The sequence below is a fragment of the Amycolatopsis sp. NPDC058278 genome (genome assembly GCF_042881395.1).
In the GTDB taxonomy this organism is placed as follows: domain Bacteria; phylum Actinomycetota; class Actinomycetes; order Mycobacteriales; family Pseudonocardiaceae; genus Amycolatopsis.
The window spans coordinates 1-57,671 of record NZ_JBHVXZ010000043.1; the positions used below are offsets into that span (position 1 = coordinate 1).

Annotated in this window: 51 protein-coding genes (1 of these 51 running past the window's edge); 21 read left to right on the forward strand and 30 right to left on the reverse strand. The window is 69.5% G+C overall.

Translation table 11 applies throughout. From position 1 onward, the window contains the following. The 3 genes from ACFVYA_RS22785 to ACFVYA_RS22795 form a co-directional block, all read right to left on the reverse strand. The coding region (locus ACFVYA_RS22785; protein ID WP_387047689.1) for an ABC transporter permease at positions 1–837 on the reverse strand (837 nt) is incomplete at its 3' end. Continuing rightward, positions 834–1,772 (reverse strand): ATP-binding cassette domain-containing protein, encoded by a 939-nt coding sequence (locus tag ACFVYA_RS22790; protein WP_387047691.1) that lies wholly within the window; start codon positions 1,770–1,772, stop codon positions 834–836. The genes ACFVYA_RS22790 and ACFVYA_RS22785, both read right to left, overlap by 4 nt. A 147-nt stretch (positions 1,773–1,919) precedes the next feature. Next, positions 1,920–2,663, reverse strand: coding sequence for an SDR family oxidoreductase (locus ACFVYA_RS22795; RefSeq protein ID WP_387047693.1), 744 nt, complete (start codon positions 2,661–2,663; stop codon positions 1,920–1,922). Positions 2,664–2,751: 88 nt separating this feature from the next. Between ACFVYA_RS22795 and ACFVYA_RS22800 the strand changes: the two genes are divergently transcribed. After that, positions 2,752–3,138 carry a winged helix-turn-helix transcriptional regulator gene (locus tag ACFVYA_RS22800; protein WP_387047695.1) on the forward strand — a complete coding sequence of 129 codons (387 nt, stop codon included), beginning with the start codon at positions 2,752–2,754 and terminating at the stop codon, positions 3,136–3,138. A 136-nt stretch (positions 3,139–3,274) separates the two neighbouring features. On the opposite strand, the gene ACFVYA_RS22805 is transcribed toward ACFVYA_RS22800, so the two are convergent. The 9 genes from ACFVYA_RS22805 to ACFVYA_RS22845 form a co-directional block, all read right to left on the reverse strand. Next, positions 3,275–6,175, reverse strand: coding sequence for a hypothetical protein (locus ACFVYA_RS22805; protein ID WP_387047697.1), 2,901 nt, complete (start codon positions 6,173–6,175; stop codon positions 3,275–3,277). A gap of 173 nt (positions 6,176–6,348) precedes the next feature. Then, on the reverse strand, positions 6,349–6,747 hold the full coding sequence (locus ACFVYA_RS22810) for a hypothetical protein (RefSeq protein WP_387047698.1): 399 nt from the start codon (positions 6,745–6,747) through the stop codon (positions 6,349–6,351). 85 nt (positions 6,748–6,832) lie between these two features. Further along, a complete protein-coding gene (locus ACFVYA_RS22815) occupies positions 6,833–7,816 on the reverse strand; it encodes a teichoic acid biosynthesis protein C (protein WP_387047700.1) in 984 nt (327 codons plus the stop codon). 103 nt (positions 7,817–7,919) lie between these two features. Beyond that, on the reverse strand, positions 7,920–8,819 hold the full coding sequence (locus ACFVYA_RS22820; RefSeq protein WP_387047701.1) for an NADP-dependent oxidoreductase: 900 nt from the start codon (positions 8,817–8,819) through the stop codon (positions 7,920–7,922). A gap of 30 nt (positions 8,820–8,849) precedes the next feature. Continuing rightward, the gene (locus ACFVYA_RS22825) at positions 8,850–9,452 is read right to left on the reverse strand and encodes a TetR/AcrR family transcriptional regulator (RefSeq protein WP_387047702.1); all 603 of its coding nucleotides are present in this window, start codon (positions 9,450–9,452) and stop codon (positions 8,850–8,852) included. A 170-nt stretch (positions 9,453–9,622) separates the two neighbouring features. Then, on the reverse strand, positions 9,623–12,436 hold the full coding sequence (locus tag ACFVYA_RS22830; RefSeq protein WP_387047703.1) for a BTAD domain-containing putative transcriptional regulator: 2,814 nt from the start codon (positions 12,434–12,436) through the stop codon (positions 9,623–9,625). 841 nt (positions 12,437–13,277) lie between these two features. Beyond that, positions 13,278–14,498 (reverse strand): FAD-dependent oxidoreductase, encoded by a 1,221-nt coding sequence (locus ACFVYA_RS22835; protein ID WP_387047705.1) that lies wholly within the window; start codon positions 14,496–14,498, stop codon positions 13,278–13,280. A 559-nt stretch (positions 14,499–15,057) separates the two neighbouring features. Next, entirely contained in the window at positions 15,058–15,705 is a 648-nt protein-coding gene (locus ACFVYA_RS22840; RefSeq protein ID WP_387047706.1) for a hypothetical protein, read from the reverse strand. A gap of 414 nt (positions 15,706–16,119) precedes the next feature. Then, positions 16,120–16,635 (reverse strand): hypothetical protein, encoded by a 516-nt coding sequence (locus ACFVYA_RS22845; protein WP_387047707.1) that lies wholly within the window; start codon positions 16,633–16,635, stop codon positions 16,120–16,122. A 74-nt stretch (positions 16,636–16,709) separates the two neighbouring features. On the opposite strand from ACFVYA_RS22845, the gene ACFVYA_RS22850 reads away from it, so the two are divergent. Continuing rightward, positions 16,710–17,135 (forward strand): MarR family winged helix-turn-helix transcriptional regulator, encoded by a 426-nt coding sequence (locus ACFVYA_RS22850; protein WP_387047709.1) that lies wholly within the window; start codon positions 16,710–16,712, stop codon positions 17,133–17,135. On the opposite strand, the gene ACFVYA_RS22855 is transcribed toward ACFVYA_RS22850, so the two are convergent. Beyond that, positions 17,136–17,621, reverse strand: coding sequence for a hypothetical protein (locus tag ACFVYA_RS22855; protein WP_387047710.1), 486 nt, complete (start codon positions 17,619–17,621; stop codon positions 17,136–17,138). Between the two features lie 408 nt (positions 17,622–18,029). Between ACFVYA_RS22855 and ACFVYA_RS22860 the strand changes: the two genes are divergently transcribed. Together ACFVYA_RS22860 and ACFVYA_RS22865 are read left to right on the forward strand one after the other, a co-directional pair. Further along, a complete protein-coding gene (locus ACFVYA_RS22860; RefSeq protein WP_387047712.1) occupies positions 18,030–19,427 on the forward strand; it encodes a non-reducing end alpha-L-arabinofuranosidase family hydrolase in 1,398 nt (465 codons plus the stop codon). A gap of 99 nt (positions 19,428–19,526) precedes the next feature. Continuing rightward, entirely contained in the window at positions 19,527–19,706 is a 180-nt protein-coding gene (locus ACFVYA_RS22865) for a hypothetical protein (protein WP_387047713.1), read from the forward strand. A 270-nt stretch (positions 19,707–19,976) separates the two neighbouring features. Here the strand turns inward: ACFVYA_RS22865 and ACFVYA_RS22870 are convergent, their stop codons facing one another. The 3 genes from ACFVYA_RS22870 to ACFVYA_RS22880 all read right to left on the reverse strand — a co-directional run bounded on the left by ACFVYA_RS22870 (position 19,977) and on the right by ACFVYA_RS22880 (position 24,760). Continuing rightward, positions 19,977–20,417 carry a hypothetical protein gene (locus ACFVYA_RS22870; RefSeq protein ID WP_387047714.1) on the reverse strand — a complete coding sequence of 147 codons (441 nt, stop codon included), beginning with the start codon at positions 20,415–20,417 and terminating at the stop codon, positions 19,977–19,979. Between the two features lie 994 nt (positions 20,418–21,411). Beyond that, positions 21,412–22,350 (reverse strand): NADP-dependent oxidoreductase, encoded by a 939-nt coding sequence (locus ACFVYA_RS22875; RefSeq protein WP_387047715.1) that lies wholly within the window; start codon positions 22,348–22,350, stop codon positions 21,412–21,414. Between the two features lie 295 nt (positions 22,351–22,645). After that, positions 22,646–24,760 (reverse strand): tetratricopeptide repeat protein, encoded by a 2,115-nt coding sequence (locus ACFVYA_RS22880; protein WP_387047717.1) that lies wholly within the window; start codon positions 24,758–24,760, stop codon positions 22,646–22,648. Positions 24,761–25,124: 364 nt separating this feature from the next. Between ACFVYA_RS22880 and ACFVYA_RS22885 the strand changes: the two genes are divergently transcribed. From ACFVYA_RS22885 to ACFVYA_RS22900, 4 genes are all read left to right on the forward strand, one after another. Continuing rightward, positions 25,125–26,042: an NADP-dependent oxidoreductase gene (locus tag ACFVYA_RS22885; RefSeq protein ID WP_387047718.1), complete on the forward strand. Its 918-nt coding sequence runs from the start codon at positions 25,125–25,127 to the stop codon at positions 26,040–26,042. 197 nt (positions 26,043–26,239) lie between these two features. After that, complete coding sequence (locus ACFVYA_RS22890) at positions 26,240–26,416, forward strand: hypothetical protein (protein WP_387047720.1); 177 nt, start codon at positions 26,240–26,242, stop codon at positions 26,414–26,416. Then, positions 26,413–27,168, forward strand: a complete 756-nt coding sequence (locus tag ACFVYA_RS22895; protein ID WP_387047722.1) for an SDR family NAD(P)-dependent oxidoreductase — start codon at positions 26,413–26,415, stop codon at positions 27,166–27,168. Before ACFVYA_RS22890 ends, ACFVYA_RS22895 begins: the two co-directional genes overlap by 4 nt. Before the next feature lie 12 nt (positions 27,169–27,180). After that, positions 27,181–28,089, forward strand: coding sequence for an ABC transporter substrate-binding protein (locus ACFVYA_RS22900; RefSeq protein WP_387047724.1), 909 nt, complete (start codon positions 27,181–27,183; stop codon positions 28,087–28,089). Positions 28,090–28,104: 15 nt separating this feature from the next. Here ACFVYA_RS22900 and ACFVYA_RS22905 read toward each other — a convergent pair whose 3' ends face one another. Next, complete coding sequence (locus ACFVYA_RS22905) at positions 28,105–28,293, reverse strand: hypothetical protein (protein WP_285990832.1); 189 nt, start codon at positions 28,291–28,293, stop codon at positions 28,105–28,107. Positions 28,294–28,640: 347 nt separating this feature from the next. Next, positions 28,641–29,111, reverse strand: a complete 471-nt coding sequence (locus ACFVYA_RS22910; protein ID WP_387047726.1) for a PPOX class F420-dependent oxidoreductase — start codon at positions 29,109–29,111, stop codon at positions 28,641–28,643. A gap of 621 nt (positions 29,112–29,732) precedes the next feature. Between ACFVYA_RS22910 and ACFVYA_RS22915 the strand changes: the two genes are divergently transcribed. From ACFVYA_RS22915 to ACFVYA_RS22930, 4 genes are all read left to right on the forward strand, one after another. Further along, positions 29,733–30,491, forward strand: a complete 759-nt coding sequence (locus ACFVYA_RS22915; RefSeq protein WP_387047728.1) for a hypothetical protein — start codon at positions 29,733–29,735, stop codon at positions 30,489–30,491. A gap of 720 nt (positions 30,492–31,211) precedes the next feature. Continuing rightward, on the forward strand, positions 31,212–37,685 hold the full coding sequence (locus ACFVYA_RS22920; RefSeq protein ID WP_387047791.1) for an RHS repeat-associated core domain-containing protein: 6,474 nt from the start codon (positions 31,212–31,214) through the stop codon (positions 37,683–37,685). Next, on the forward strand, positions 37,682–38,278 hold the full coding sequence (locus ACFVYA_RS22925) for a hypothetical protein (RefSeq protein ID WP_387047730.1): 597 nt from the start codon (positions 37,682–37,684) through the stop codon (positions 38,276–38,278). Before ACFVYA_RS22920 ends, ACFVYA_RS22925 begins: the two co-directional genes overlap by 4 nt. Before the next feature lie 137 nt (positions 38,279–38,415). After that, the gene (locus tag ACFVYA_RS22930) at positions 38,416–38,814 is read left to right on the forward strand and encodes a VOC family protein (protein ID WP_387047732.1); all 399 of its coding nucleotides are present in this window, start codon (positions 38,416–38,418) and stop codon (positions 38,812–38,814) included. Between the two features lie 383 nt (positions 38,815–39,197). On the opposite strand, the gene ACFVYA_RS22935 is transcribed toward ACFVYA_RS22930, so the two are convergent. Continuing rightward, positions 39,198–39,665 (reverse strand): MarR family winged helix-turn-helix transcriptional regulator, encoded by a 468-nt coding sequence (locus ACFVYA_RS22935; RefSeq protein WP_387047733.1) that lies wholly within the window; start codon positions 39,663–39,665, stop codon positions 39,198–39,200. A 56-nt stretch (positions 39,666–39,721) separates the two neighbouring features. Here ACFVYA_RS22935 and ACFVYA_RS22940 point away from each other — a divergent pair, with 56 nt between their 5' ends. Both ACFVYA_RS22940 and ACFVYA_RS22945 read left to right on the forward strand, forming a co-directional pair. Further along, positions 39,722–40,750, forward strand: coding sequence for an NAD-dependent epimerase/dehydratase family protein (locus tag ACFVYA_RS22940; RefSeq protein WP_387047735.1), 1,029 nt, complete (start codon positions 39,722–39,724; stop codon positions 40,748–40,750). A 146-nt stretch (positions 40,751–40,896) separates the two neighbouring features. Further along, a complete protein-coding gene (locus ACFVYA_RS22945) occupies positions 40,897–41,283 on the forward strand; it encodes an RDD family protein (RefSeq protein ID WP_387047737.1) in 387 nt (128 codons plus the stop codon). A gap of 48 nt (positions 41,284–41,331) precedes the next feature. On the opposite strand, the gene ACFVYA_RS22950 is transcribed toward ACFVYA_RS22945, so the two are convergent. Together ACFVYA_RS22950 and ACFVYA_RS22955 are read right to left on the reverse strand one after the other, a co-directional pair. Then, positions 41,332–42,030 (reverse strand): anti-sigma factor domain-containing protein, encoded by a 699-nt coding sequence (locus ACFVYA_RS22950; protein WP_387047739.1) that lies wholly within the window; start codon positions 42,028–42,030, stop codon positions 41,332–41,334. After that, positions 42,027–42,644, reverse strand: coding sequence for a sigma-70 family RNA polymerase sigma factor (locus tag ACFVYA_RS22955; RefSeq protein WP_387047740.1), 618 nt, complete (start codon positions 42,642–42,644; stop codon positions 42,027–42,029). Before ACFVYA_RS22955 ends, ACFVYA_RS22950 begins: the two co-directional genes overlap by 4 nt. A gap of 30 nt (positions 42,645–42,674) precedes the next feature. Here ACFVYA_RS22955 and ACFVYA_RS22960 point away from each other — a divergent pair, with 30 nt between their 5' ends. Together ACFVYA_RS22960 and ACFVYA_RS22965 are read left to right on the forward strand one after the other, a co-directional pair. Beyond that, the gene (locus tag ACFVYA_RS22960; RefSeq protein ID WP_387047742.1) at positions 42,675–44,261 is read left to right on the forward strand and encodes a molybdopterin-dependent oxidoreductase; all 1,587 of its coding nucleotides are present in this window, start codon (positions 42,675–42,677) and stop codon (positions 44,259–44,261) included. 105 nt (positions 44,262–44,366) lie between these two features. Continuing rightward, positions 44,367–45,047 carry a fasciclin domain-containing protein gene (locus tag ACFVYA_RS22965; RefSeq protein ID WP_387047743.1) on the forward strand — a complete coding sequence of 227 codons (681 nt, stop codon included), beginning with the start codon at positions 44,367–44,369 and terminating at the stop codon, positions 45,045–45,047. 216 nt (positions 45,048–45,263) lie between these two features. On the opposite strand, the gene ACFVYA_RS22970 is transcribed toward ACFVYA_RS22965, so the two are convergent. The 4 genes from ACFVYA_RS22970 to ACFVYA_RS22985 form a co-directional block, all read right to left on the reverse strand. Beyond that, positions 45,264–46,202: an anti-sigma factor RsbA family regulatory protein gene (locus ACFVYA_RS22970; protein WP_387047745.1), complete on the reverse strand. Its 939-nt coding sequence runs from the start codon at positions 46,200–46,202 to the stop codon at positions 45,264–45,266. Next, on the reverse strand, positions 46,199–46,513 hold the full coding sequence (locus tag ACFVYA_RS22975; protein WP_387047746.1) for an STAS domain-containing protein: 315 nt from the start codon (positions 46,511–46,513) through the stop codon (positions 46,199–46,201). Before ACFVYA_RS22975 ends, ACFVYA_RS22970 begins: the two co-directional genes overlap by 4 nt. Before the next feature lie 259 nt (positions 46,514–46,772). Then, the gene (locus ACFVYA_RS22980) at positions 46,773–47,186 is read right to left on the reverse strand and encodes an STAS domain-containing protein (RefSeq protein WP_387047747.1); all 414 of its coding nucleotides are present in this window, start codon (positions 47,184–47,186) and stop codon (positions 46,773–46,775) included. A 310-nt stretch (positions 47,187–47,496) separates the two neighbouring features. Further along, entirely contained in the window at positions 47,497–47,634 is a 138-nt protein-coding gene (locus ACFVYA_RS22985; protein ID WP_387047794.1) for a hypothetical protein, read from the reverse strand. 798 nt (positions 47,635–48,432) lie between these two features. Here ACFVYA_RS22985 and ACFVYA_RS22990 point away from each other — a divergent pair. The 3 genes from ACFVYA_RS22990 to ACFVYA_RS23000 all read left to right on the forward strand — a co-directional run bounded on the left by ACFVYA_RS22990 (position 48,433) and on the right by ACFVYA_RS23000 (position 52,031). Further along, entirely contained in the window at positions 48,433–48,765 is a 333-nt protein-coding gene (locus tag ACFVYA_RS22990) for a MerR family transcriptional regulator (protein ID WP_387047749.1), read from the forward strand. A gap of 1,302 nt (positions 48,766–50,067) precedes the next feature. Beyond that, complete coding sequence (locus ACFVYA_RS22995) at positions 50,068–50,838, forward strand: polysaccharide deacetylase family protein (RefSeq protein ID WP_387047751.1); 771 nt, start codon at positions 50,068–50,070, stop codon at positions 50,836–50,838. Then, the gene (locus tag ACFVYA_RS23000; RefSeq protein WP_387047753.1) at positions 50,835–52,031 is read left to right on the forward strand and encodes a beta-propeller fold lactonase family protein; all 1,197 of its coding nucleotides are present in this window, start codon (positions 50,835–50,837) and stop codon (positions 52,029–52,031) included. Before ACFVYA_RS22995 ends, ACFVYA_RS23000 begins: the two co-directional genes overlap by 4 nt. A gap of 28 nt (positions 52,032–52,059) precedes the next feature. Here ACFVYA_RS23000 and ACFVYA_RS23005 read toward each other — a convergent pair whose 3' ends face one another. After that, entirely contained in the window at positions 52,060–52,776 is a 717-nt protein-coding gene (locus ACFVYA_RS23005) for a hypothetical protein (RefSeq protein WP_285990849.1), read from the reverse strand. Between the two features lie 317 nt (positions 52,777–53,093). On the opposite strand from ACFVYA_RS23005, the gene lepB reads away from it, so the two are divergent. Continuing rightward, entirely contained in the window at positions 53,094–54,029 is a 936-nt protein-coding gene (gene lepB / locus ACFVYA_RS23010) for a signal peptidase I (RefSeq protein ID WP_387047754.1), read from the forward strand. Positions 54,030–54,496: 467 nt separating this feature from the next. On the opposite strand, the gene ACFVYA_RS23015 is transcribed toward lepB, so the two are convergent. From ACFVYA_RS23015 to ACFVYA_RS23030, 4 genes are all read right to left on the reverse strand, one after another. Next, positions 54,497–55,261, reverse strand: coding sequence for a serine hydrolase (locus tag ACFVYA_RS23015; protein WP_387047756.1), 765 nt, complete (start codon positions 55,259–55,261; stop codon positions 54,497–54,499). Between the two features lie 108 nt (positions 55,262–55,369). After that, complete coding sequence (locus tag ACFVYA_RS23020) at positions 55,370–56,044, reverse strand: response regulator (RefSeq protein ID WP_387047757.1); 675 nt, start codon at positions 56,042–56,044, stop codon at positions 55,370–55,372. Beyond that, positions 56,041–57,171: a sensor histidine kinase gene (locus tag ACFVYA_RS23025; RefSeq protein ID WP_387047758.1), complete on the reverse strand. Its 1,131-nt coding sequence runs from the start codon at positions 57,169–57,171 to the stop codon at positions 56,041–56,043. The genes ACFVYA_RS23020 and ACFVYA_RS23025 overlap by 4 nt, the downstream gene beginning before the upstream one ends. Before the next feature lie 108 nt (positions 57,172–57,279). Then, positions 57,280–57,411 (reverse strand): hypothetical protein, encoded by a 132-nt coding sequence (locus ACFVYA_RS23030; protein ID WP_387047760.1) that lies wholly within the window; start codon positions 57,409–57,411, stop codon positions 57,280–57,282. A gap of 227 nt (positions 57,412–57,638) precedes the next feature. Between ACFVYA_RS23030 and ACFVYA_RS23035 the strand changes: the two genes are divergently transcribed. After that, positions 57,639–57,671, forward strand: partial view of a hypothetical protein gene (locus tag ACFVYA_RS23035; protein ID WP_387047762.1) — the 5' end (the start) only. The gene runs 165 nt beyond the window's last position; the window shows 33 of its 198 coding nt (coding positions 1–33); its start codon is at positions 57,639–57,641; the stop codon falls past the right edge of the window.

Below are 57,671 nucleotides of genomic sequence, written 5' to 3' on the forward strand. Positions count from 1 at the left end.
AGCGTCCGACCTCGCCAGCCGGTAGGCGGCTCCGGCCAGCAGCAGGACGGTCCAGCCGAGGAAGACCAGCAGCCCGGCGCCCGGTGACAGGCTGGTGGCGTCGTGGATCAGGGCGAACATCGACTGTCCCGCGTTGCTCGGCAGGTACGGGCTGATGTCGCCCTGCCAGGAAGCCGGCAGCAGCGAAATCAGGCCCGGGATCAGCATGAGCGCCCCGACCAGGACCGAAATGCCGCCGGCGACCGAACGCAGCAGGGCCCCGAGCGCGACGCCGATCACGCCGACCAGGCCCAGGTAGAGACCGGCGCCCAGCAGGCTGCGCAGGACACCCGTGTCCGACAGCGTCATCGCCGCGGGCGTCCCGGACACGATGGCGCTGCCGAACACGAAGGCGAGGAGCGCGCCGATCACGCCGACGAGCAGCGCGACGACGCCGAACACCGCCGACTTGGCCCACAGCACGGGCAGCCGGCGCGGAACCCCGGTCAGCGTCGAGCGGATCATGCCGGTGGAGTACTCGCCGGCGGTGACCAGCACTCCCAGCACGCCCAGCGCCAGTTGCGCGAAGTTCGTCCCGAAGAGCGACAGGTTGAGGGCGGTGGCGCCGGCGAAGTCCTCGTCGAGGGGCTGGCCGGAGCCGATGTTGGACTTGTACCGGGCGGCGGAGATCAGCCCGAACGCCACCAGGAAGACCAGGCCGAGGCCGAGGGTGATCCAGGTGGAGCGCAGGGACCAGAGTTTCGTCCACTCCGAGCGCAGGACGTGGCGTCCGGTCACGCGGTAGGCCGGGCGGGTGGCCCGGGCAGCGGGGGCTGTGGGTGTGGTCAGGGTGCTCATGCCGCGCTCCCGAGTGTGTCGAGGCCGGTGGTGGCGCCGTGGTATTCGACGGCGTCGCGGGTCAGGTCCATGAAGGCGTCCTCGAGGGAGACGGTCCGGGGGGAGAGTTCGGACAGGGCGATGCCGTGCTCGGCGGCCGTGAGCCCGATGGAGCGGGCCGAGAGGCCGCTGACCTGGAGTTCCTCGGAGCCGGTGCGGCCGGCGATCTCGACGCCCGGTCCGGCCAGGACCTCACGCAGCCGGCCCGGCTCGGCCGTGGCCACGTGCACGGTGTCGCCGCCGGCGTTCCGGACGAGGTCGTGGACGGTGGTGTCGGCGAGCAGCCGTCCCCGGCCGACGACGATGAGGTGCTCGGCGACGAGGGCCATCTCGCTCATCAGGTGCGAGGAGACGAAGACGGTCCGGCCGTCGGCGGCGAGGTCGGTGAGCAGGGTGCGGATCCAGAGAACGCCCTCGGGGTCCAGGCCGTTGACCGGCTCGTCGAGGATGACCGTCGCCGGGTCGCCCAGCAGGGCCGCCGCGATCCCCAGCCGCTGGCCCATGCCGAGGGAGAAGTTCCCCGCGCGCTTCTTCGCGACCGACTGCAGCCCGGCCAGCTCGATCACTTCGTCGACCCGCCGGCGCGGAATGCCGTGGGTCTGGGCCTGCGCGAGCAGGTGGTCGAACGCCGACCGGCCCGGGTGCACCGACTTGGCCTCGAGCAGGACCCCGACTTCCTGCAGCGGCGCGCGGTGCTCGGCGTAGCGGCGCCCGTTGACCGTGACCGAGCCACTGGTCGGCGCGTCGAGTCCGACGATCATCCGCATCGTGGTCGACTTGCCCGCGCCGTTGGGCCCGAGAAATCCGGTGACCGTGCCCGGCCGGACGGCGAAGTCCACTGTGTCCACCGCGGTCTTTTCCCCGTACCGCTTCGTCAGCTGGTGTGCCTCGATCATCGCTCATCCCCTGAGATCCCGGACCGGACAGCCCGGTCCGTTCGCTTCTCCACGCTAAGGACGGCACCGGGGAAGATCGTGGTACCGGAGGAGGGAATCCGGCGCCCCCCGTGGTACCGCGGTACTACGGGTAGCCACGCACTCCCGTCAGGACGCACTCCTCGTCAGGCCGCCGTCGACGTAGGTGGTCGTGCCCGTCACGTACGAGGCTCGAGGCGAGGCCAGGAACGCGGCGATGTCCGCGAACTCGCGCACGGTTCCCCAGCGCCGCAACGGAATCTCGTCGGTGAGGCGCGGCGGCACCCCGTCCGGGAACACGACGTCCCGGCGCGGGGTGGCGATCCGGCCCGGGGCCAGGGTGTTGACGGTGATCCCGTCCGGTCCCAGCTCGGTCGCCAGTGTCTTCAGGTAGCCGTGGATCCCGGGCCGGACCGCGTTGGAGGCGGCCATCTGCGGGGTGGGTTCCCGGACTCCGTTCGTCGTGATGGCCAGGATCCGCCCGCTCGAACTCCGCCGCAGGTGCGGGACGCCGGCCTGCACGAGCCGGACGAGCGGGAGCAGCACCGTCTCGGCGGCCTCGACCACGTGCTCGGCCGTCAAGTCGAGGGCGCTGCTCGGTCGTGGCCCGCCGCTGTTCCACAGCACGATGTCCAGCCCGCCGAACCGCTCCACGGTTTCCGCGACCACGCGCGCGGGCTCGGCCGGCAGGTTCATGTCCGCCGGGACCGCGTGCGCCCCGATCCTCGCGGCGTGTTCGGCCAGCACGTCCGCGCGCCGGGCGGTCATGACGAGGTTGGCGCCCTCCGCCGCCAGGACTTCGGCGATGCCCAAGCCCATGCCGGACGACGACCCGCTGACGAGGGCGGTTCTGCCCTTCAGCTCCAGGTCCATGGCGATTCTCCTTCAGTCCGCTGCCTCATGCGGGCGAAGGTATCTTCGAGATACCGGTATCTTCAACGAAACCAGGAGGAGCCAGGCCATGGGCGCCGCTCACGAACTGCTCGCCGCCCGGTGCCCGAGCTGGGCGGTGCTCGATCTGATCGGCGAGCGTTGGGTGCCGACCGTGCTCAACGCCCTGGCCCCGGGGCCGATGCGGTTCACCGAGCTCAAGAAGGCCGTCGACGGCGTGACCGCGAAGGCGTTGACCGAGACGCTGCGCACCCTGGAACAGGACGGGATCGTCGACCGGGTCGAGACGGCCTTGGCGAAACCCCCGAGGGTGGACTATTCGCTGACCCCGCTCGGCCGGTCGCTGTTCGAGGTGGTCACCCCCGTGCGGGAGTGGGCCGAGCAACACGTCGGTGACATCGCTGAGGCGCGTCGCCGGTACGAGCTGGACACGCCCGAGGACGGCGGACTTTACTGACCAGATCGGTCATTTGGTCAGTATATGACGGGCGTCACTTCGGTGGTGGCGCCCGGGGCAGTCGTGCACGCGCATCCACCGGCGGTGTCGCGGCGGATCTGGCCGGCGTCGTCACCCGGGCAGCATCAGGCCGGGCTCACGCGGGGGTCCCGTCAGCGGTCAGGCCGTACCTGCGCAGCCGGGCGAACAAGCGCGGGTGTTGCCGCGCCACCAGGTCCATCAGCCGGCTCGACGCGAACAGGTTCCCGGCGGTCACTTCGCGCTTGAGCCCTTCCAGGTCGGCACGGTGGAAGAGCACGTTCGCCAGACCCGCGGCGGCCTGGATGTGGCCGGCGTCGGCCAGGTGCCGCAGTTCGCCCGAATCCTCCTCGGCCACCAAAATCCGCACCAGCCGCTCGAGGGCGGGCACGTCACCGTGGTCCACCCGCTCACGAATCGCCGCCAGGTCTCCGCGCTCGGCGAGCAGCTCGGCCAAGACGGCCGAGGCTCGGCCGTCTCCGTCGTCGGCCTGCTCGCGCAGGCCCGCGACGTCACCGCGGTCGGCCAGCACGTCCAGGACACCCGCCGCGGCCAGGGTGTTGCCCGCTCGCGCCAACCGGCGCAGGCCTTCCAGATCCCCTCGGGTGATCATCGCGGACAGGAACGTCCTGGTCGGAACCAGGGCTCGAGCCGACTTGCCGGAGAGCGGGGAGACCCAGTCCCGCCGGCGATCGGGACGGTCGACGCCCGGGCCCGAAACCGGCGGCAGCTCAGGCGCGGCAGTTCGCGACCTCAGGATCCGGTGGACGGCATTGAGCACACCGACTTCCGCTCTCGTGAAACCCTCGAACGAGTGCGGATCGAACCCGGCCGTCCGCTCGAGCTCGCAAACCAGCGATTCGGCTCCCGGCCGGTGCGGCGCGTCGAGCGCACCGACCAGGACCGCGATCGCCTCGTCGCTTTTCCCGCTCTTCGCGAGCATGCCGGCCAGCGCGTGCACCGCGTCGAGGTCTCCCGTGCCGGCCCAGTGGCGCAGGCCGGCGACATTGCCCCAGGACTCGAGGAACGAGATCACATAGCGGCGCGCGGGCACGTCTCCCCGCTCGGCCCGGTCCTTGAGCCGCTCGAAGTCTCCCCGGTCGGTCAACAGGCGGGCGATCTCCCACGACGCGGCGTCGTTTCCGGCCGCGGCGTAGTCCGCCAACCCGGCGATGTCGCCTTTCCTGCCGAACAGATCCACCAGCCGCGCGGTCGCTTCGACATCGCCCACGTCGGCTCGCGCGCGGAGGCCGGTGATGTCCTCGTTGCGCGCCAGCACCTCCACCAGTCCCGACGCCGCACGGGAATCACCGTGCCGCGCCAGCTTCGTCAGCTCGGCGACATCACCTCGGGAAACCCACAGCCGGACGAGGTGGTCCTGCGCCCGGCGGTCGCCGTTGCCGGCCTCGATCCGGAGCTTGACCAGATCCCCGCGTTTGATCAGGAGATCGACGTAGTACTTTCGCGCCTGGCTGTCACCGGCATCCGCCCGGAGTTTCAGCTCGTCGAGATCACCCCATTCGGCGAGCAGTTTCGTCAGCCACAAGGCGGCCTGCGAATTGCCCGCGTCAGCCGAGATCTTCAGGCGGTGGAAGTCGCGTGCCTGCGCGAGTACCTGAACCAGCTCGTGAGCCGCCCAGCTGTCCCCTTGATCCGCTCGGGCCTGCAATGCTTCGACATCGCCCTGCTGGGCCAGCAGAATGGCCAGCCGTTGCGCGGACCGTTCGTCCCCGGAGTCGGCGGTGAACCGCAACAACGGCAGCGCGTACCGGTACAGCAGGCGGCTCTGCGCACTCTCCGAGACCCGCGACGCGTCGTCCGGGCTGACCGCGTGCGCCACGAGTGCTTCCCACAGCTGCGCCGGGGGCCGTTCCCGTCGGCGAACCCTGGTCGCGTACTGCAGGAGGTAGTCGTGCAGCCGGTAGCCGTCGGGCGACCCGATCCCGGCGGTCGACCGGACCGGCGTCAGCGCACGGATCCCGTGTGCCAGTTCGGTGGCCTCCGCGAGCGCTGCGGCGAACCAGCCCTCCGCGGCAACGCGCAGTTCCGGCGTGAGATACCCGGCTGCCGCCTGTTCGAGCAAGGCGCCGGGCAGCGCGGAGTCGAATCCCATCCGGGTCGCGTCCACGGCCGCGAGCAGCACCGCCTTGGCGTGCTCGTCGACCAGTGTCGTGAACCGGTCGACGACGAGGGGGCCGCCCGCCAGGACCTGGGCGATCCGTTTCGTGGGGCCGCCCGCTTCGAACGCCGCTCGCAGCCGGGGGTCGGTCGAGACCTTCCGGAGCAGATGGTCTTCGTCCGGACCGGTCAGCCCGCTGAAGTCCTCCACCACGGTGATCTTGTCCGCGAGGGCGAGCAGGTTCCGGGCCGCCGAATGCGCGTCACGAGGGCGCGCGCCCGGTGTCCGGGTGAGCGTGAGCCACCAGTGCGGCCACATGCTCCCGATGACGACGAGGTGGTCGCCTCGATGGCTCGAAGCCGCGAGCTGCCGCCGCAAACCTGCCGCGACGGCCTCGCCGTTGAGACCGTTCACGTAACGCTGGAAGTCGTCGAGCCAGAGCACGGTGTTCGACGGGACACCGTTTTCGAGCAGCGCCGCCAGCTCGTCGGCGTCTTCCGGCGCGATCAGGGAGGAGTCCGGGTTCGTGCGCACAATCGCTTCGTAGCAGGCCCGGGTCTTCCCGATGGACGATCCACCGACCAGGATCACCAGCTTGGCCGAGCGGTGTTCACCGGTGAGCGCGGAAACGATGGTTTCGTCGTGGTCACGCCGGATGTACGGCGTCAGGACGGCGGGCCCGATGCGGGCGTCGTCGCGTTCCGGACCCAAGTGGATCGCGCGGTGAATCCCCAGTTCCGTGGGGTCGATGTCGAGAATCGTCCGGACCGGTCCTTGCGGCGTTCTCGGCCGGGCCGCCGGGTGCACGTGCATCTCGACCCGGGCGTGATCGCCGACCACGACCCCTTGACCGTGGTCGATCCGCACCTGCCGCGGGTCCGGTTCCCTGGTTCGGTCCACGGTTCTCCGGCCGTGCCTACTGGTTGCCGAAATCGGAGGTGGCGTGGGTGCCGTCATCGGCCACGGCCGCCACGATCGGTTCGGCCATCGGATCGGTTCCCTCCGGTTCGCTGCCCTGACACTCGACTGAATCGGCCGCCGAGGGGCCGGAGTTACGGCGGCGGGCTGGAATGTCAGTCGGCGAAGGTGAAATTGGCAACGGTGTGATCGCCGACGACGACGCCTTTGGCGTTGTCGGCGTACACGGTGAACTTGCCGGCGGTCGAGTTGCCCGAGTCCAGTGCGCTCAGCACCGTTTGGGCCGCTTCGGCCAATTCGGCGACTTCGGCCGGCTTCGCGGCCGCCAGGATCTCGATGAGGTCCTGGCGGTGCTCCGCGGGGTCGGCCACCAGCTGTTCGACGGTGGTACCGGTCTCGGCGCCGTTCGTCCGGCCGGTCTTGAGAACTTTCAACGTCCGGGTCCGCAAGGCGGTGTAGGAATCCTTGACGGCCGAGGTGGCGGTGTCCTTCAACCCGGCCGCCGCGCCGGCCGTCAGGGCCGTCAGCACCACGTCAACCAATTCGGTCGTCATCCGCCACCTCGTGTTCGGCTTCGTCGTCACCACCAGTATGCATCGCGGGGGCCGGAACACGACCCGCGCGCCGTGGGCACCGAGGTCACTCCACCAGGACGTTCTTGTAGAAGAGGTTGGCGTAGCGGTTGACGTTGTCGACGCTGCTGCGTGAGCCGAAGCCGAGGAAGAGGCGGGTTTCGCCGTCGGCCGTGCGGTAGACCGCCATGCCCTCGGGTTCGCGCCAGACGAGGGACTCGCCGGCCCGGGTGATCGCGCGTTCCTTCACCTGGCCGGTCTTCATGTCGACACGGGTGACGTAGGAGTCGATGTCGGCCGCGTCGGCGTGGCCTTCGCCGTCCAAGATGTACAGGGAGCTGCCGAGGATCGTGTAGCCCTGGAAGACGGCGCCGGAGGGGCTCAGCGTCGGCTGGGGGAAGTGGGCCAGTGGCTCGGAGAAGTCGCCGGCGACGGCCTTGGCGAGCGGGAACACGCTGAACCACATCCGGCCGCCTTCGTCGCGGCGTACGACCATCCGCTGGTAGACAGGGTCGGTGGCGCAGGTGATGTTTTTGCTGCCGGTGAGGTACTTCTTCACCGCCGGGGTGCCGCCGTTGACGAATTTGAAGCGGGCGAGGGCGGTGCCGCGGGATTCGGTGGTGGTTCCGTCGGCGTCGCACTCCATCCAGAGGTAGGAGGAGGTGCCGACGGGTTCCACTCCCAGTGACACGCCGTGCCCGGCGTGGTTGACGTGCATCGAGCCGAGCAGTTCGCCGGAGAAGCTGAGCTGGCTGACGCACAGGTCGTCGCCGGAGGTGCCGTTTTGGGCTTGCACGATGAAGAGGCGCCGGTTGACGTTGTCGAAGGCGAAGCCCTGCATGACGTGGTGCGATTCGTGCAGCATCTTGCTGCGGAAGAGGTCATAGGACGGCTTGGTGATGTCGATGTAGGGCGACGCGGGGAGTTCCTCGGCAGCGGCGGCGGTCCCGGCGAGCAGCGCCCCGCTACCGAGCGCGACAGCGGTGGCGGCCCCGGCGCGGAAGAGCGAACGCCGGGAAAGCGTGAGATCGGGAAGGAAGTTCTGTGGCACGGCTCGTCTCCTGGATCGGGTGGATGGCGAGCGACCCTGCCTTGGCGCTGTACACGAGACGTACAAACCGCAGCTGCCCGGTCATGCCGTGATGAGCCGGCGTTCAGCCGAGATCTTGGGGGTGCAGCACGATGCGCCCGTGGGTCTTGCGGTCGGCCAGGGCCTGATAGGCGTCGCGCACGGCGGTGAGGGGATACGTTGCGGCGATGGGGATGTGCAGGTCGCCGGTGGCGGCGAGGGCGGCCAGTTCGGCCAGCGCCGGGAGGCCGCCGGCGTCGGTCGTTCCGAGAGCTTTGACGCCCTTCTCTTTCGCTCCGCGGTAGTCGACGACGGTGTCGATGCGGTCTGCCGGAACGCCGAGGTCGATGGCGAGGTCGAGGTAGCCGCCACCGACGGTGTCGATGAAGGCGTCGGCCCGGTCGGTCGTGGCGAGGATCCGTTCCTGTTCCCCGTCGCCGTACTGGACGGGCTCGATGCCGTGGTGCCGGAGCAGGTCGAAATGTGCGTCGCTGGTCAGGCCGATCACCGTCGCTCCGGCACGGAGCGCGAGCTGGGCGGCGGTGAATCCGACGCCGCCCGACGCGCCCGAGATCACGATGGTCTCGCCCGGCCGGGGTTCAACTGCCCGGATGGCACCGAGGCCTGCCATGGGTGTGGTGCAGAGCGAGCCCGCCACGTCCCAGGAGAGGGCTGGAGGCTTGCTCACCAGCTGGTCTGCGGGGATGGCGACGAGCTGGGCGTGGGCGTCCCAGCTCTGGAGCCGGCCCAGCACCGCGTCACCGATGGCGAAGCCGAGCACGCCGGCACCGACCGTGACGACTTCACCGGCGAGATCGCGGCCCGGCGTGTACGCACTGCCGTGCAGCGCCGGTAGCGCCCCGGGGTTGAGCGCACCGGCCTCGACCCGCACCACGACCTCGCCCGGGCCGGCCACGGGTTCGGGGAGGTCTGCGAGGTAGATCCCGTCGATGCCCGAAAAACGGTCATAGCGTACTGCTTTCACGATGTCTCCCGGTTTGCGAGTGATCCTTGCTCAGCTGCGGCGCAGGAGCGGCAAGAGGATGTCGTCGACGAGGTGCTCGACGAAGGCGGCGTCGCACGGCTCGCCCACGACCACGATGCGGTGCACGATCAGCGCCGGAGCGACCTCGGCGAAGAGCGTGGCCGCCCCGGGTGCCAGTCGCTCGGCCGCTTGGCGAAGAAGTCCGTCCGTCATCGCGGTTTCGTCCCGCCGTAGGATCCGCCGCATCGCCTGGGCGAGCCGGGCGTCGTTGCGCATGCCGGTGAACACGGCCCCGAGCAGTCCCACGTCTTGTTCGGAGATGCTGCGCGCGAGCCATGCCGCCAGGGAGTGCACGACTTCCCGGAGGCTCTCTCCGGCAGGCTGTGGGGGCTGCGCGGGGGAGCGGCGCTCGACCGCTGCGGCGACCAGCGCGGCCTTGTCGGGGTACCGGCGGTAGATCGTCGTCTTCGCTGCCCCGGACCGCCCGGCCACCGCCTCGATCGAGAGCTGCTCGTATCCCACCTCGGTCAGCAGTGACAGTGTCGCGTCGAGAATGGCCAGGTCACGGCCGGAATCCCGCGGCCGTCCCATCGCCGGGGGCCGAATCATGCCGCTGGACTCCGAAGTCCCCACGCCGCACCATCACTTTCGCTACGCTACCGTTTCGTATCGAAAGTACCTTGGTTCGATCCTCACCTGCAAGTGGTGGCTTGCCGCGCCGGCTCAGTGGGCCACGGGCCCTTCCTGGTCGATCGGGTGGACGGCAGCCTGCACCGTTCGTTTGACAGGTCCTGGGAAATCACTCACAGCGCACATCCCGCCGGATCGCCGTCGGCGCGGACGACGGTGTCGAGTTGCCGCAGCACACGCGCCGCATCGCCAGCACGTCCTTGCCTCCGATAGAGCTGAAGGGCCTGCTGTGAAATGTCGCGAGCGTGGCGCACTTCGCCCTGCGCGGCATGGGCGTGGGCGATGTTCACCAGGGTGTCGGCTTCGAGGTAGTGGTTTCCCAGGCGGCGGAACAGACTCAGTGCGGCACGGTGGTGTTTCAGGGCGTTGGCGTGGTCTCCGGAGTGGTGCGCGATGAGTCCCAGCGTGTCGAGCGTGGCGGCCTCACCGCCGACGTCCTGGTTTCGCCGGAACAGGTCAAGTGCCTGTGCGCAGGGTTCCAGGGCTTGGCTCGGACGACCGAGCCGAGCCTGGTACCAGCCGACCGAGTTGAGCGCTCTGGCCAACCAGACAGGGTTGGCCAGGCCACGGTAGAGGTCGAGCGCATGCAGTGCGTGTTCCAATGCTTTGCGGTCGTCCCCGTGCAGTGACCAGGCCCAGGCGAGTGCGTTCTCGGTGTGGGCACGTTCGTGGACGTCACCGCTTCCTTCGGCCAGGTCGTGTGCCCGGCTCAGGTGCCGCACAGCCTCGGTGTGGCGGCGGGCCTGGGCGTAGGCACGTCCCAGGCGGCGGTGGGACCGCCCCAGCAGTCCCGGCTGGCCGAGGTGCTCGGCTGCGGCGACCCCGGCCAGCCAGGTGGTGATGTTGTCGTGGAGGTGACCGCGCCGCCAGTGGAAGTTGTCCAAAGCCCACGCCAGCTGCCACACCTCGATGTGGTGGTGCCGCTCGACGGCCAGCCGCTGCAACGCCAGCAGGTTGGCGTGTTCAGTGTCGAACCAGCTCAGCATCGCCGCTTCGTCCGCCGGCGGCCGTGGGGCGCAGCCGGGCGGCGGGTGCCCCAATTCAACGGGTCGGCGTTGCGGGGCGAGCAAACGTTCGCCGACGTGGGCGATGTGGACATAGTGGCTGACCAGCCGACCCAGTGCGGCGTCGTGGTCGGCTCCGCGGTGCTCCAAACCGTAGAGCCGCACCAGGTCGTGCATTCGGAAGCGGCCCGGAACGTGCTCGTCCAGCAAGGACACGCGGGTCAGAGCACGCAGCAGCGTCCAGGTCTGGTCCGAGGCCGGCCCCAGGGCGCATGTCACCGCGGCCGCATCGATGTCCGGCCCTGGTGCGGAGCTGAGCAGCGCGAACAGGTCTGCCTGCGCCGGGGTCAGGGCGGCATGGGACCAGGCAATGGTCGCTCGCACGCTGGACTGGGGATCGCCCGCGTCCAACGCGCCGAGGCGGGTAGCCGTATCCCGCAGGTCCCGCGCCCACCCTTGCAAGGGTGAAGACGGCTGGGCCGCAGCGCGGCTCGCGACAATCCCCAGCGCGAGGGGAAGCCCCACGCACCGACCCAGCAGTTCGGCCATCGCTTCCGGCTCGGCCGCCACCCGCTGTGGTCCCAGACGGTGGGCGAGCAGGGCGCGGGCATCGTCGTCGTCGAGGACGCCGAGTCGGAACATCCGGGCACTGCTCGCCGCGGCGAGCCCGGTCAGTCGGTCGCGACTGGTCACCAGCACCGTGCACCCGCCGGTTCCGGGCAACAACGGGAGGACCTGCCCGGTGTCGTGGACGTTGTCCAACACGATCAACATCCGCTTGTCGGCGACCAGGCTCCGGTACAGGCCGATCAGTGCGTCGAACTCGGTGGGAACACCCGCAGGGGGCACCCCGAGGGATACGACGAAACCACGGACCGCGGCGGCGGCGGGGAGAGGGGCGTCCTCGGGGCTGAACCCTCGCAGATCGATGAACAACTGGCCGTCCGGGTACCGGTGCAGGTTGCGGTGCGCCCAGTGCAGGGCCAGCCAGGTCTTGCCGATCCCGCCCATACCGGTGATCGCCGAGACGGTCACTGCGTCACTCGTGTTCAAGGCGTCCAGGCGGGTCAGTTCGTCGTGGCGGCCGACGAATGGCGCCGGCGCACCCGGCAACTGACGCGGCACGACGGAGGGGTGAAAACCGCCACCGGCGGGCGCGGCGGCAGGGGCGGTGCCGGCGGCCAAGACCTGTCGGTGCGCGAGTTGGAGGGCAGTGCCGGGTTCGGTGCCCAGTTCCTCGACCAGTCTTGTCCGGATTCGGTGGTAGTGCTCCAGCGCATCGGCGGTGCGCCCGCTCTGGTGCAGCGCCAGCAGGTACTGACCCGCGGCCCGCTCGTCCAACGGGTGCCGCGCGGTTCGCGCGGCCAGCTCGGCCACCAGCTCGCCGCCTTCCCCGGCGCGTAGCCGGGCCTCGGCCAGGTCGTGCTGGGCAGCCAGTCGTTCCTGCCCGAGCCGGTCACGTTCTGACTCGACCCACTCCCCGTCCACGCCGGTCAACGCCGGCCCCCGCCACAGCGCGAGCGCGTCGGTCAACGATCGCACGGCCCGTGCCGTCGACTCCGGCGCACAACTCACGCTGGTGCACAGCTCCCGAAATCGGTACAGGTCGACCACCGTTTCGGCGGCGTCGGCCATCAGGGCGTAACCGCCCGACCGGCGCACGATCGCCACCCTGTCCGTGTGCGCCAGCGTCCGGCGCAGCCGGGAGATGTAGCTGTGGAGCGTCGCCCGGGCCCGTCGTTCCGCAGTCGCCCCCCAGACCCGCTCGATCAATCGGTCCACCGGCACCACGCGGTCCGCGTCGACCGCCAACGCGGCCAGCACACACCGCTGCCTGGGTGGCCCGAGATCCACCGGCCGCCCGTCAACGTCCGCGCTCACCTCGCCCAGCAGACGCAGACTTACTGCCACCGCTCCAACCACCGTCCCGGTTCCCGGATGCCGTCGCCAGGACAACAGACATAGCGGCTTTGAGCAGCGCAATGCAGAAACGCTGCAAGAAGTTCACACGATCGGCCGCTCAGAGTAAGACTCGCGGCGAGGCTGTCAGGCACAGCGTGGAAGTCCCAGCACCGGACAACCCGCCCGCACTGCACCGATGGTTGACACCCAACGCCGAGGGGGCGCTGGGAGCGACCGCCACAACCGATCGAAAGAACACGCGATGCCGGACCGAGACGCCATCCAGCGCGATGGAGCCGGCCGCGCGTCGACGACAGGGAGAATCGCATTGAAGTCAAGTTCGCCAGAACTCCGCGGCGCCGAATCCACACAGTGCTTGCTCAGCTGCCGAACGTGGGCACGCAGCCGGGCAAGCACGATCGAAACCGGGCCGATCAGCTGATCGGCCCGGACGACGTCAGCGGCGTTGACGAGCAGTGCGACCAGCACGGTGCGTGGCGTGATCTTCGGCCGACCACAGCCGAGGAAGCGGAGAGTGCGTAGTGGGATGGTTCGCTGTTGCCCTGGCGGTGGTCCTCGCACAGCCGGCCGTCGCCGTCTCCCCGACGGTCGCGGTCGGAAAGCCCAGCGATGCGACGATCAGGGTTCGAGTGGTCCGCAAGTTCGAGACGCGTGTCCGGGTTCACTGCGCCGCCGTCGTCGGCTCTCCGAGCCGCGCTCCTGTCTGTCAAACGATTCGGGCGCCTGTTGTGATAACCGTCGTCTATCTCGATCAGGCCCTCTCGCCAGTACGACCGACGCCCGGTCAGGCTTGATCGAGTGTTCGACAGGTGGCTGCCTCATCGGCAGACGTCGGCACCCGTTATTCAGGCAGGGCGTTCTGGGCCATGCGCTGCTGTCCGATCCGGGCCGCCTGCCGCACGACGGAGAACCCGTAGGCGGTCATCTCACGCTCGTAGCCGGCCAGAGCCTCGGCCAGGGGCAGACAGCCGTCGACGACCGCCTTCAGCGCGCGACCGAGGAGGGCGCCATCCCGCATCGCGACGTTGGCGCCTCGCCCCAGAGTGGGGGTCATCGCGTGGATCGCGTCACCGAGCAGGGTGACGCGGGCAGGCGCGTCCAACGTGGCCGGCACACTGGTGTACATCTCGACGAGGAAGAACGAGCCCGCGTCCGCGCTCCCGACGAACTCGGCGGCACGGCCAGGCCAGTCCCGGAGGAGTCCCGCCGCGATCTCGCGGAGTTGCTCGCCTGGCAGCGCACGCATCGCCGCGGAGGTGGCCGGGAAGAACTCGTGGCGCCCACCGACGATGCTCACCACGTAATCGTCCTGATCGGCGATCCTCATCCCCGGGGCGAACCGCTGGGCGGCCTGGGCGGGAGAGGCCGGGAAGCGCACCGAACCGAGCCCGAGGAAGACCTTCCGTTCGTCCGAGGCGATCGTGAAGACGTCGGTGAGGGTCTCGACCGGTACCAGTGGCTCGGCGACGGCCATCGGCAGGCGTCCGTAGATCGCGGTGATGCCCGCGTCGACGGTCTCGCATCGCGGGGCCCGGTGCCGGCGGACGGCCGAACGGATACCGTCCGCGCCGACCAGGACGTCACCGCGAGCCGTGGAGCCGTCGGTGAAGTACGCGGTCACGCGATCGGCGGTGTTCTCGTAGCGCTGCACCGTCTTGCCGAAGTGCACCGCGTCCTCCAGGCCGGCCAGCAGGACCTGGCGCAGCGTCGCCCGGTCGACGTTCGCGTGGCTGGCGGGGCCGTCGTGTGCGGGCCAAGCCTGGCCGTGGTCATCCCGCGTCGGCACGCGTTTGAGGACCGACAGGTCGGTGCCCAGGATCGTGGTGAACGGCTCGGTGTACTGGGCCGTCGCCTCGAACACGGCGTACAGCGGGGCTGGGAGCACCTCCCGCGCGGCGTTGATCGCGTCGGCGTCCAGGTGCAGGCGGTAGCCCTGCGGCCGGTCCCACGGGCCCGCGTCGCGTTCGAAGACCGCGACGTCGATTCCGTTTCCCCGCAGCGACTGGGCAAGGGTGAGGCCGCCGAGACCGGCGCCGACGACAAGAACTTTCAGCTCAGGCATGATCCGTCCCTTGTGCGCGATCGACAAAGGACGTACAGGCGGCCCACGACCGGGCACTTGCACGAACACCGGAGCGTCACCCGGACTACCTACCGGGCAGTGGCTTTCGCACGTCGCAACGGATCGTAACCGCCGGTGGCGCGCTCGACAACCACCGCTCGTCGGCAGAAGAGTGCGTCGCCGGACCGCGGTCACCGGTCCGAGAAAGCGGACACGTCTGGCACGTGAGGTAAACCCGATTGCTTGCAGAAGCCGTCCGTCGACGACGCGCTCGTTGGCATTAGCGCGGGTCTCGGTAGTGAGGTCAGCGGTATGAGCCATGGATCATCATGGGGAAACCCGTGGCCGCGGCAGGTGGCTTCGACCTACCATCACGATGAGCCCGCCCAAGGCGCATCTACCCGGTAAGGGTGCGTCCTGCCCGTCGCATGGTGAGGGTGGCAGCCCGTTCGAGCCGGGCCGGGTCCGGGGAACTCACGCCTCGACGGGAGGTGTCGGGGTTCCCGCCTCGCCGCGTTCACCCGCACGGACGGGCATCGTCACAGCTCACGATCTCGGCTCAGGGTGTCCAGGAGCCGGCGAAGAGTGTCATCTCGACGCGGTCCGGCTCGCCGCCGAACTCGGGACGAGCGGCTTGGTCGGTTGCCCAGCGCAGGTAGGCCAGCCAGGTGCTGGTCCACCAGGCGGTCCGGTACTTTCCGGCCGGTCCCGCCGATGTGGGCAGCCGGCCCGCCACGACCCGGTCCAGGATCAACGGCTGGATCCCGTCTTTGCCGCGGCGATAGCCAGTGAAGTAGAGCAGCTTGGTGAAGAAGGCAGCTCCGAGTCCGGAAAGCTTCGCGGTGGTCGTGAACCGCCCGTAGCAGTCCTCGAGCACGGCCGGAGTGACTGCGTCCGAACGCAGTCCGCCGAGCGCGGCTTCCAGCCGCTCGCCGGCCTGTTCCTGGACGAGGATGCGGCCGGTCCGGAACGGCCCGTACCCGCGGATCCCGTGGCCCCAGGCCAGAACACCTGCCGCGAGTTGCACGCTCGAGACGTCCCGCGTACGCCAGCGCTCGGCGAGGGCGAAGACCTCGTTGCGGCAGACCTTCCCGCTCGTGGCGAAGTTCGCCGGCCAGGTGGCCGGGGGGAGTCCGGCTGCCCATCGCGTCGCGTTGACCGGGATCGGACCCGGCTCACCGGGAAGCGCACCATATGCCACGAGCACGAAGTCGCCGGGGAGCGGACGTTCATTACAGCTCACGGCCTCGCCGGACGGTGATCGCCGCTGCGGCTACGGCTGGGCGTGATCTTCGCGGCCAGAACCGGCGAGCCTGGCAAGTCCTTCTGGCCCAGGCGCTCCGTCATGCGTGGGCCGGGCGGTGATCCGTCTCTGTCGGAGGAGTTGATCGGCCGGCAAGCGGTCTGACTCCAGGCCAACGCGAGACAGAGAAATGTTCGCCCTGGAGGACGTTGCACCATCCAGTCACGTGGGTCGAGGTGGGCGCCGCACCCCGATCTTCTCTGGGCCACCGGTCACGCCGGGTCTGCGGCTGTCGATGCACGAGGGATCCCGGATCGTCGACGTGGCCGATGTCGTGGAGGTGGTCCCGCTCATCCGGTGACATCGTGTTCTTCGATGTCATGGTGTGGATGCCGTGCACGCCACCCGTGCGGGCTTCGTCCGGAAGACCTGGCGTACCACGCCGATCCACCACAGGAAAGTCAGCGCGATGACGGTGGGGTTCTTCAGGAACAGCAGGATGGCCAGGTAAGTCTGCCGGGCGGACTCGGGCAGCAGTTTCGACAAGGCGTCTTCGGCCAGGATCTCGAAGGCCAGGTAGGCGGCGCCGAGGAACGCGCCCTGCCACAGCAGGCTGCGCCAGTGGTTTCGCGCGAACGCGCGGCCTGCGCTCAGGCGGAGCGTCCGGTCGCGCATCGCGATCCGCCAGACGGCAACGACCAGGGCGATCCGGGCGGCCAGCACGACGACCTCGGAGGCGAGGGCGGCGCCGTGGGGGATCTGCGCGGTCCAGTTGACGACGATCAGCCGCTGAACCGACGCGACGGACGAGAGGCCGAGCACCAGTCCGAGGTGCTCGGTGTAGCACTGCCAGGTCCATCTCGGTACCTCGAGCGCCAGTTTCAGTTCGCTCATGACTGCTCCGATATCTCAGTGTATGAACAATTTAGTTCAATGTACTGAAATATCCGGTCGGGTAAAGTGACGGTATGGAAGGTCAGGACGCGGGACGTGAGCTGAGCACCGCCGTGGTGGCGTTCCACGAGGCGGTGGGTGCGAGCCTGGGCGTGACGGCGGTGGATCAGCGCGCCCTCGCCGTGATCGCGGGGGCCGGGTCGGTGTCGGCGGGCGACCTGGCCAAGGAGATCGGCTTGACCCCGGGCGCGGTGACCGGCGTGGTCGACCGGCTCGAACGCGCGGGCCTGGCCCGTCGCGCCCCGGATCCCGCCGACCGCCGCCGGCTCGTGATCACGGCGGCGCCCGGAGCGTTCGGGAAGGTGTTCGCCGGCCTCGACGTGGCGATGGCGAAGCTGATGGCCCGCTATTCCCCGGCCGAGCAGGCGGTGATCGGGGACTGGGTGGCGAACACGGTCGACGTCCTGCGCGAGCAAACCCGGCTGCTCACGAAGCGGTAGTCACCGCCAGCGAGACAGCCACCACCAGCACCACAACCACCACTTTTCGAACCGCGCCAGGTACTTCTCCGGCCTCAGGCCGTGATGCCACAGGAACAGCAGGACCGTGGCGCCGGCGCCGAGCAGGGTCAGCAGGCTGCCGGCCACGATCGGCCCGGTGTGCCTGTCACCGTCGTCGAGTTCCGCTCGCCGTTCGTCCGGCCACACCCGGATCTGCACCCGGCGCCCCGGGACGAGCACCCGCCCCTTGTAGTGGTCGAAGGTCTCCGTCCTCGTCACTCCGTCGGGTCCGGTGTACTCGATGTCCGCGGTCAGGTGCTCCCGGCTCCCTGTTGCGACGACCCGTCCGGGGAAGAGCCCTGCCGACCGGTTCACGTCCGCGGCCATGGAGACGCCGGTCCACACCACCGCGAGCCCGCCGACCAGCACCAGCAGGGGAAGCCACAGCAAGGCCGCCTCGGGCAGCCAGGACTTCGACGACGTCATGCCTTCAGCACGCCAGGATGGCCGCCGCGGTTGCCCGGGGCTCAGAAGCCGACGGCCGTCGCCTCGGCGAGCCCCAGCGTCTCATCAGGGACTCCCTGCGAAAACCTTCCCGTTACATCTTGACGCGGCCGACGTGATCGTTCAGAGTCCAATGGTGCGTTCAGTCACACCGCCGTCGGCTACCTGACACCTATACCCCCTCAGATTTCTGCTCGGATCGTCCCCGAAAATGTTAGCGCTAACACCAAGCTATACGTGCGCGGGTGATCGGACCCGCACCGATGCGGAACCCTCCTGAAAGGACAGATGCTCATGTCGGTTGGGTCGGGGCGGACCGCGAGGTGGCGCCGTCGGTGGCGGTCGAGTTTGGCTGCTGCGATAGCTGTCGTGATCGCAGGTGGGCTGCTCATGGGGGTCCCCACGTCGGCGGCGGCCGCCACTGTGGACACCGCCGCCTGGTACGTGCTGGTGAACCGCAACAGTGGCAAGGCCATCGACGTTTTCAACTCCTCCACCGCCGACGGCGCCGACGTCGTCCAGTGGACCTGCACCAACGGCAACAACCAGCAGTTCCAGTTCGTGGATTCCGGCGGCGGTTACTACCGGATCAAGGCGCGGCACTCGGGCAAGGTGATCGACGTGTCCAGCTGGTCGACGGCCGACGGCGCGGCTATCCACCAGTGGACCGACGGCAACGGCGCCAACCAGCAGTTCCGGCTGGCTGACTCCGACAGCGGCTACGTCCGGCTGATCAACCGCAACAGCGGCAAGGCGGTCGAGGTGCAGAACGCGGCGACCAACGACGGTGGCAACGTCGTGCAGTACAGCGACTGGGGCGGCAGCAACCAGCAGTGGCAACTCATCCGCGTCGACGGGGGCACCGGCACCTGCGCTCTGCCGACGACGTACCGCTGGTCATCGACCGGTCCGCTGGCAACCCCGAAGGCGGGGTGGGCCTCGCTCAAGGACTTCACCAGCGTCGTCTACAACGGACAGCACGTCGTCTACGCCACGACGCACGACACCGTCGCCGGTCAGAATGGGCGCTGGGGATTGATGAGCTTCAGCCCCTTCACGAACTGGTCCGACATGGCCACCGCCACCCAGAACACGATTCCCTTCGACGGCTTCGCGCCGACGCTGTTCTACTTCGCCCCGAAGAACATCTGGGTGCTCGCCTACATGGGCGGTTGGCCAAACGTTTTCTCCTACCGCACCTCGAGCGACCCCACCAACCCCAACGGCTGGTCCGCGCAGGAGGAGCTGTTCTCGGGCACCCTCCCGATCGGGGGTCCCCTCGACGTGACCCTGATCGGCGACGACACGAACATGTACATGTTCTTCGCCAACGACAAGGGCAACATCTACCGGTCCAGCATGCCCATCAGGAACTTCCCGAGCAGCTTCGGTTCGTCGTACACGGAGGTCATGCACGACGCGGAGGCCAACCTGTTCGAGGCGCCGGAGGTCTACAAGGTCCAGGGCCAGAACCAGTACCTCATGATCGTCGAGGCGGAGGACTGGCGCGGCCGCTTCTTCCGTTCGTTCACCGCCACCAGCCTGGACGGCACGTGGACACCGCAGGCCGACACCCAGAGCAACCCCTTCGCCGGCAAGGCCAACAGCGGCGCCACGTGGACCAACGACATCAGCCACGGCGACCTGGTGCGCACCAACCCCGACCAGACCAAGACCATCGACCCGTGCAACCTGCAGTTCCTCTACCAGGGGCGCGACCCCGGCACCGACGGCATGGACTACGGCATCCTGCCGTACCGGCCGGGCGTGCTGACACTGCAGCGTTAGTGTTCTGCGCCCGCAATTCGTTGGCCACACTTCACTCCGACCGGGTCCAGCTGGATCCGGTCGGAGTGAAGTGCATCGGCCCGAAGATCGGCGAGACCATTGTCGGCCGGTTTCAACGCGCTTCTCGACGGTGACGTCGAAATCGTCGCCGTGAACCCGGACGTGGTGGTCGCCGATTCCGCGCTGGCGGAAAGCGTCGAAGGTCTGCCGGTCGGGTTGGATGCACCGCTGGCGGATCGTGTCGTCCTGCTGGTTCCCGAGTGCCCTCCTCGTGCCTGATCCAGGAGGCGGTGGAGGCGGGCGTTCGCGGTTTCGTGGTCAGGGACGGCCCGATCGACGAAATACTCCGCGCCATCCGGGCGGTGCACGCCGGGCGGCCGTGGTTCGACTCGTCCGTCGCCCACCGGCTGCTCCGGTTGATCGCCGACTGGCGGCAGGGTGGCGGCTGGTCGGCCTTCAAGGTTCCTGGCCGTGGCCGGGCTGTCCGTCGTGGCCGCCGGTGACAACGTGTGGTCGATGCGGGTCTGGCACAACTGACCGCCGCCGGGCTCACCGCGGCGGGGCCCCGAGCGCCTCGGCCACCGCCGACCGCACCGCGGTCGACTTGGTGACGGTGCCGGCGGCCATGCCGTCGGCGGGTTCGGTCAGCGTGCTCCGCTCACCGCGGAACCGGCCGGTCAGCGGGTCGACGAACAGCTCCTCCCGCCGGCCGGGCGGTTCCAGCACAAAGGCGGCGGCAGGCTCGCCGCGGACGTCGGCGCTCTCCCGGACGAACGTCACCCCCGGGGCGAGCAGCAGGGCGCCGTACAGCGCGGCTCGCAGGTCCGGGGGCACCAGTCCGCTGCGGAGCACGTCGGCCGCGTAGGTGAACGGGCCGTGGTAGCCGCTTCGCTCCGGGCTGTCCCGCCGCAGCCGTTCGTAGAGCAGCCGCGGGTCGCGGGTGACTCCGGCCAGGAACTCGGTGTTCGGCGTCTGCCACGAGCCGGGCACCGGTCCCCGGCCAGGTAGGCGTACCGCTTCCCGGGGCCGCCGAACATCGCCGTCCACCAGGCGTGGGTGCCGACGTACCGGTACTGGTCCGGGCCGAGCGGCTCGTCGGTCGTCTCCGGAAGTTCGTGGGTCCTTGCCGCTCGCTGAACACCAGCATGTCCTAAATGGACTCCAGCCGCCGGCCGCTGCTCCGCTGTGCCCGTCAAGGTCAGAACCTTCGGCTACTGGGAGGGTGCGGGAAGAGCGGCAATGAACGTCGCGGGTACAGCACGCGGACGGCGGGGGCCCCAGCGACTGCTGGCGAACAGGACAACGTTCGAGCGGCCCAAGCCACCGACCCACGCAGGTTGCCCGCGGTCGAAGGCCGAAAGCGGAGGGTGGTGCCACAAGCTGGCACCACCTCGCAGCCGAGCACCACCGCCGTCGCGGTATTGGACGACGTAGTCGAGCTTTCTACCCGGATCCGCCCCCGCGCGAGAGAAAGCCGCGAGGCAACCTCCCGGTTCCACCACGATCACCGCCGTGACCGTCGCAGCTCGCCAGCCGGTGCGGCGGACCGACTCGTAGCGCATCCACCATAATACCGCCCCCGGTGTGAAACACAACGACACCGCAATCAGACAGAAAACGAAGATACCTGTCTCGGTATTCCCAGGAGCATCACTGTCATCAATGCCGTATAAAAAAAGCAAGAATAAAAGAGCTGGCATCCAAACCAGGCCGCACGCCGTCGTCCGCAGTGCCACGGCCCCCACGCGCGCCAGTTCGCGAGCCAACTCCGCCCGGCTCAGCCCCCAGGAGTCCCCACGATCACTCCGCGGCCCGTTGTCCCGCTCCATCGCCCCAGCATACGGGCACTAACAGGCTGATTGCGCCGTCACCTGGCCACCTTCCGCCGACGCATTCTTTCGTCACCCGCGGGTCTGTCAAACAAGCGGCTCTGTCCATGATTGCGTGATCGCCGCAACGAGAACTGCCCGGCCGCGACGGGTGGTCAGCCCGCGGGTGGGACGGCCACCACCTTGCCGTGGATCTCTCCCGCGGCGGCCTGCTGGTGGATCGCGGGCAGCTCGCTCAGCGGCACGCGCCGTGCGATCTCGACGTGGAGGTCGCCGCTGTCGATGAGGGCGACGAGGTGGGAGAGCACGTCGGCGTCGGGGTGGACGAAGACCGTGGCCGCGCGCACGTTTCGCTCCTTGTCCTCGGGCGTTGTCACGGTCGGTGTCGTGGAGACGACCACTCCGCCGTCGCGGACCCGGGTGGCGAGGGCGGCGAACCCGTCCGGGCTGACCGGGGCCAGGTTGAGCAGCACATCGACGGGCTCGGTCACCGCATCGAGCACGGAGGTGGCGGTGTGGTCGATGATCTCGTCCGCGCCGGCCGCCTTCACGGTTTCGCTGCTGCGCGGGCTCGCGGTGGCGATGACGTACGCACCTGCGCGCTTGGCCAGCTGCACGGCGTACCCGCCCACCGGACCGCCGGCACCGTTGATCAGCACCCGCTGACCGGCCTTGAGTTCGCCGGCCTCGAAGAGTGCTTGTGAGGCGGTGAGCCCGACCGACGGCAGCCCGGCAGCATCGGCAAGCGGGATGCGCACCGGAGCCTTCACCAGTGCGCTGGCCGGGGCGACGACGTACTGCGCTGCCGAGCCGTCAGCGGTCATGGGGATGAACCCGACGACGTTCTCGCCCACCGTGAGACCGTCCACCCCGTCGCCGAGGGTGTCGATCGTGCCGGAGACGTCGTAGCCCGGAACGTGCGGCAGCGTCACCGGAATCGGCAGGAAGCCGGCGCGGATGCCGCCATCGGCCGGGTTGAACGCCGACCCGGCGACCTGGACGAGCACCTCACCCGCGCCGGGGACCGGCCGGTCGGCGTCTTCGTAGCGCAGAACCTCCGGGCCGCCTGTTTCGTGGAACCGTACTGCCTTCATGGTGTCTTCCCCTTCGGCGATGTGCTTCGAAGTCGAAGCAACTGGGGCCACCGTAGCACCGCTTCGAATCAGAAGCAAGTGCTTCAAGTTGGAAGCACTGAAAGGCTCGAGGCATGCCCATCACCGGGCAGGGACGTGCCGTGCTCGCGGAGGTCGTCCCCGGTCACCGCGCTGTCCTCGACGATCTGCTGTTCGCCCCGCCGTCCTGCTCGGCGGAGCCGCGACAGCGCACGAATCCGGCTGGGACGGCAGTGGACCGCTGGTCCGTCAGTCGGCTGACTGCCGGCGGGTTCTCCTACGCTGCTTCCAGCTCGGCAAGCCGATCCCGGATGGCGTCCGCTTCCGGATCGCTCAGCCGCACCAGGATCCGCAGTGCCTCCTCGAGGGCTTCTCGCTCGGCAGTCCGGTCGCCGATGACGCGTTGGATATCCGCGATCAGCCGATGAGTCCGGACCTGCCAGAAGAAGCTGCCGTGGCGGCGCCGATTCTGCAACGCTTCGGCATAGGAATTGAGGGCGAGGTCGGGCAGTTCCAGTTCGGCGTACACGCGTCCCAGGCATTCGAGGGTGTGGGCTTCGCCGTCAGGTTCCGTCCGAAGTGTGCGGAACTGGTCCAGCGCCCGGCGGATGAGGGCGAGGGCCTGGTCCGGCTCGCCGAACTCCAGGTGCCACCAGCCGAGGTTGCCCGTTGCCTTCGCCAGCCACACCCGGCGTCCGCACCCTTCCGCAAGGTCAAGGCTCCGCCGTGCCAGTTCGAGCCCCTCGTCGCGGTGTCCCCGGACTACCGCGATGTAACTGAGGGCGTAGCAGGTGTGGGCTTGTCCGGCGCGATCGCCGGAGTTCTCGAAGTACGCCAACGCCGGGCGGAGCTGTTCGACGGCTTCCTCGAATTGCCCGAGGCGGATGTGTGCCCGGCCGAGCAGGCGCTGCGTCATCGCGATGGCCCAGCCGTCGCCCGTACTCAGTGCGGCGAGCAATGCCGATCGCTGCGACTGCAGGAGGTCGAGCCGGTGTCCTAGCCGGTCGAGATAGGTGACGAGGGTCGTGGCCAACCGCCACACGTAGGAGTCCGGAATCCCGTTCTGCATCGATGTCGTGGCGAGGATGCCGGCACGTTCGGCGTCCAGCCACGCCAGCGCCTCCCCGGAACTCGTGAACCGCTCGGCGAGCTCGGGGGCGCGTGGCGGCGCGAGCGGTAACGAGTCCCACGGCGAGCCCAGGTGTTCGTTCGCCGCGCAGGCCGCGTGCAGGTAGTAATCGGCCAAGCCCACGAGAGCGGCTTCGCCGGCCTTCGCGGCCACCGCAGTCAGCTCTCGGGCGTATCGCCGAAGGAGGTCGTGCATGCGGTACCGGTCGGGGGACAGTTTCTCGACGAGGTGTGCGCGTACCAGCTCGGTCAACGCGAGGCAGGTCGCCGCGAGGTCGACGCCGGACAACGCGGCGGCCGAACGTGAGGTGAAGTCCGCCCCCGGGTGCAGGCTCGTCATCCGGAAGACCGCCGCCGCCGTGGGCGTCAACGCCCGGTACGACCAGGAGAACACCGCCCTCACTCCCAGTCCTGGTTCACCGGTTTCCAGCCCGTCCAAGCACGAAGGATGCGCGCACAGCTGCTCGGACAACGCACTCAGCGACAACCTCTCCTCAGCGAGTCTCCCCCCGAGGATTGCGACGGCCAGCGGTAACCGGTCGGCGTAGTCGATGAACCGCGCGACCGCCGCGGGCTCGGCGGCCGTGCGCTCGGCGCCGACCATGCGGGTGAGCATGTCACTTGCCTCATCCCACGACAGAGGTTCGAGCGCCACCCGCCGTGCACCGAACCGGGCCACGAGGTTCGTGAGGAGGCGGCGGCTGGTCACCACGACCCGGCACGCCGAGCCGCCTGGCAGCAGTGGCTCGACCTGCCGGCTGTCACTGGCGTTGTCCAGGACGACGAGCAACCGCCGACCCGCGGTGAGGCTGCGGAACAGGGCACTCTGTCTCGGCAGGTCGCCCGGCCAGGAATCGGGGCTGAGGCCGAGAGCGTCGACGAAGCCGCGAAGTGCCTCGCCGGGCAACATCGGCGACGCCGACGGGTCGGCTCCGCGGAGATCGACGTAAAGCTGCCCGTCGGGGAAGTGCTCGGACCGCAAAAGTGCCCAGTGAAAGGTCAACGCGGATTTACCGACCCCGGGCATGCCGTTGACGACGCAGGAATGAACTCCACCGTCGCCGGTATCCAGCAGTCCGTCCAAGGCGCCGAGCTCGCCGCTGCGCCCGACGAAGTGATCAGCACGCGGCGGAATCTGCCGGGGAACCATTTCACAGGACGGCGCGGCTTGGTGCAGATATATGTCCCCGTTGACCGCCCGAGTCTGCACGACCGCGCCGGCAACCACGCCATCGACTCGGTTGCCGCCCCGGGACTCGCTCACGGCGGTCGATACTAGCGGCGGTGGTGACCGCTGGATGCCTCCGTTCGGGCGCACCTGCTCCCGGGCAAAACGCCGCCTTTGCGGCAGGAAAAACCATACGGCATCCGAGTGGCCTGAATGGACGACCCGTCAACGGCGCTTTAGCGTGTTCCATATCGAATCATTGCCGGAAATTTCCCCTCCCCGCGAAGGTCTGCACGTGATCGCGTTCGCCAGTTCGGTGTGGACGGCGAGGTCGGTCTTGATGATTCGTCGCGTGGGCACCCTTGGTGTAGATCAACTCCGCGGCGTGCTCGACGATGCGGGCTCGGGTCGACATTAATGGGCGGGCAAGCCCAAAACAGCCAGATGCACGGAGGCACCCATGAAGGCAATCGTCGCGACGGCCCAGGCCGCGGAAGCAGCCGGGATCACCCTCGCGGACCGGCCCGAGCCGACACCGGCGATCAACGACGTCGTCGTTGAAGTCCGTGCGTCGGGCTTCGTCCCGGCCGGGTGGGAGTGGCCCTCGACGTGGGTCGACCGCTCCGGGCACGATCGAGCCCCGGCGATCATCGGCCACGAGTTCGCCGGCGTGGTCTCCTCGCTCGGCTACGGCACGACGGGTCTCTCGCTGGGCCAGCGGGTGTTCGGGATCACCGACTGGCACCGCGACGGCACCCTGGCCGAGTCCGCGGCCGTGGAGGCACGCAACCTGGCGCCGCTGCCGGGCAACGTGGACTTCACGGTGGGGGCGAGCCTGCCGATCTCCGGCCTGACCGCGTGGCAGGGCCTGTTCCAGCACGGTCGTGTCCGGGCGGGGCAGAGCGTCCTCGCCCACGGCGCCGCCGGCGCGGTCGGGTCGGTGGTGACGCAGCTGGCCCGGGAGTTCGGCGCCTACGTCATCGGCACCGGGCGGGCGTCGGACCGCCAGGCGGCGCTCGATTTCGGCGCGAACGAGTTCCTCGACCTCGACCACGACGACCTCGGCGACATCGGCGGGGTCGACCTGGTCTTCGACGTCATCGGTGGCGACATCCAACGGCGCTCGGCGAGCATCATCCGGCCCGGCGGGACGCTGGTGTCGGTGGTCGGGCCCGTCGAGGCTCGCCCGGTCGACAGTCTCGCGATCGACTTCGTCGTCGAGTCCGTTCCGGGCCAGCTGGTGGAGATCGTCGACCGGGTGCGGGACGGGCGCCTCCGCACGCACATCGGCACCGTCGCGACCCTCGACGACGCCGTCCCCGCACTGAACCCGACCGAGCGACGCAAGGGCAAGACCGTCATCCGCGTGCGTCCCTGACCGGGAGCCCGAACCCGCTGGTCGGCGACGAGTTGCCGGCGCCGCTTTCCGGCCGGGTCGACCACCGGACTGTCGGTTCTGGGCGGCGGAGCGCACAATGGTGGCCGCGGCCGAGAACATGGCCGGTGCCGAGCCGGACCGGATCGGCGCCACCGGGCGGGGCGGCGCCATGCTGCGCCGGCACGGGGAAGTGCCAGTTGACGAGGGTCTTCTTCCGGCGCCTCGATGAGCTGTTCCCGGACGGGCACCAGCGCGGACTGCCGGGGGAGCTCACCCGCGGCGCCGTCGAGTGGCTGCCGAACTCGCGGCTGCCGCCCGATCCGGGCTCCGCCGGGGCGGATCGCCCCGGAAACGGCAAGGAGGCGGACCTGTGACCGAAGGAACCGGCCGGGTGGCGTTGGTGACCGGGGCCAGCAGCGGGATCGGCGCGGCGACGGCGCGGCTGCTCGCCGCGCGCGGAATGCGGGTGGTGGTCGACTACCTGCACAGCAGCCAGGCCGCCGAGGAGGTCGTGGCCGGGATCCAGGCGGCGGGTGGCCAGGCGATGGCCGTCCAGGCCGACGTGCGCGACGCGGCGGCGGTCCGGACCATGGTCGATCGCGTCGCGGCGGCCTGGGGCGACATCGACGTCCTGGTGCACAATGCCCTGACGCCGTACGCGATCAAGCCGTTCCGGGACATGACGTGGGAAGAACTGGGCGGCAAACTCGACGACGAGATGCGGGCCGCGTTCGTGGTGACCAAAGCCGTCGTGCCGACCATGACCGGACAGGGCTGGGGACGGCTGATCTACCTCGGCACCGGCCTGAGCCGCCAGCCTCGCGCGGACATGATCGCCCTCGGCACGGCGAAGGCCGCGCTGACGCAGTTCGCCCGGTACCTCGCCCAGGAACTGGGGCCCGCGGGCATCACGGTCAACGTCGTCGAGCCCGGCCCGGTGGCCGAAACCCGGATCTCGCGCGTCCTCGACGAGGAGCAGAAGCGGCGGCAGATCGCCGCGACCCCGCTGGGTCGCCTGGCCCGCCCGGAGGACGTCGCCCGCGTGGTGGCCTTCTACGCCGGCGAGGACAGCGCCCACATGACGGGCACCACCGCCCCGGTCAACGGCGGAATGTCGATGTACTGAGGAGAAACGCTCATGCACACCGTCGATCTCGCCTACGTCGGGCGGGGCCTGCACGAGGAGCTCGTCGCCTACATCGCCGACCAAGAGGACTTCTACGCCGCCGAAGGGGTCCACGTCGCCCTGCGCGACGGCTGCGACTGGAGCGAGGAGCGGCTCCGCCGCGGCGCCACCATCGGGCTCGGCCGCGTGCTGCTGTCCCGGCTGACCGGTGGCACCCCGTGGGTCGCCCTCACCGTCAACACCCACGCCCCGCTGTTCTGGTTCCTCGCCCGCGCCGACCTGACCGACCTGACCGACCTGGCCGGCCGGCGGCTCGCGGTGCACGCGCCCCGCACGGCGCCGGGGTGCTTCGCGCGCATCGTGCTGCGCCGGGCGGGCCTCGATCCCGATCGCGACGTCGAGTGCGTGGTCCGGGCGCCCGGCGACTACGGCATGGATCTGCGTCACCTGCGCGACGGATCCATCGACGCCGCCTTCGTCGGCAGCACCATGGCGCCGGAGGCGGTCGCCGCCGAGCAGGGCTGGCGGGTCCTGGCCTGGGTGGGCGACCACTTCCGGATCCCGACCGTGGGCGTGGCCGTCGACCCGACCCACCTGCGGCCCGACGACCCCGGCGTCCAGGCGGTCGTCCGCGCCCACCGCCGCGCCCTGCGGGTGCTCCACGACGACCCCGGCACCACGGTGCGCTACATCCAGTCGTTCCTCGGCGGGCACACCGCCGCCGAAGCCCGGGCCCACTACGAGGCGTTCATCGCCCCGCACTTCACCACCGACGGCCACGTCGACTTCGCCGTCGCCCACGCCGCTATCACCGCGGTCGCCACCGAACTCGCGGTTCCCGCCACCCTTGCCGGGACCGAGTTCTACCGCACCACGACCACTGCGGCCGGCTCGAGCCGGTCCTCGACGCCGGGCGGGTGACGTGCCGGCCCACACTTACAGTTCGGCACCGAGCGCGTCGAAGAGGCCGTCCCGGGTCACTCCGAGTTCGGCCAGCATCCTCGTGTCCGCGTCGCTGTCCAGGTCGATCCGGTCGGGTAGCCGCGCGGCCAGGGACTCGGCTCGGTCGGGCCCGTAGGCACGGCGGAGTACCCGGAGTGCTTCGGCCTTCGTGAGAACGGTCATCGGGCCTCGTTTCGGGACGGTGTCGTGGAGTGTCCGCGGTGTGGCCCTGCTGGCCGCCACCGGCCAAGACCATGCAACTCTACGACCTGGCACGGCTCGCGTGAACCGCCCGAGCGCTGCCGCGCCCGGCACCGGATGACTCGCGAGGAAACCGATCCGCCACGCAATCGCCGGCTGGCCCACGCAGCTGACCTGCGGCGACAGGCGCGTTCGAGGGGCAGGGCATGATCGCCGGCCATGGCGCTGCGTCCGCTCCACCAATCTTCCTCCGGCTGCCGGGTCTGCTCACGGGCGCTGAAGGGCGCCTTCATCGCATGTGATGAGAAGAAGGGGCCCTTCAGCGACGCTCAATGCTCCTCGGACGCCGCGTCGTAGGCGGGTGGGGCGTAGGTGTGCGTGGGCCGGAGCCGGACGATCAGCCTCTGCGCGCCGGGTTCGGGCGGCACGGTCGCGCCGCCCATGTGCAGGTCGTACATCACCTGGTGGAAGGCGCCGTCCGGGTCGTCGGTCAGTTCGACGACGCCGGAGATGGCGGCGTAGGTGAACTCCCCTCCGTCCGCGGGCAAGCCGTGGACCAGCAGGCTCACCCGCGGATCCCGCTGCATGTTGCGGGTCTTGCGGCGACCCGCGATCGTGCTGAACAGCAGGTCGTCGCCGTCGGGCTTCACGAAGATCACCGAGGCCTGGGGTGAGCCGTCCGGGTTGGTGGTCGAGAGGACCGACAGGTGGGGCCCGGAGAGGATCCGGGCGGCGGTCTGCCGCGCCGCCGCAGGTGGACGGCCGTTCAGCAGGGGATCGACGAAGGAGTGTTCGGTCATGCACATATTGACTCGGCCGCCACCGGAAAAGAATCGGCCGGACCGCGATTCTTTTCGGCGGGAGGGCGGGTCGACATGCGATGGGCCATGCGTGACGCGAGGATCGACCAGTTCGAGGCGGCGACCGCGCCCTACCGGAGGGAGCTGTTCGCCCGCTGCTACCGGATGCCCGGCTCGATCGGCGATGCCGAAGACCTCGTCCAGGCTTCTACCCGGGCTGGGACCACCGCCGAGAGACCCCTACGCCTCGACCCGAATGGCCGCACAGCCGCTCATAGGCCCATTACTGCAGCGTGATCGACCCGCAGCGGTGTGGGCGACGTCCACGACGACCACACGTAGGTCACTACGGGTGAAGGCGGGCCTGCGCGGAACTTGCGCCGGTGAGGGAACCACGGAAGGGGCGGCAGCGTCGGTACGCGGGGAGCACGCAGGGGGTGCGATGGCGGGCTTGCCGGACATCGAACGGATGGTTGACGACTGGGAGCGGGACGCGGCGGCGAAGTCGCAGAGCTACCAGGCAATGCAGGCGGAGGTGGAGCAGATCTCGCTCACCGGGACGGTGGCGGGGGCGCGGTGAGCGTCACGGTCGGGCACAACGGTTTGCCGACCGCGATCGGGATGACTGACGGTGTTCGCTCGATGAGCCCGGACGAGATCGCGGCGAACGTGATGAAGGCGATCCGCAAGGCCCAGTCGCTGTACCCGGACAAGATGCGCGAGATCCTCGCCGAGACCGTCGGCGACGACGACACGGCCCGGCACCTCGCGGAGACCGCCGAGCGGAACTTCCCGGACGCGCCGGAGGAAGAGCCGGAGCCGCCGCTGCCGCCGGAGTCGCACCGCCGGCTGTACGAGACGGACGAAGAGGACTCCGCGCCGCCGCCCGTGCCCAAGCCGCCGGCCGCGCCGCGTCGTCCCGCGCGGCCGCGGTTCTGCGGCGGGCCGGGCGGGGCGTACACGAGGGACGAGTGGACGTCGATCTCGGACATCGGGAAGACGTTCGACGGAGTCGAGCTGACCCGCGAGGAGTACGAGCGGGTCGAGGGGCTGTACCTGGAAGCCGTGCGCACCGGGCTCGAGGCGGCGGGCGTCGAGCGGCTGCGGGTGTGCGGGCTCGAGGACCACGGCGACGCCCCTGATTCGCTCACGGAGGGGCGCTGGCTCACGCTGTCCGAGGCGATGGAGATTTGCCGGGCGCTGCTGCGCGAGGCCGGGTTCTGGTGCCGCTTGGAGGACGGCGACCGGGCCTACGTCCACGTCGGGTACGACTTCTACCTCTACCTGGGGACGCCGGTCGATGTCGGGGCCGCGCTCGCGCCGTTCGAGAAGGCGGGACTGTTCGTCGAAGCGGGATTCCCCTCGCCGTATGCTGAGTAGCGGCTTGCTGTGGGGCGAATTGTCTTGAGTTCAAATCGAGAGTCGCCAGCTTGGCCGGTGCGCTCGGTCAGCCGGTGACACTGCTCGGCGGTGGAACCATCCGTCCACGAAATCGCCCTTGTCCTGGACTGGCAGTTGACGGTGCAGTGACCGGATTCCCCGCAACCGGCGGGTGAAGTCCGCAGGCACCCGACTGCCTCGGGTATCACGCAGCAGCAGGGCGCGGGCGAGCGGAACGGCCGTGGCCCAGGTGGCGAGACCCGCCCAGGGCGCCACAGGTCGCGTGGTCGGACAGCGGGGTTGTGGTCTCCTGCGAGAATACTCCACTTTGTACTGTTTCTTGGTTGGACGTCGTGCGGGATGCCGCGGGTGAGGGTGATCCGCAGCTGCGGCTTTCTCTCGTCGACCCGCTCCTGGGTGCGTGCCCGGCCCGTCGGACAGGTGCTGTCGACCACACAAAAGGTAAAGGTAAATTAATGTACGCGAATCACGTGTTTTGAATCCGTCGAGAAAACTTCACTCCAACGGCTGATTGGCGCAGCGTCGAGGCACGTTAGATTTTGTCTGCGGCTCCGGATTCCCGGGCAAAGCTGACTTGAGCGCCTCTTGCAGGCTGCCTGGGGGAAGGTTCCTATGCCCGGTTTGTTCGTCGGCGCGCGCAAAAGATCCGTTACCTTGCTTTCGCTCCGATTTGCCCGAGTTCTCACCCTTTTCTTGAGCGTGGTCGCCCTGACGGCCGGCGTGGTTTCGCCCGTGCAGGCAATGGCGTCGGCCGCCGCGAGGCCTGGTCCCGCCGCGGCGGCGAAACCGGCCGACTTCGGTTCGAACGCCGCGAACTCCGCGGACATCGCCGTCGACGGATGGGGGGACGCGCAGGGCTACCACCTCGAAGTCGGCCGGGAGAGCAGCGGGTTCGCCTGGCGTGAAGTCGCGCTGCTCCATCCCGCCGGTTTCGACGACTCCTCCTGGACCGGCTACCAATGCCTTTCCGGCGACGGCCGGTTCGCCGCGCTGGCGATCCTGCCCGCTTCGGCGGTGAACATCCAAGACGCCCGCGACCACGGCGCCTTCGCCTACTCCGTCGACCTCGCCTCCGGCACGGTGCACGCTCTCGCCGGCGGTGTCGGCCTGAAGTACTACTCGCCCGGCTGTGGGGCCGGGGACGTCGCCGTGTTCACCGTCGCGATCGACCAGAAGACCAAGCTGCTGAACGCGGACCTCGCAGCGGGGAAGATCACCGGCTCGGTCACCGCGTCCGGGCAGATCACCTCGGCCGTGCCCACCCGGACCGGCATCGTCGGTGCTGCGGGCAACCGTCTGGTTTCCGTGCCCGCGATGGGTAGCCCGGCCGTCATCGCATCCGTCGCCGGTGCGGTGTACGACGTTCGCCCCTCGGCCGACGGCGGCGTGAGCTTCCTGCACACCGCACCCGGCACCAAGGTCGCGACCGCGGCCCACGAGCACGCCGGTGCCGTCACGACCCTCGGCACCGGTGACCTCACCCGCGTGCAGCTGTCCCAGGGCCGCGCCGGGCACGCCATCCTTTCCGGCGCCACACCGGCGGCCGATCCGGGGGTGCTGGCCGCGGCCGGCATCACGGCGGTCGGGGACACCGGTCTCGCCCGCGGGGCCTCGGCGGCATCGCTCGACGGTGACGCGCTGCTCGGGCCGGACGCCGACGGGCAGAAAACCACATCCGCCGTGCTGGCGACGAAGACGGGCAAAGTCTTCTCGCCGGCCGTCCCGCCGAGCTCCGGCCGGGCCGCCACGGCGGTGCCCACGTACTCGGCGGCTCCGGGAAGCACGGCGCAGTCACCGCACGCGGACCGCCTGAGCCCGAAAGCCGACGCAGCTCCGGCGGCCGGAGCCGCGCCGAACACCACACAGGCGCAGTCGCCGAAGTGCGCAGTGCCGCCGCTGAACGCCAACCGCCAGGTCATGCAGCCGAATCCGGCGCAGGTCAACTGGGCGGTGCAGCTGGCCGAGCAGGGCCTGCTGACCGGCAGCGCGTACACGCGCCCGGCGAACTTCGCGAACATGGGACTCGTCGGGTACGCACCCAACAGCGACTTCCCGCTGATCCCGCTCTCGCACCCGGCCGGGGGCACGAACACCGTGCCGCGGTCGATCTTCGAGGGCATCATGGCCCAGGAATCGAACTGGTCCCAGGCTTCCTGGCACGCGCCGGCCGGCACCGCGGGCGACCCGCTGATCGCCAGTTACTACGGCGCCGGCGGCGACATCGTCTCGATCAACTACGCCGCTTCCGACTGCGGCTACGGGATCAGCCAGGTCACCGACGGCATGCACATCGGCGACCACTCCCTCTCCGAGCACGGCCAGTGGAAGGTCGCGGTCGACTACCAGGAGAACATCGCCGCGGGCCTGCAGATCCTGGAGAGCACCTGGAACCAGCTCTACGCGGACGGCATCACGGCGAACAACGCTGACCCGCGGTACCTGGAGAACTGGTACTTCGCGGCCTGGGCGTACAACTCCGGCATCCAGCCGAACGCGGCCAACGGCAACACCACCGGCTGCACCCCCGGCCCGTCCTGCACCGGCCCGCACGGCACCTGGGGCCTGGGCTGGACCAACAACCCGGCCAACCTCGACTACCCGCCCAACCGCGACCCGTACCTGCAGGACACCTACGCCGACGCGGCCCACCCGGCGAGCTGGCCGTACCAGGAACGCGTGCTCGGCTGGACGGCGAGCCCGCTGATCCGCTACGGCAGCCCGGCCTACCCGAAGCCGACCTACAACGGCGGCCGGCACTGGGTGCAGCCCGCGCCGTACACCGCGATGTGCTCCCCGGCGGCCAACCAGTGCGACCCCAACGCCACCAACACGTCCAACCCCGGCGCCAGCCACTGCATGCTCGACGACTTCCAGTGCTGGTGGCACAACCCGGTGACCTGGATCCCCACCTGCGCCACGACGTGCGCGACGAGCCCGTACGCGGTGTCGGGCGGGTCCGAACCGGCGAACCCCTCGCAGAACCCGCCGACGTGCAGCCAGGACACCTCGAAGGTGCCCAGCGGGTCGATCATCGTCGACGACGAGCCGAATCGGCTCAACCTGCAGGGCTGCGGATCGGCGAACTGGTCGGACAACGGCACGTTCACCTACACCTACGGCACCGACTCGGCCGGTGATCCGATCGGCGCGATCGACACCCACCAGCTCGGCACCGGCCTCGGCGGCCGCGTCCTGTTCACCCACACCGAGAACGGCTCGAACCCGGCGCTCATCAACACCGGCGTGTGGACCCCGAACCTGCCGTCGCTGCAGTACTACAAGGTCAAACTGCACCTGCCCGGCCTCGGCGCCCAGGCGACCAACGTCGTCTACAACATCAACCCCGGCGGCGGGGTCTCCCCGTGGAAGATCCGGGTCAACCAGGCGTGGAACTCCGAGCAGTGGGTCACCATCGGCACGTTCGCCATGCAGAACGGCGGCAACGTCACCCTGACCAACAACGGCAGTTCGGTCGACCAGGGCGGGTTCGGCTACTCCGACTTCGACGTGGCCTTCGACGCCGTCGCGTTCGTGCCGCAGGGCGGTACGCCGGGCCAGCCGATCGGCGGCCCGGTGGGCGTCATCGACGCCCCACGAGGATCCAACCCGGCGTTCATCGCCTGTGGCTGCGCGCGACGGACCGCGGGTGACCCGGTCGACACGTCCACCGGCTACTTCGGCCAGGAGTTCACCGACCTGACGACACCGGGTCGCGGCATGCCGCTCAGCTTCACCCGCAGCTACGCCGAGGGCATCGCCGATCCCAACGGCCCCAACGGATCTCTCGCCGTCGACGGGCCCTTCGGCCGCGGCTGGACGGACTCGTACAACCTCAACGCGACCACGGCCGCGAACGGCAACGTGACGATCACGCAGGAGGACGGCTCCCAGGTCGCCTTCGTCGACTCGTCCGGTACGTACACGACGGCCGTCCCGCGCTTCGACGCCGTGCTGGCGAAGAGCGGCTCCAGCTACGTCTACACCAGGCGCGGCAAGGAGATCTTCACCTTCGACGCCGCCGGTGGCCGGCTCACCGCGGAGACGGACCTCGCCGGCAGCAAGGCGAATCCGCCGTACCAGACCAGCCTGGCCTACGACGGCGGCGGCCACCTGTCGACCGTCACCGACCCGGCCGGCCGCAAGTACACGCTGACCTGGACCGGTGGTCATGTCACCGGTCTGGCCGACACCGCCGGACGCACGGTCTCGTATTCCTACGACACCAACGGCGACCTCACCGACGTCATCGACGTGGGCGGCGGGCATTCCCAGTACAGCTACAACTCCGCGCACCTGATGACCGCCATGCGCTCGCCCGGGAACTACGGTGGTGCGGCGGGCGCGGTCACGTCGATGGTCTACGACAGCGCCGAGCGCGTCACCGGCCAGACCGACCCGAACGGCCACACCACCACCTTCGGCTACCAGTCCGGGGGCCAGGTGCTGGTCACCGACCCGGCCGGCCACCAGACACTGGACACCTACCAGAACGGCCTGCTGGTCTCGGAGACCAAGGGCTACGGCACGGCCGACGCGGGCACCAGCAGCTACACCTACGACCCGGTGACGCTGGGCGTGACCACGGCCACCGACCCCGACGGCAAGACCCGGACGTTCACCTACGACGACCACGGCAACAAGACGTCGGCGTCGAACGGGCTCGGGTCCACCACCAACTTCGCCTACGACACCAATGACGACCTGGTCGAGACGATCGACCCCAACGGCGTCGCCACGGTCACCACCTACGACCCGAACACGCTGCAGCCGGCCTCCACCACCGTTACCCAGGCCAACAACGTCGTCGAGTCCACCACCGGCAACTTCGGGCCCGCGCCGACCCGCACCGCGCAGTCGTTCTTCGACGACGCAGCGCACCCGGCCGACCTGACCCGGTCCGTGGACGCCAACGGCAAGACCACGACCTTGACCTACGACGCCTTCGGTGACCAGGCGACCGTCACCGACCCGGCCGGCGACAAGACCCAGTACGGCTACAACACCGCCACCGGCTGGACGACCTCGGTCACGCAGGCGAGCGGCAAGACCACCACCTTCGACCGGGACCGGTTCGGCTCGGTCACCAAGACCACCGACCCGCTCGGGCACGTGACCTCGGCGACCTATGACGCCGACGGGAACAAGACGTCCACAACGGACGGCAACGGCCGGGTCACCGGCTACGCCTACGACCCGGCCGGCCAGCTGGTGAAGGTCACCCAGGCCGACAACACCACGCAGGTCGCCGACTACAACCCCGACGGCACCGTTTCCGGCTTCACCGACGGCCTCGGCGGCAAGACCGGCTACGGCTACGACGGCCAGGGGCGCCGCACCGTGCGCACCGACCCCGACAACCGGGCCAGCACAACGCATCTGGACGCGGCAGGCCGGATCTCCTCGGTGACCGACGCCGCCGGTCGCAGTACCGGCTTCGGCTACGACGACGCCGGCCGGCCCACCTCGGAGACCTTCTCCGACGGCGTGACGCCGAACATCGGGTACACCTATGACCAGGCCGGGCAGCGGCTGTCCATGACCGACGGCACCGGTAAGTCGACCTGGGCGTACGACACCTTCGGCGAGATCGTGGCGCAGACGCAGGGCTCCGGCGCGAGCGTGTCGTTCGGCTACGACAGTGCGGGCAACCAGACGTCGATCACCTATCCCGGCCACACCACGCCGGTGGCCCGGACGTTCGACGACGCCGAGCGGCTGAAGACCGTCACCGACTGGAACGGCAACACGACCACCTTCGGCTACAGCCCGGACGGCCAGGTCGCGAGCACCGCCTACCCGGACGGCGTCACCGTCACGAACTCCTATGACGACAACGACCTGCTGACCGGGACCACGGCCGGTCCGGCACTGTCGGCGAGCTACGGGCGGGACCCGGCCGGCCAGGCCTCGTCCCGCACGGTCTCAGGGGTGACGCAGAACTTCGGCTACTCACCGCGGGAGCAGCTCACCTCGGCCGGGTCGACCGGGTTCGCCTACGACGCCGCCAACAACCCGGTCACCGTCGGCGGGACGACCCAGACCTTCGACGCGGCCGGCCAGCTCACCGGCGACACGTTCGACGTGCTGGGGGAGCGGACCAAGGCCGGTACCACGACGTACGGCTACAACCAGGCCGGCCAGCTCACGTCGTACACCGGGGCGAACTCCGCCGCCTACGCCTACAACGGCGACGGGATGCGGACCAGCAAGACCGTCGGTGGCGCCACGACGACCTTCGTGTGGGACAGCGCCCCGACGCAGAATCTCCTGTCCGACGGCGTGAACAGCTACCTGTACGGGCCGGGTGGGCTGCCCATCGAGCAGATCGGCGCCGCGAGTTTCTGGTTCGTGCACGACCAGGTCGGCTCCACCATCGGGCTGCTCGACTCGGCCGGCGCGGTGGCCGCGACCTACTCCTACAGTCCGTACGGAACGGTCACGGCGACCGGCAGCGTCGCCACCCCGCTGCGCTACACCGGCCAGTACACCGACGCCGAGTCGGGTCTGGTGTACCTGCGAGCCCGCTACTACGACCCCGCGACGGCGCTGTTCCTGACGCTGGATCCGATGGTCGACACCACCCGGGCGCCGTACGCCTACGCCGGCGACAACCCGGTCAACTACACCGACCCCACCGGCAAGTGCAGCTTCTGGAGCTGCCTCGGCGAGGGGTTGATGGTCGCCGGCATCGCCGCGGCGGCGGTCGGCTGCGCCGTGCTGGAGCCGTGCGGTGGCCTGGCGCTGGCCGGGGCCGGGGCCGTGTCGGCGGGCGCGGGCATGACCATGTTCGGGATCGGTGCGGTGTCGGCGGCGGCGGGCGCGGCGATGGTGACCTCCGGCGGTTCCGGGCCGCACTGGGACTTCGATGATTCGGGTGACGGAGACGCCGGTCCGTCCAAACAGCAGCAGTCACAGGACCACGCGCATCAGCCGGAAAACATGGACCACGTGTTCCGGCCGAAGCGCAACGACCACAAGCTGGGGCCGTTGGTCGACAGCTGCGGCAGCGAGGACCAGGCGATGACCGACATGATCGACAGCATCGGTGACGTGCCGGACGGCATCTACGGCAAGGGAAACGAGATCGAGCGTATGGTGAACGGACACTTGGTGCACATCAGGGGCAGGATGATGGACGGCGTCTTCAAGATCTCAACGGCTTACACCCCATGACCTCGGGTGAACGGGAAGCGGCCCGGCTGGAAGACCTCCTCCGGGCCGACCCCGCGAACACCTCGGCGGCACTGGACCTGGCGCAGCTGTCGTTGTTGCCGCTGCGGGACGACGAGGAGGCGGACCGGCTCGCGCTGGACGTGCTGGCCCGCGAGCCCGGCCACCCGCGCGCTGTGCTGCTGCACAGCTACGTCTGCCTGCACTACTGGCTCCTCGACGAGAACATCGCCGAGGCGGCGGCCATGCTTGCCGAGGTGATCGACCGAGGCGAGGAGCTGGGTGCGGCGCCGATGCTGCTCGACCAGGCACGCCGCCGGCTGGACCCGAAGCTGCCGCCCGACATCGCCCTGCTGCGGCTCTCGGTGTCGGCGGAGCCGGCTTGGGTGTTGAACCACCAGAGGCTGGCCTGGGCACTGCACGCGGCCGGAGACGACGCCGGCGCACGCCGGGAGTACGAAACGGCGACGGCGAGCGTCTTGGACGCGAGCGTCGAACTGGACCCCGTGACGGAGTCGTTCCACGACTGCTTCACCGGTCGCACGGTCACTGTGGATTGGCTGATCAAGGATCGCGAGCGCGTGTTGGGGCGGTGAACCGTTCGGAGGAACAACTCGGCAAGCCACCGATAGCCGAAGAGTTTGCCCCCATCAGCGCGGTACGAGCTGCGTCGCGAGGACCGTCGCGTTCACGAGGGAGCACGGAGTTGCGTGCGGCCGCGATAGGGTGGTTCATGCCCCTGAGCAGGTACGAAGTCAGAGCTTCGATCGCCGTGTCCGACATTTACCGGGCGGTCGCGTTCTACGAAGGCAAGCTCGGCCTGCGGGCGCTGCAGTCCGGCCCCAGCGCCCATGTCGCCGACGGCAGTCGAACCTACGGATCCGGTGGCGGACCGGCCCTGAACGTGTACCAGTCCGCTACTGCCGGGAAGAGCCCGGCCACACTGGCGACCTGGTACGTCGACGACCTCGACAAGATCGTTGACGAACTCACCTCGACCGGCGTCGAGTTCACCCGCTATGACCAGCTCGAACACGACGCGAAGGGCATCACTGCCCGGGCCGGCGGTGGCCGTATCGCTTGGTTCCAGGACCCGGACGGCAACACCTTCGCCATCGAAGCCGACGTCTGAGAGGGCATGACCTCTGGCCGACCCCATCGGGGCCGAGCCTCCGGCAAGCACACCAATCGCCCTGTGGGCAAGCTCGTCGCCCCGGTGATGGAGGGCCCTTGATCGTGTCGCGGGCACGAACAACTACCGATCGGCGTCTCAGACACACTGCCGACAACCTCGTAGCCGACGGCGGTGTAGAACGCCGGCAACCGTTCGAGATCGGTCACACGTAGTCCGATGGGCACGGATTTCATTCGCCGTACCTCCATCGCGCGCTGAACCTGCTGATCCGCACCGCCCACCAGGCGGAAGACGCCAATCCCGGCTGACCGAGGTGCTCGTGGCCGGCCTCGCCGCGGTCTGAACGGCCGCGGACAACCTGCAGCAGCGGCCGGGACCGGCTACAGGCGTTGCGGGGTGCGCATTTTCGTCAGCAACGCGAGCAAGGTGTCCTGTTCCTGCGCGTCGAGACCGGCGAACAGCCCGGAGGCGTGCAGCCGCGTTCTGAGCGCCTCCCACAGTTCGTGCCCGTGTTCGGTGAGGGCCAGGGTGCGCTTGCGGCCGTCGGCGGGATGAGGCTGACGGGAGACGAGTCCCATGCTCTGCAGTTTGTCGGCGGCGAGACTCACCGTGGAAGGGTCGCAGTGCAGGCGGGCTGCCACCTCCCGCATCGTCGGCGGCTCGGTTCCCGGGGCCAGCGCCCACAGCGTGCCGGCGACGGACGCCGGGACCCCGAACTCGCCGAGCACCTGGGCCACGACCGCGTCGGCGGCGTTCCCCACCTCCACGAGGACACGGACGATCTCGGCTTTGCGCTCGACGGCCGCAGGGCGGGTCGTCGGTGCGGTCGCGTCACGGCTCACGGTCACGAACCCATGATACCCTCCCAATATCAATGAGAAACTCAATGAATATAGGGGAGTACATGACGGAAAGTCACCGGGGCGAGACAGTGCTCGTCACGGGCGGAACCGGCTACCTGGCCGGCTGGGTGATCGCCGGCCTGCTCCAACGCGGCTACCAGGTGCGCACGACCGTCCGGAGCCTCGACAAGGCGCAGCGAGTGCACGACGCCGTGAACGAGCAGGCAGCCGGAACCATCGAGTTCGCGGCCGTCGACCTCCTCGGCGACGACGGCTGGGACGAGGCGGTCGCGAGTGCCGACTACGTGCTGCACACCGCTTCCCCGATGCCCTTCGGATCGGACGTGGACCTCATCACCACCGCACGTGAGGGCACCCGCCGCGTCCTCGGCGCCGCCGCGCGCGCCGGGGTCAAGCGTGCCGTGCTCACCTCCTCCGGCGTCACGGCCGACACCGGCGACCCGGACACGCCCGCGACCGAGACGACGTGGACCGCACCGGCCGGCACCCCGGTTCGCGCGTACCCCGATTCCAAGATCCTCGCCGAGCGCGACGCGTGGGATCTCGCCGCCGCGACCGGGCTCGAGCTGACCGCCGTCCTCCCGACGTTCATGCAGGGACCCATGTTGGGCCCACCGGACAGGCCGGGCACGGTCGAGGTCATCCGCCGCCTGCTCGACGGCAAGATCCCCGCCGTCCCGAACATCGGATGGAACGTCGTCGACGTGCGCGACATCGCCGAACTCCACATTCTCGCCATGACGAGCCCGGCCGCCGCAGGCCAGCGCTTCCTCGGTTCGGGCAGCTTCCTGTGGTACCGGCAGATCGCCCGCCTCCTGCGCGAGAAGCTCCCGGACGAAGCCGCGAAAGTGCCTACGCGCACCATGCCCGACTTCGTCGTCAAACTGCTCGCGCGGCGCAACCCGCAGCTGGCGATGCTGCGTCCCGAACTCGGCCGCACGAGGCTCGTCGACAGCAGCAAAGCCCGCACCCGGCTCGGCTGGCATCCCCGCCCCGCCGAACAGACGATCGTCGACACCGCCACCATGCTCACCGCCGAATCACGAAAGGGCTGCGGAGGTCGGCGCTGAGCAGCACGCGGAAAGGGATTCACGCTACGTTGCGAGCGCGCTGAACTACACCGTGAGCCCGGCCCGTCCCCCGTCTCAGGCCTCACCCACAACAGCCAGCGGCCGAGAGGTGGCAACCGAACGGCGGGTTCGCGCGTGAGGGAGGCATGGAGACGGAACCGCAGACCGACGAGGGGTCGCTGGAGGTCGTGCGCCGTCGGGACCTCGGCGTGGCAGCCCGGTGGCAGAGGATCTGGGCGATCGTGGCCGACCTGGCGCTGCACCTCACGGTGGCCCTCCTGGTCGCGTCGCGGTTGGACTTCCCGTTCCTGTTCACGGCCGTCGCGGCGTACTCGGTGGTGTCGTTCGTCCACCGGGTCCCGCTGCAGTCGTGGTGGGGCACCACGACCGGCCGGGCACTCTTCGGCCTGCGCTGCGTGGTCGAGGCCACCGGAGGGAAGGCAACGCTCGGCATGCTGCTCAAGGAATGGTTGCTGTCATGCTGGTTGTTGATCTTCGCCGCGTATCCCTTGGTCGACGCGATTCCGAATTAGCGAGGATGTTCGGAGCCGATCTCGGAACGGACTTGGTGACGCGCGCGCTCAGGTGAGGGAAACTCGGGCCAGAGCCGGTGTGGTCGGGTGCGGCGACCCTGTTGCGGGTTCGGTGGTGATGCCGATGCGGTCGACGTCGGCGGTGAGCGCTGCGGTGACGGTGCCGGATCCGGTGTGCAGCAGTCCGGCGGACTGCGCGCCTCGTGGGCCGATGAGCCACACCTGGTAGGCGTGACCGGCCTCGAGCGCGGGCAGTGCCTGCGCGATGACGACGGCTTCGCCACGTTGCCGGGAGAAGGTCACCGCCACCGAACCGCCCGCGGTACCGCTCGCGCGAACCGTGAACACCTCTGGTGCCGGCTCGGCGATCTGCGTAACGGGCGCCGGATTCGACTGGAGGGCGCCGATGCCGATCCCGCCGGTGACCAGCGCGGCCGCGGCGCTGACGGCCGCCAGGGCGATGATCGCGCGCGTGCGCCACGGCCGGTGCTCCTGCGGCCGGAACGTGCTCACCGGCGGGAGCTGCCTGGTTTCGGCGATCTCGCTGAGGACCCGGCTGCGCAGCCGGGTGCCGGGGGAGGCGGCCACCGCGAGGGCGAGCTTCGCGGCGGTCGCGTGGAATTCGGCGACTTCGCCGGCACAGACCGGGCATTCGGCCAGGTGGCGGGTGAACGCGGCTCGTTCGAGGTCGGTGACCGCGTCGAGGGCGTACGCACCGGTCAGGGTGTGGACGTCGGCGGTGGTCATCGGGTCGCTCCCAACGCGTCCCGCAGGCGGATCATGCCGTCGCGCATGCGGGTTTTGACGGTACCGACGGCGACGCCGAGCTTTTCGGCGACTTCGCGGCAGGTGAGCCCGTGGAAGTAGGCGAGCTGGATGGATTCGCGCTGCAGGTCGGTCAGCGCGGACATGGCCGCCCGGACCTGCTGGCGTTCCTCTGTGGACAGTGCGGTCTCGACGACGTCGTCGAACGGTTGCCGCACGTCGAGCAGGTCGACGCGGTCCTCGCGGTCACGGGCGGACTGCTCGGCGCGGACCCGGTCGATGGCCCGGCGAGCCGGTCGTAGAGCGCGGCGAACGCGTGCTCGTCGCCGAGAGCGACGCGCCCGAGAAGTTCCTCGGAAGTGAATGACACGTCGGGTGGGGGTCGAAGGGCGATTAGGGTGGCGCGCGCGGCGGCCATGGCTGGTCCTTCCCGGCCGGAGCCGAGGCTGCGCCCGCAGCGAATCGGATTCCACTGACGAGCAAGCTGATACCGCTGATTCGTCGCCTCGCCCGCCGCGTATTGGTCCGGTTGTCCGGGGTGGCCGGCCGTCACCCTTCCGGGCGGTCTCGGATGTCGTTGCGGTCACAGGACCCATCGCATGCCACGTCGGCGCCGAATGACGGGCATGACCGCGACCAAGGTGACGTCCCCGTCCGACCGCCCTGCTCCGCCGCAGCGAACGCGGCTGCGGTTCTTCGCGGCCGCGTTCACCGGGGTGCTCGCCTTGGCTGCCGCGCTGGCAGCCGGGCACCTGGTGGCGGGGTTCATCAGCATCAACGCCTCGCCCTACCTCGCGGTGGGCAACGGCGCGATCGATTTGACCCCGATCGAGCTGAAGGACTTCGCTGTCCGCACCTTCGGCACCTACGACAAGCTGGTGCTGCTGGGCAGCATGGCCGTGGTGATGGTGCTGGCCGCGGCGCTCGCGGGTGTCCTATCGCGACGGTCTGCCGTACCCGGGACGGTGGTTGTGGCGCTGTTCGGTCTCATCGGCGCGTTCGCGGTGCACCAGCGCCCGGACCTGATGTTCGTGGCACTGCTGGCCCCGATCGCCAGCTTGATCGTGGGCATCGCGGTGTTCCTGCTGCTGCACCGCATCGCGCCGCGGGTGTGGCGGGAGCCGGATTCGCCGGAGAAGTCCGGGACGTCCAGGCGGGCGTTCCTGCTCGGCGGCGCCGGGGTGGTCGTCGGTGCCGGCGCCGCCGGCCTGGGCGGCCAGCTGATCAGCTCGTCCCGCGACGCCACGGCGTCCCGGGACGCGGTCGGCAAGCTGATCCCGGCGCGCACCGCGCCGACGATCCCGGCCGACGCGGACTTCGCGAAGCTCGGCACGCCGCCATTCCTCACCGTGAACGACAAGTTCTACCGCGTCGACACCGCGTTGTCGGTGCCGCAGGTGCGCACCGAGGACTGGAGCCTGCGCCTGCACGGCATGGTCGACCGCGAAGTCCGCTACAGCTACCGCGACATCCGCGACCGGCCGCTGGTCGAGCGCACCGTCACCATGACGTGCGTGTCCAACGAGGTCGGCGGCGACTACGTGTCGACCTCGAACTTCATCGGCGTCGACCTGGCCGACCTGCTCGCGGAAGCCGGCGTGCGACCCGGTGCCGAGCAGCTGTTCTGCACCAGCGTGGACGGCTGGACGTCGGGCACGCCGGTCGCGGCGGCGCAGGACCGCGGCCGGGGCGCGATGCTGGCCATCGGGATGAACGGCGAACCGCTGCCACTGGAGCACGGATTCCCGGCCCGGCTGGTCACACCCGGGCTGTTCGGGTACGTGTCGGCGACGAAGTGGGTCGTGGACATCGAAGTCACGACGTGGGCGGCCCGTCAGGCGTACTGGCTCAAGCGCGGCTGGAGCCGGGAGGCCCCGATCAAGACCGAGTCGCGGATCGACTCCCACCGCGGCTTCGCCAACGTTGCCAAGGGGAAGGTGCGCGTCGCCGGAGTCGCGTGGGCGCAGCACACCGGAATCGAGAAGGTCGAGGTCCGCGTCGACCAAGGTCCGTGGCAGGACACCACATTGTCGCAGGAGGTCAACCTCGACACGTGGCGGATGTGGTGGACCGAGGTCGAGCTGCCCGCCGGCGTGCACCAGGTGTTCTGCCGCGCCACCGACAAGTCCGGCTACACCCAGACCGACATGCGGGCGGGCACCGTCCCCGACGGTGCGACCGGCTGGCACAACGTCACCTTCACGGCCGCCTGAGAATCTTTTCCGCACCACCAATCCGGCCCGTTCAGGGTCCCGAATACCCAGTAACACAGGCGATTCGGTCGCCTCAGCCGCGTAATCAATTGGAGTGAATCCTTCGTGCGTAACCTTCGTATTGCCGGTATTGGCCTGACCGCGGCCGCCGCGCTGACCCTGACCGCCTGCGGCAGCAACGACACCGCTTCCTCCGGGAGCTCGAGCAGCGCCCCGGCCCCGGCGCCGTCGTCTTCGATGGCCGCTCCCTCCTCCAGCATGGCCTCCGGTGCCGCCGACGGCGTGACCACCAACGCCGACGTCTTCGGCCCGGCCTGTTCCCAGCTGCCGCAGGGCTCCGCGCCCGGCTCGCTCGATTCGATGGGCCCGCAGCCGGTCGCCTCGGCCGCGTCGACGAACCCGCTGCTGACCAAGCTGGTCGCGGCGGTCAAGGCCACCAACCTCGTGGACACCCTCAACAGCCAGCAGGCCATCACGGTGTTCGCCCCGGCCGACCCGGCGTTCGCCGCGCTGGGCGACGCCAAGTTCAACGAGCTCGCCGGCAAGCCCGCCGAGCTGTCGCCGATTCTGCAGTACCACGTCGTCGGCAAGCGCTACGACGCCAAGGGCATCGCGACGGCCGGCACGCTGGAGTCGCTGAACACCGCCGGTGGCCCCCTGAAGATCGAGGGCTCGGGCGAGAACATGACCGTCAACGGCGCGAAGGTCCTGTGCGGCAACATCCCCACCAAGAACGCCACGGTCTTCGTGATCGACAAGGTGCTGACCCCGGGCACCAACAAGTAAGACCGAATTCTCGGCCGCCGCCGGACGGCCACCTCGGCTCCCAACCCTCCTGGAGCCGAAGTGGTCGTCCTTCGCTGTCCGCGCCGTATACGAGCCCGGACAGCGACCGTGGTCTGGTGGCGGATCACCTGTGACGTGCAGGTCGCGTACCGGGCACACCCCGGCGAAGCCGCCGCGCGAACGTCTCACTCGCCACGGCCACCCTGCCGCCCGTGGTCACAGCCGGAAGTGGACGCGGAAGGTGGTGCCGTCGGTGCTGGTGTGGAGGCGGACCAGGTCGGACATGTGGTTGACCAGCAGGAGGCCGCGGTTGCGGTGTGCCTCGGGTGGGACGGGGTGTCGTCCGGCCAAGGGGTCGGTGAGGGTGCCGTGGTCGTGGACTTGGCACAGGAGGTGCCCGTCGGCGGTCCAGATCCGCAGCCGGCCGGTGCCGCCGCCGTGGTCGATGCTGTTGGTGACCAGTTCGGTGACGACCAGTTCGACGTCGGCGACCTGGTCCTGCGGCAAGCCTGCCTGGCGGGCGTGGGTCCGGGCGAGGTGCCGGGCCTGGGCGAGATTGGTGGCGTCGACGGTGAGTTCGGCGGCCTCGGCTGGTTCGGGCAGCGGCTGGTTGTAGCCGGCGATGATCGCTTCGGGGTCGTACGCGGCGCTGGAGCGCTGGCCGGTGCTGTCGATGAGCAGCGGGTGGGTCGCTTCGGCGTCGGCCAGCACTGCCGGGGTGAGGTTCTGGGTGTCGTAGGGGCAGAGGATGGTGACGTCCCGGCCGGTGAACGCGAGGTTGATCAGCGCTTCGTGCTGGACGCAGGCGGGGTATTCGTGGGCGCTGCGGCTCGGCCAGATCGGTTCGCCGATGATGCGGACGTGCCGGTCGGGGTGGGTGTCGGCGAAGGCGCGCAGTACCCCGGGGATGATCCGGCCGGGGTTGCGTCCGGCGATGCCCATGTCCATCAGGGTGACCTGGTCGGCGTCGGCGCCGAGTTCGGCGCGCAGCAGGGCGACGTTGGCCGCGGGGACCGACACGGCGACTGGTTCGCCCGCGGCGAGTCCGGACCGGATGAACGGGACGGTCCCGGCGAGGTACTCGTCGGCATCCCGGTAGAACAGGGCCGGATGGACGAACGGCTCGGCGGCGGGTGTGTCGACGGGCGTGCTCATGACATTTCCAGTTCTTCGATCACGATCGTCGCCGGTTCGGCGGGGTAGAGCAGTGTCAACATCCTACGGAGGATCGCCGGTGGGCGGGTGAGCGTGAGCGGTGCCGCGGCGACCAGCATGGCGGTGCCGTGGGCGTCGATGAACGACAGCTGCGACAGATCCAGCCGGGCGGACGCACCGTCGGTGGTCGCTGATTCCAGCGCGCTCTGCCAGATGTCGCGGGTGCTCAGGTCGACGTCGCCGATGACCTTCACCCCGCGCTGCTCCGGTATCCGGACCACCCGCAACTGGCTACGATGAGAATCAGTCACCCCGCCAGCCTACGTTGCGCATCCGCCACCGGCAGACTGCGAGTCTCTCCGCGGTGCGTCACCCATACGGGTGAAGTCGCAATCCGCCGCCCGCGGCTCTGGCGCTGTCAGCCTGGCAGGAGAAGGCTGACACCAAGTCACAGGACAGTGGGCTCCGGCCCAGTGCCGATGGCCCAGGTTCGCGGCTTGCCGGTTCAACCCAGAGCCGGTCGGGTTCAGTCCAGAGCCCCCGCGAACTGCCCTTCCCACTGGGTGGGATTCACCGCAGCCGCGCCACCAGGGACAGCCAGGCTTCTGCGTCCGCCCGGTTCGCGTGGATCGGCAGGACGCGGTCGAGTTGCAGCACCTGGATGGGTCTCAGGATGGCCCGTTGACCGGCGATGACCGCGCAAGGCAGTCCGCGGGCGTGGGCGTCATGGACAACCTCGAGGAGGGCGGACAAGCCGCTCGAGGAGCAGAACGTGACGTGGGTCAGGTCGATGATCAGCGCCTCGGGGCGCAGCCGCAGCTCGTCGTGCAGCCGGTCCTGCATGCGCGCGGTCACGGCCAAGTCGACTTCGCCGGCGATGGCCACCGTGGTGTGCTCGTGGCGAGCGGTGACCATGAGGGTGGGAGGCCGGGGGAGTATGGAAGCCGGCTCGCGCAAGCTGGGGGCGCGGGTGGCGTCAAGCATCGGAGGCCTCCTCGTCGACGGGAAGAAGCCGGATCGGCCGCGAACTTCCCGCGGTGCAGGCCTGCCCTGGTGTGGGCAGACCGAAGAACTGCGGGCGGCTGCCGGTCTGAACCGCCGGTGCGCCACGAGCTGGCGAGTCAGGGGTGCCCTCGCGCGGCGGTGTGACACGCCTTGCCCGGTTCCGGAGCGTGATCCGGGTCAGGCACGGTGGGGTAGTGCCCTATCGGTGGACACTTCAACCATTCAATGCCGTGTCCGGCCGTTCGCTCGCCGCCACGCTGCCTGCCACGCGGCAGCGTCCGCCGGATGCTCAGGCGCCGAGGCGGCTGTAGAGGCGGCTGGCCAAGGACGCCGCCAGCTGGTTCAGCGTGGCGGGCGGATCGAGCTGCGCGAACTGCCCCAGCAGCTCCGCGGCCGCGTAGGCCTCCTCCGGTGACAGCACCGCCACGCACGGTTCCCGCCGTCCGTGCGCCCCTCTCGCCGTCGGTCTCACTCGATCGAGGAAATCTATGTCGGCTGAGGTAGACATTCAACGGTGGGTGCGTGTAGTGTCCTTCTTGTAGCGAGAGAGACAACGTCAAGCAGGCGCGGGAGAGGACGTAACTACCCGCGAGGTGAGACAAGACGGTCAGGCAGCACGGAGCCGATCCAGGAACAAGGTTTCGGCTGGTGACCGGAAGCAGTACTCCAGGACCGAGGTTGTGAAGAGGTTTGACCGAGTAGTGCCGGTCCCGGAGCGGTAGTGCAGGACGCGGGCGGAGCGTGTGTGCCCGTGAAGATCAGCAGTTGTAGTTGTTGTTTGTCGTAGTTGTTTGTGAAGTGAAGTAGTTGCAGGACCGGTCAGGTGGCCGGAGCCGATCAATGTAGGGGGCTCCGGGCAGTGGCCAGCGGCGTCAGCGTGCTGGGACCGATCAGTGGAAGGGTTCCGGTCGTGGCGGTCGCAGCGAGAAGTGCAGTACCAGCAAGTGCAGTGGCAGTAGGCAGTAACTGGAATATCGAAAGAAGGAGCGGGAACCATCATTGGATCGCCCGCAGCGGTTGGGTTTTGCCGCGCGGGTGCCGCAGTTCCATCGAGTTCGGAGGTGGTGCTCGGTCACGAGTGAGCGATCCCCGCATGGTCCGGCTGTGTGCCGGGTGCGGGTGCAGGAAGCCGGCGGTCGCGCCGGTTGACAATGGTGTATACCCAACCCTTGAGGACCCCGGGTGCCGCAGTGGCACCCGGGGTCCTTTGTGATGTGGAGGTGGAATGATTCCTGACCAAGCAGGACCCGGCACGCCGAGTGCGGCCGACAAGTTCGACGACGAGAACTATCCCGGCTACACCATGGGCCGGGCCGCCGACATGCTCGGCACCACCCAGGGCTTCCTGCGCAGCCTCGACGAAGCCGGCCTGATCACCCCCCAACGTTCCGCCGGCGGACACCGCCGCTACTCCCGGCACCAGCTCCGCCTGGCCGCTCGTGTGCGGGAACTGGTCGACCAGGGCACCCCCATCGACGCGGCCTGCCGCATCATCACCCTCGAAGACCAGCTCCACGAAGCCCAGCACCGCAACACCGAACTCCTCACCGGCGACTGAATCCGACTCGGCACGCGGCCCCGCCGCGTGCCGATCTGCCGCCGAAGCCCGCCACGCTGCACGGCCCTCGCACGGATGCCCGACCACCGGCGCCACGCGAGTCCGGCATTCGATGGCGGCCCCGGGTAGTCACACGCTGAGCTCCCGGTTGTACGTCACCGGAGGCTTGGCGGCGGCGCGGAGCTGGCCTGTCAGCGCGCGCTGATCACGGGCCGTGCCAGGTGACGTGACCGGCTCGGCGAGCTGACGGTCGTTGTATCCGGCCCTTTTCGGGCGGGCCGGGTAGTAGCCGACCGTGAGCTCGGTGTGGTTCGGGAACGTCTCGCGGGCCCAGATGCCGACGCTGCTGCGAGGAAGTCGGGGCGTTCACCGCGGTAGGGAGTCTTGATGTGGGGGCGGGTGGCGGGCGCGGTCCAGTGTGCGGAGACCAGGGGGCCGGCGAGCGCGACGATCTCGGGATAGCGGACGCGCTCGCGGCGCTGGGCATCAGCCGCCAAGCCCGCCTCCACCCGGTGGTGGCATCATCTCGCCTCGCACCCGGGACACCCGGCGACCGGCACCGGGCTACGGGTCGCCGTCGCCGACCGGGAGCGGCGCCGCGTTGCTCACCTCGCCGCGGCCGCACAGCTGCGCGTGGTGCTCGGCGAAGGCCGCGAATCCCCTCGGGCCCGACCGCCCGATAGGGCGACACCGACGCGGCCGCTGCCGCCGGCTCGGTGGACTGATCCACGAATATCAGCACGTCGCATAATGTGACACAGTTCTCGGCAGCCGGCCGGTCTGCTCGATGTGGTGGGTGAGCGCATCGTCGGTGGCGATCAGCTTGAACGGGAGTTCGCCGCCTTCCGGTGTGCGCGCCAGGCGACACGGCTGGACCGGCGACTTCCAGCTCCGTCCACGGCCGGGGAGTCGGGACGGAACCGCATCGCCGCGACGACGCCGGATCCGGCTATGCCCCGCCATGGCAACGAACGGGTCCGCCAGGGACCGAGGGCCAGCAGGGCGATACCCACCATCGTGACGGCGAGAACGGCGGTCGGCTGGGCACGCCGCACGCGTCCCGCTGTTGCTGTGCCCAGGACCGGGTCCTGGTTCGTCCTCACCCCGGCCGTCCCCAGCGAGGGCACGTCGTGAGCGCAGCCGACGCTCTCGCGTCAGATCAACCACGCCCGCTCTGCCACAGGCGCGCTGAGAGGACGCTGAGTGCCCGTCCGCCGTGAACGCGCGGGGAGCAAGCGGGATGGCGTTAGCGTGCCGGCCGTGGACTGCGCCTCGCCGCGCTGCGACGACCTGGAGTTTTTGATGCGCAAATCGTTGACCAGACGCCATTTCTTCGGCGTCGCCGCCGGAGCTTCGGCGTTGGCCGCCTGCTCGGCGCCGGACCAGGGTCCGCCGGTCGGTGCGGTGCTGTCGTCGCCTGGCCCGGTGAGCTCACCGCGTTCGACCGCACCGCCGGCTTCGGCCGCGCCGTCGGGACCGGCCACCGAGGTGGCCCGCTCCGCTTCCGGTCGCCCGGAGATCGCACTGACCTTTCACGGCGCCGGCGATCCCCGGATCACCCGGCAGGTGCTGGACCTGGTGCGGCAGCACGGCGCGCACATCACCGTGCTGGCCGTCGGTACCTGGCTGGCCGAGTACCCGGACGCCGCGCGGATGGTGCGCGACGGTGGCCACGAGCTCGGCAACCACACCTGGAGCCATCCCGCGCTGGCCGGTTACCAGCCGGAGCCGATGCTCGCGGAGATCCAACGGTGCCGGGACAAGCTCGCCGAGGTGACCGGGACGCCAGGGGCGTTCTTCCGGCAGTCGCAGGGACAGCACGCGACCGCGCAGGAGCTGATCGAGGCGGGCAAGGCCGGCTACGCGCGGGCGCTGTCCTACGACGTCGACTCGCTGGACTGGAAGGACCCGGGGCCGGCCGCGATCCGGTCCGCCGTGGCGCGGGCCCGGGCCGGCAGCGTGGTCAGCATGCACCTCGGGCACGCCGGGACGGTTGCGGCGCTGCCGGGGATCTTCATCGACCTGAGCGAACGGGGACTGACCGCGGTGACGGCGACGGAGCTGCTGAAGTGAGCCGTACCGGTCTGGGCTGGCTCGCCGCCGTCCTCCTCCTGCTCGCCGGCTGCTCGTCGTCACCGACGTCCGACGACGTCGGGATGTCCGGTATGCCGGGAATGCCTACCATCGGGCTGCCGCACGAATCGACGCCGCCCGTTCCGGCCGGGAACCCGTTGCCCGGTATGCCGCCGGTCACCGACCTCCGCAACGTCGACGCGGCCGCCGGAGCCGGGAAGCTGTCGCCCGAAGTCGCCGGGGACAAGCCGCTGGTGTACGTGCCGCACAGCGGCTCCGGCGACGTCTGGGTGATCGACCCGGCCACCTACCAGGTGGTCGCGAAGTACCCGGTCGGCAAGGAACTCCAGCACGTCGTGCCCTCCTGGGACCTGCGCACCCTCTACGCCACCGACGACCGCGGCGACCAGATCCTCCCGTTCGACCCCAAGACCGGCCTGCCGGGCAGGAAGATTCCCGTGATCGACCCGTACAACATGTACTTCTCCCCGGACGGCAAGTACGCCATCTCGGTCGCCGAAGCACGCCGCAAGCTGGTCTGGTACGACCCGCACACCTGGCAGGTGCACGACGAAACCGCCGCCCCCGACTGTGCGGGCATCGACCACGCCGACTTCTCCGCTGACGGCCGCACCGCGGTGTTCACCTGCGAGTTCGCCGGCCGGGTGGCGGTCGTGGACGTCGTCACCCACAAGCTGCTGCGCATGATCGACATGCCGCACCGCAACGTCCGGATGGGACCGCAGGACATCAAGCTCGCCCCGGACGGATCGGTCTACTACATCGCCGATTCCGACGCCAACGGTCTCTGGGTCCTCGACGGAGCGGCCACCCGCGTGCTCCGCTTCATCCCGACCGGGAAGGGCGCGCACGGCCTCTACCTGTCGCGGGACGCGAAGCAGCTGTACGTGACCAACCGCCACAAAGGCAGCGTCAGCGTGCTGGACGCCTACACCGGCGCCCCCGTGACCGTCTGGCACATCCCGGGCGGCGGCAGCCCGGACATGGGCAACGTCACCGCGGACGGCACCCAGCTCTGGCTGTCCGGCCGCTACAACGGCGTCGTCTACGTCCTGTCAACAAAGGACGGGACGCTGCTGCGGACCATCCCAGTAGGCCGCGAACCGCACGGCCTGTGCGTGTGGCCCCAGCCCGGCCGGTATTCCCTCGGCCACACCGGCATCACCCGCTAGCCACGGTCCGGCCGCAGCGACCCGGTTCCTATTTGAGCACGCCGACAGCGCGGGCGATGACCAGTAGCGAGGTCAGCAGCGCCGCGACGCTCTGTACCGCCATCAGCACTTTCGCCCGTGAGGACAGTGGCATGGTGTCGGTGGGGCTGAAGGCGGTCGAGTTGGTCACCGACACGTACAGGTAGTCCACCAGTGTCGGCACCCAGTCGGCCTTCACGCTGGAGCCGGCGGCGACCTCCTCGACTGCGTCGTCGTTCTCGTCTTGGGAGAACCGGAAGTCGGCCAGCGGCAGGCTCGCGCGGCTGGACTGGGTGCGTTTGACCGGGCCACCTCGGTCCAGCTCCCAGTAGGCCAGGCCGAACGCGATGACGTTGGTCAGCCAGACCTGGAGCGCACCCAGCAGCAGGTCTTGGCCGCTGCCGGCCGCGCCGTCGACGAGGTCGTGGATGAGCAGCGCGAGGGCCACCAGGTTGCTGACCGCGATGACCACGACCAACGCCAGTGACAGGACGCGGGAAAGCCGGGTCTGCCGGGTGACACGCTTCGGGTTGATCGCGACCAGCGGGACCAGCAGCACGAACTCCAGAGCGGGCACCACGAACCGGGGGCCGACCAGCAGTTGTTCCGGCAGCGCCAGGTAGAGCGAGATGGCGACGAGGGTCGCGACGACGGCCGGCAGGCGGGCTTCACCGCGGCGCTGGTGGCGGGGATGACGGGTGCGGGCGTCGGCCCGGTTGACTGACATGGAGGCGGCTGCTCCTTGTGACGGCCGCTGACCGGCCGGTGTTCGTCGGGGGCGCCAGCCTAACGTCGAACGCCGCCTGACCGGCGCTGAACCCGGTCGGGTGGCGATGGCGATCGCGTAGACGACGAGGGAGTCCGCGCCCGTGCGCAGATCCGCCGGTGGGGCGGAAGAGCAGCCCGGCGGCGTAGACGAGGGTGAGGAGCATGGCCAGGACGGTGGCGCCGGACCAAGTCGCACGTCTGCTGCCGCCGGAAGAGTGGTTGAGGCGGTCCAGATGGCTAACTGAGTCACTACCCGGTTACCGGTAGCTTGGCGACGTGGCCGAACCCGTGTCTCAGAACGCTCCCGAGGAGAACCCCGATCGCTCCGAGGAGGACAAGCCCCGGCTGTCCCGATCCGAGGAGCGCGGAGGGTCCCGCCGGCGGCGAGCCAAGCCCGCCAAGAAACGGTCGTTCTGGAAGGAACTGCCGATCCTGCTCGTGATCGCCCTGGTGCTCACGATCCTGATCCAGACATTCCTCGCGAAGGTCTTCATGATCCCCTCGGGATCGATGGAGGCCACCCTGCACGGGTGTCCCGGGTGCACCGGCGACCGGATCCTGGTCGACCGGGTCACCTACGACTTCACCGAGCCCTCCCCGGGTGACGTGATCGTGTTCAAGGGCCCGGCGACGTGGGACAACGAGATCGCGCCGCAGGAGTCGAGCAACATCGTCGTCCAGGGCCTGCGCGGTCTCGGTTCGCTGGTCGGGTTCGCCCCGCCGGACGAGCGGGACTTCGTCAAGCGGGTGATCGCGGTCGGCGGCCAGACCGTCCAGTGCTGCGACACCCACGGCAAGGTCGTCGTAGACGGCAAGGGACTCGACGAGCCGTACGTCCACTGGGACAACCCGTCCAACCAGACGGAGCAGCCCTTCGCCCCGGTCAAGGTCCCCGCCGGGATGGTCTGGGTCATGGGCGACAACCGCAACAACTCCAACGACTCCCGGTTCCAGGGTGGCGGTGGCGTGAACGGCGCGGTCCCGGTGGACAACATCATCGGCAAGGCGCGGATCATCGTCCTGCCGCCGAGCCGGTGGGGCGGGATCACCGATCACAACCCGCAGGAGTCGGCGCAGCCGGTGGCGCTGGGTGCGCCGGCCTGGCAGAGCGGGCTCCCGCTGGGTGCCGGGATCGCGGCGGCGTGGCCGGCGTTGCTCCTGGGGCGCAAGCTCAAGTCCGGACTGCGTCGGGCAGCGGGGCAAAAACCCTAATGCGAGGATCGCCTTCGGGTTGACCGAATGGATGATGCCGCTCGCGTGGCGGGTCATCTTCACCAGCGTTTCCACGCTGCCCGCAGAGAAGCGGCGGTCGTCGCCCAGCCCCCACAGCTCGTAGGACTCGATCCGTCCGTGGTAGCGCTGGACGAGAGCGCGGACGAAGGCCCAGTCCGCGCGAACAACGGCCGCAGGCCTTGCCCCTCCGCGCCGCTGACGAGCCGGTCCAGCGCCGTCCAGCCGAACTCACCACGCTGGCGCTCGAGTTCCGACCGACCCGGAACGCCGGCATCGCGCGCCACCGCCGGCAGCATCCACGCTGGTCCCGAGACCACTGCGGAGAGGTATCTCCTGAGTGGCGGCTGGCCGCCGTTCGAGCTCGACACCAAGACCAGGGCTCGCGTCCGCCGGGAACGCCATACAGGTATGCGCCTGGTCGCAGTGGGCTCAGATTGGGCGACGTGTTATTCATCCTGGTCGGCAGCGTCGTGTCGGGATGCGCTGGCACGCAGCCAGAGCCGATGCAACCGCACCAGGTCATCCCTGCCAGCACCACAGACCAGCGCGATACGTTCCAGCACACCGAACTCATGCGGCACGGCGGAGCCCGTGCAGTACCGATGCACGGTGGACTTACTGAGATTAGTCTTTCGCGCGATGCTTTCGCAGCTACGTCCGCTGTCTTTCTTGAGTTGCTCCAGCACATCCCCGAGGTCTCTGAAGGCCGCCGCCCGTTGTCCCACTATGCGGTGCGCTCCCGCGATCGCCTCGACCTGGCCGTACCCGTAGAACTGCCCCTGTGGCAGGTCGGCCGGACTCACGGCCTGTTTGCCGGTGGTGGCCAGGTTGGTGAACGCGGGGTTCAGCAACCCGCCGCCGTGCAGGGCGATGGCGAAGCGGAGCAGATCCCGCGCGGTGCAGTACCCACCGGTGAACGGGCCGCCGACGTACGGGAACCCTGGCAGGGTGGTGGCGTCGACGCGCGTGCCACCGGGTTGGGTCGCGTAGCCCAGGGCGATGCTGTCGTCGGCGCGGATCTGAGGCTTCGCAAAGAAAGCCGAGCTGGTCATACCGGCCCGGGCGAACACGTGTTGGCGTATGTAGTCGTAGAAGGACAGCCCGGACACCGCGGCGACGATGGCACCGAGCACGAAGTAGCCGTCGTTGCTGTAGCCGAACTGGCTGCCCGGCGTGAACCGCAATGGCAACGTGCGCAGGTAGGCCGACATACCCTGCCACACATCGTCGACGCTGTCCCACCACCACCGGCTTGCAGACCCGCGGAGCGGGTCACGCCGAGGACCGGCGACCGCGTTCCCCGGGAGGAGCCTGATGGGTTACGGCTGGGTGAGGTGGTGTTGGTAGGCGTAGCGGACGGCTTGGGCGCGGTCGGCGGCGCCGATTTTGGCGTAGATGTGGTTGATGTGGGTTTTGATGGTTGTTTCGCTGACGAAGAGTTGTCGGGCGATTTCGGTGTTGGAGTGTCCGGCGGCGAGCTGGGTGAGGACTTCGGTTTCGCGGGTGGTGAGCCCGTCTGGTGGTGCTGACGGTGGCGTGTCCGGGTGGGCTGGGGGATGCGCGGTTGCGGCGAGCAGGCGGGCGTGGACGGTGGGGTCGAGGACGGCTTGTCCCGCGGCGACGGTGTGGATGGCTTGGGCGATGCGGTCGCGGCCGGCGTCTTTGGTGAGGTAGCCCAGTGCGCCGGCGCGCAGGGCGTCGAGGATGGAGGTGTCGTCGCTGTAGGTGGTGAGCACGACAATTTTTGTGGCGGGGTGGTGGTCATGGATGCGTCGGGTGGCTTCGATGCCGTCGACGCCGGGCATGCGCAGGTCCATCAGCACCACGTCGGGGGCGTGTTGTTCGACGAGGGTGAGGGCGTGGTCGCCGTCGGCGGCGGCGCCGACGACGGCGATGTCGGGGAGGAGGTCGAGCAGGGTGACGAGACCCTCGCGGACGGCGGCTTGGTCGTCGGCGACGACGACGCGCAGCGTCGGGTTGTCAGGGGTGGTCATGTTGGTAGCCGCAACTGCAGGCTCCAGTCGGTTGCGTCTTGTCCTGCGATGAGTGTGCCCCCGAGCAGGGTGGCGCGCTCGGCCAGCCCGGGTAGCCCGTAGCGGCCGCCGGTAGCGCCGAGTGTGCTCCCGTCGGCGGTGGTGCTGGTGGGGTTGGTGATGGTGACTGCGACGTTGTCGCGGTGGTAGTGCACGTGCAGGGTCACCGGCTGGCCGGGGGCGTGTTTGCGCGCGTTGCTGAGGCCTTCCTGCGCGGTGCGGTAGATAGTGAGGGCGGCGTTCGCCGGTAGCGGGCGGGGCTCGCCGAAGATGGTGAGTGTGGCGGGTGTGGCGGCGTCGTTGTGATGGTCGGCGACCAACGCGGAGAGTTGGTCGCCAAGAGGTGGGGCGTCGTTGCGTAGCGCGCCGATGGCGCGGCGGGTTTCGGTGAGACCGTCCACGGCCAGGTGCCGGGCGCGTTGGACGTGGTGTCGGGCTCGTGGCGCGTCGGTGTCGGCCTCGAGGAGTGCGTCGGCGGCGTCGAGTTGCACGGCCACTGCGCCGAGGGAGTGCGCGAGCACGTCGTGGATGTCGCGGGCGATGCGGGTGCGTTCGTCCAGTGCGGCGGCCCGGGTGTCGGCGGCGGTGGCGATGCGGGTTTGGGTGAGCAGTTGTTCGGCCTGGACGAGGCGTTGTTTGTACTGGCGGCGGTTGAATCCCGCGAGGGTGATCGCCACGAGTCCACCGGAGTAGCCGGCGAAGGCCACCCACTGGTGGTTGATCGTCGCGGTGCCGACGGCCGCGACGAGGACGCCGGCGGCGGTCAGGGTCGTGGCCAGTGCGGGTGTCAGCTCCACGGCTGCGGTGAACGCTCCCATACCGGCCAGGGCCAGCGCCGGGGGCATGGGGGCGATGCTCATGAGCAGGCCACCTGCGGTGACCAGCGCCCCGCCGGCGGCGGTCGCGGTGAGGGTGCGGTGCTGATTGTCGAGATATACGGTGACGGTCCTGACCAGCCAGCCCAGGCCTGCGACCACGACGCAGATCAGCACGGCCAGTGCCTGACCGTGAAGACCCAATCCCGGTGTGCGGGCGTCGATGCCGTAGACGATGCCGCCGAGTCCGGCCAGGCTTGCACCCAGCCGCACCGGCCACCATCGCCGTGGCACCCATTGCCCCGTTATCACCACCGCCGTCGCTCCTCATCTGCATCTGTTGTAGCGCAACGACCCGGGGGGAGAGAACGATGGCGGTGGTCAACGCCGTCGGCGCCGCCGCATCTTGAAGGCCACCACGCCCACCACGGCGAGGACAGCCACGGTCAGCCACACCGCGGTTGGCACACCGGACAACAGGCCAGCGCCGGCCAGCAGGGATCCGATCAACATGAGTGGTGCTCCTTTGATAGTCACTATCGCGACGGCATAACCGTTGATGACGACGCTACGAACACCGCCGCGGGTGTGTCGTCGGTTCGCGGTAGGAACCGCGGTGGAGATTTCCCGGGCAGATATCCACCCCGATCTCCACCTCCAGCACGAGGACACCCCGCCCGGAAACCGGATAGCGTCACCGCCGATCGCTTCAGTGACCGCACGGGATCAGGGAGGGTGTGATGGCGAGCATGCATGCCGTGTCGGCGCCGGTC

Excerpts from the sequence above, each read along its gene's own strand:
- ACFVYA_RS22900 (WP_387047724.1), top strand. The coding sequence starts at position 27,181 with ATGCACACCGTCGATCTCGCCTACGTCGGGCGGGGCCTGCACGAGGAG.
- ACFVYA_RS22790 (WP_387047691.1), bottom strand. The coding sequence starts at position 1,772 with ATGATCGAGGCACACCAGCTGACGAAGCGGTACGGGGAAAAGACCGCG.
- ACFVYA_RS23030 (WP_387047760.1), bottom strand. The coding sequence starts at position 57,411 with ATGTTGATCGGATCCCTGCTGGCCGGCGCTGGCCTGTTGTCCGGTGTG.
- ACFVYA_RS22945 (WP_387047737.1), top strand. The coding sequence starts at position 40,897 with ATGGAGACGGAACCGCAGACCGACGAGGGGTCGCTGGAGGTCGTGCGC.
- ACFVYA_RS22910 (WP_387047726.1), bottom strand. The coding sequence starts at position 29,111 with ATGACCGAACACTCCTTCGTCGATCCCCTGCTGAACGGCCGTCCACCT.
- ACFVYA_RS22995 (WP_387047751.1), top strand. The coding sequence starts at position 50,068 with ATGCGCAAATCGTTGACCAGACGCCATTTCTTCGGCGTCGCCGCCGGA.
- ACFVYA_RS22800 (WP_387047695.1), top strand. The coding sequence starts at position 2,752 with ATGGGCGCCGCTCACGAACTGCTCGCCGCCCGGTGCCCGAGCTGGGCG.
- ACFVYA_RS22915 (WP_387047728.1), top strand. The coding sequence starts at position 29,733 with ATGACTGACGGTGTTCGCTCGATGAGCCCGGACGAGATCGCGGCGAAC.
- ACFVYA_RS22930 (WP_387047732.1), top strand. The coding sequence starts at position 38,416 with ATGCCCCTGAGCAGGTACGAAGTCAGAGCTTCGATCGCCGTGTCCGAC.
- ACFVYA_RS22850 (WP_387047709.1), top strand. The coding sequence starts at position 16,710 with ATGGAAGGTCAGGACGCGGGACGTGAGCTGAGCACCGCCGTGGTGGCG.
- ACFVYA_RS22940 (WP_387047735.1), top strand. The coding sequence starts at position 39,722 with ATGACGGAAAGTCACCGGGGCGAGACAGTGCTCGTCACGGGCGGAACC.
- ACFVYA_RS22980 (WP_387047747.1), bottom strand. The coding sequence starts at position 47,186 with ATGCTTGACGCCACCCGCGCCCCCAGCTTGCGCGAGCCGGCTTCCATA.
- ACFVYA_RS22795 (WP_387047693.1), bottom strand. The coding sequence starts at position 2,663 with ATGGACCTGGAGCTGAAGGGCAGAACCGCCCTCGTCAGCGGGTCGTCG.
- ACFVYA_RS22955 (WP_387047740.1), bottom strand. The coding sequence starts at position 42,644 with ATGGGTCCTGTGACCGCAACGACATCCGAGACCGCCCGGAAGGGTGAC.
- ACFVYA_RS22875 (WP_387047715.1), bottom strand. The coding sequence starts at position 22,350 with ATGAAGGCAGTACGGTTCCACGAAACAGGCGGCCCGGAGGTTCTGCGC.
- ACFVYA_RS22835 (WP_387047705.1), bottom strand. The coding sequence starts at position 14,498 with ATGCCTGAGCTGAAAGTTCTTGTCGTCGGCGCCGGTCTCGGCGGCCTC.
- ACFVYA_RS22950 (WP_387047739.1), bottom strand. The coding sequence starts at position 42,030 with ATGACCACCGCCGACGTCCACACCCTGACCGGTGCGTACGCCCTCGAC.
- ACFVYA_RS22885 (WP_387047718.1), top strand. The coding sequence starts at position 25,125 with ATGAAGGCAATCGTCGCGACGGCCCAGGCCGCGGAAGCAGCCGGGATC.
- ACFVYA_RS23005 (WP_285990849.1), bottom strand. The coding sequence starts at position 52,776 with ATGTCAGTCAACCGGGCCGACGCCCGCACCCGTCATCCCCGCCACCAG.
- ACFVYA_RS22905 (WP_285990832.1), bottom strand. The coding sequence starts at position 28,293 with ATGACCGTTCTCACGAAGGCCGAAGCACTCCGGGTACTCCGCCGTGCC.
- ACFVYA_RS22960 (WP_387047742.1), top strand. The coding sequence starts at position 42,675 with ATGACCGCGACCAAGGTGACGTCCCCGTCCGACCGCCCTGCTCCGCCG.
- ACFVYA_RS23020 (WP_387047757.1), bottom strand. The coding sequence starts at position 56,044 with ATGACCACCCCTGACAACCCGACGCTGCGCGTCGTCGTCGCCGACGAC.
- ACFVYA_RS22845 (WP_387047707.1), bottom strand. The coding sequence starts at position 16,635 with ATGAGCGAACTGAAACTGGCGCTCGAGGTACCGAGATGGACCTGGCAG.
- ACFVYA_RS22855 (WP_387047710.1), bottom strand. The coding sequence starts at position 17,621 with ATGACGTCGTCGAAGTCCTGGCTGCCCGAGGCGGCCTTGCTGTGGCTT.
- ACFVYA_RS22990 (WP_387047749.1), top strand. The coding sequence starts at position 48,433 with ATGATTCCTGACCAAGCAGGACCCGGCACGCCGAGTGCGGCCGACAAG.
- ACFVYA_RS22810 (WP_387047698.1), bottom strand. The coding sequence starts at position 6,747 with ATGACGACCGAATTGGTTGACGTGGTGCTGACGGCCCTGACGGCCGGC.
- ACFVYA_RS23015 (WP_387047756.1), bottom strand. The coding sequence starts at position 55,261 with ATGTCGGCCTACCTGCGCACGTTGCCATTGCGGTTCACGCCGGGCAGC.
- ACFVYA_RS22925 (WP_387047730.1), top strand. The coding sequence starts at position 37,682 with ATGACCTCGGGTGAACGGGAAGCGGCCCGGCTGGAAGACCTCCTCCGG.
- ACFVYA_RS22860 (WP_387047712.1), top strand. The coding sequence starts at position 18,030 with ATGGGGGTCCCCACGTCGGCGGCGGCCGCCACTGTGGACACCGCCGCC.
- ACFVYA_RS22970 (WP_387047745.1), bottom strand. The coding sequence starts at position 46,202 with ATGAGCACGCCCGTCGACACACCCGCCGCCGAGCCGTTCGTCCATCCG.